The organism is Pseudoalteromonas simplex (assembly GCF_015278155.1).
GTDB lineage: Bacteria > Pseudomonadota > Gammaproteobacteria > Enterobacterales > Alteromonadaceae > Pseudoalteromonas > Pseudoalteromonas simplex.
On the sequence record NZ_JADILN010000006.1, the window covers coordinates 172,504 to 219,302 of the forward strand.

Annotated in this window: 37 protein-coding genes (1 of these 37 running past the window's edge); 17 read left to right on the forward strand and 20 right to left on the reverse strand. The window is 42.6% G+C overall.

Annotation, left to right across the window (positions count from 1 at the left end; all coding sequences use genetic code 11):
• From IRQ78_RS13690 to IRQ78_RS13710, 5 genes are all read right to left on the reverse strand, one after another.
• Positions 1 to 413: the 5' portion of an aldose epimerase family protein gene (locus IRQ78_RS13690; protein WP_194442491.1), read on the reverse strand. It extends 799 nt beyond the left edge of the window; only the first 413 of its 1,212 coding nucleotides appear in the window; its start codon is at positions 411 to 413; its stop codon lies beyond the left edge, outside the window.
• Positions 414 to 484: 71 nt separating this feature from the next.
• Positions 485 to 1,069, reverse strand: coding sequence for an HAD family hydrolase (locus IRQ78_RS13695; protein WP_138599120.1), 585 nt, complete (start codon positions 1,067 to 1,069; stop codon positions 485 to 487).
• Positions 1,070 to 1,205: 136 nt separating this feature from the next.
• Positions 1,206 to 2,705, reverse strand: a complete 1,500-nt coding sequence (gene araA, locus IRQ78_RS13700; RefSeq protein WP_055198523.1) for an L-arabinose isomerase — start codon at positions 2,703 to 2,705, stop codon at positions 1,206 to 1,208.
• A 23-nt stretch (positions 2,706 to 2,728) separates the two neighbouring features.
• On the reverse strand, positions 2,729 to 3,424 hold the full coding sequence (locus IRQ78_RS13705) for an L-ribulose-5-phosphate 4-epimerase (RefSeq protein WP_166341265.1): 696 nt from the start codon (positions 3,422 to 3,424) through the stop codon (positions 2,729 to 2,731).
• Positions 3,421 to 5,073 carry a ribulokinase gene (locus IRQ78_RS13710; RefSeq protein WP_054552269.1) on the reverse strand — a complete coding sequence of 551 codons (1,653 nt, stop codon included), beginning with the start codon at positions 5,071 to 5,073 and terminating at the stop codon, positions 3,421 to 3,423. The genes IRQ78_RS13705 and IRQ78_RS13710 overlap by 4 nt, the downstream gene beginning before the upstream one ends.
• 231 nt (positions 5,074 to 5,304) lie before the next feature.
• Between IRQ78_RS13710 and tal the strand changes: the two genes are divergently transcribed.
• Positions 5,305 to 6,258, forward strand: coding sequence for a transaldolase (gene tal / locus IRQ78_RS13715; protein WP_194442492.1), 954 nt, complete (start codon positions 5,305 to 5,307; stop codon positions 6,256 to 6,258).
• Between the two features lie 119 nt (positions 6,259 to 6,377).
• On the opposite strand, the gene tkt is transcribed toward tal, so the two are convergent.
• The gene (gene tkt / locus IRQ78_RS13720; protein ID WP_138599123.1) at positions 6,378 to 8,378 is read right to left on the reverse strand and encodes a transketolase; all 2,001 of its coding nucleotides are present in this window, start codon (positions 8,376 to 8,378) and stop codon (positions 6,378 to 6,380) included.
• Positions 8,379 to 8,654: 276 nt separating this feature from the next.
• A complete protein-coding gene (locus IRQ78_RS13725) occupies positions 8,655 to 9,017 on the reverse strand; it encodes a hypothetical protein (protein ID WP_194442493.1) in 363 nt (120 codons plus the stop codon).
• A gap of 217 nt (positions 9,018 to 9,234) precedes the next feature.
• On the opposite strand from IRQ78_RS13725, the gene IRQ78_RS13730 reads away from it, so the two are divergent.
• From IRQ78_RS13730 to IRQ78_RS20810, 5 genes are all read left to right on the forward strand, one after another.
• Positions 9,235 to 10,122 carry a MipA/OmpV family protein gene (locus IRQ78_RS13730; protein WP_194442494.1) on the forward strand — a complete coding sequence of 296 codons (888 nt, stop codon included), beginning with the start codon at positions 9,235 to 9,237 and terminating at the stop codon, positions 10,120 to 10,122.
• Complete coding sequence (locus IRQ78_RS13735) at positions 10,122 to 10,505, forward strand: DUF3019 domain-containing protein (RefSeq protein WP_054552264.1); 384 nt, start codon at positions 10,122 to 10,124, stop codon at positions 10,503 to 10,505. The genes IRQ78_RS13730 and IRQ78_RS13735 overlap by 1 nt, the downstream gene beginning before the upstream one ends.
• Positions 10,505 to 11,215 carry a response regulator transcription factor gene (locus IRQ78_RS13740; protein ID WP_166341275.1) on the forward strand — a complete coding sequence of 237 codons (711 nt, stop codon included), beginning with the start codon at positions 10,505 to 10,507 and terminating at the stop codon, positions 11,213 to 11,215. The genes IRQ78_RS13735 and IRQ78_RS13740 overlap by 1 nt, the downstream gene beginning before the upstream one ends.
• A 6-nt stretch (positions 11,216 to 11,221) precedes the next feature.
• Positions 11,222 to 12,421 carry an ATP-binding protein gene (locus IRQ78_RS13745; RefSeq protein ID WP_166341277.1) on the forward strand — a complete coding sequence of 400 codons (1,200 nt, stop codon included), beginning with the start codon at positions 11,222 to 11,224 and terminating at the stop codon, positions 12,419 to 12,421.
• A gap of 262 nt (positions 12,422 to 12,683) precedes the next feature.
• Positions 12,684 to 17,624: a S8 family serine peptidase gene (locus tag IRQ78_RS20810; protein ID WP_194442495.1), complete on the forward strand. Its 4,941-nt coding sequence runs from the start codon at positions 12,684 to 12,686 to the stop codon at positions 17,622 to 17,624.
• A 60-nt stretch (positions 17,625 to 17,684) separates the two neighbouring features.
• On the opposite strand, the gene IRQ78_RS13755 is transcribed toward IRQ78_RS20810, so the two are convergent.
• A complete protein-coding gene (locus IRQ78_RS13755; protein WP_194442496.1) occupies positions 17,685 to 18,830 on the reverse strand; it encodes a DUF1624 domain-containing protein in 1,146 nt (381 codons plus the stop codon).
• On the reverse strand, positions 18,820 to 20,904 hold the full coding sequence (locus tag IRQ78_RS13760; protein ID WP_194442497.1) for a TonB-dependent siderophore receptor: 2,085 nt from the start codon (positions 20,902 to 20,904) through the stop codon (positions 18,820 to 18,822). Before IRQ78_RS13760 ends, IRQ78_RS13755 begins: the two co-directional genes overlap by 11 nt.
• A 279-nt stretch (positions 20,905 to 21,183) precedes the next feature.
• On the opposite strand from IRQ78_RS13760, the gene IRQ78_RS13765 reads away from it, so the two are divergent.
• A complete protein-coding gene (locus IRQ78_RS13765) occupies positions 21,184 to 21,429 on the forward strand; it encodes a DUF3297 family protein (RefSeq protein ID WP_171040424.1) in 246 nt (81 codons plus the stop codon).
• Between the two features lie 31 nt (positions 21,430 to 21,460).
• On the opposite strand, the gene IRQ78_RS13770 is transcribed toward IRQ78_RS13765, so the two are convergent.
• Genes IRQ78_RS13770 through IRQ78_RS13785 form a run of 4 tightly spaced genes read right to left on the reverse strand, consistent with a single transcriptional unit; the run spans position 21,461 to position 23,067 of the window.
• Positions 21,461 to 21,604 carry a hypothetical protein gene (locus IRQ78_RS13770; protein WP_187490506.1) on the reverse strand — a complete coding sequence of 48 codons (144 nt, stop codon included), beginning with the start codon at positions 21,602 to 21,604 and terminating at the stop codon, positions 21,461 to 21,463.
• A gap of 39 nt (positions 21,605 to 21,643) precedes the next feature.
• Positions 21,644 to 22,054: a MerC domain-containing protein gene (locus IRQ78_RS13775; protein WP_323741604.1), complete on the reverse strand. Its 411-nt coding sequence runs from the start codon at positions 22,052 to 22,054 to the stop codon at positions 21,644 to 21,646.
• A 45-nt stretch (positions 22,055 to 22,099) separates the two neighbouring features.
• Entirely contained in the window at positions 22,100 to 22,567 is a 468-nt protein-coding gene (locus IRQ78_RS13780) for a Fur family transcriptional regulator (RefSeq protein ID WP_194442498.1), read from the reverse strand.
• Complete coding sequence (locus IRQ78_RS13785) at positions 22,564 to 23,067, reverse strand: ZrgA family zinc uptake protein (RefSeq protein ID WP_194442499.1); 504 nt, start codon at positions 23,065 to 23,067, stop codon at positions 22,564 to 22,566. Before IRQ78_RS13785 ends, IRQ78_RS13780 begins: the two co-directional genes overlap by 4 nt.
• A gap of 140 nt (positions 23,068 to 23,207) precedes the next feature.
• Here IRQ78_RS13785 and IRQ78_RS13790 point away from each other — a divergent pair, with 140 nt between their 5' ends.
• From IRQ78_RS13790 to IRQ78_RS20765, 4 genes are all read left to right on the forward strand, one after another.
• The gene (locus tag IRQ78_RS13790; protein ID WP_194442500.1) at positions 23,208 to 25,604 is read left to right on the forward strand and encodes a TonB-dependent receptor; all 2,397 of its coding nucleotides are present in this window, start codon (positions 23,208 to 23,210) and stop codon (positions 25,602 to 25,604) included.
• 28 nt (positions 25,605 to 25,632) lie between these two features.
• On the forward strand, positions 25,633 to 27,006 hold the full coding sequence (locus tag IRQ78_RS13795; protein WP_194442501.1) for a 5-methyltetrahydrofolate--homocysteine methyltransferase: 1,374 nt from the start codon (positions 25,633 to 25,635) through the stop codon (positions 27,004 to 27,006).
• 157 nt (positions 27,007 to 27,163) lie between these two features.
• A complete protein-coding gene (locus tag IRQ78_RS13800; RefSeq protein WP_194442502.1) occupies positions 27,164 to 30,379 on the forward strand; it encodes a S41 family peptidase in 3,216 nt (1,071 codons plus the stop codon).
• Between the two features lie 140 nt (positions 30,380 to 30,519).
• Positions 30,520 to 30,642 carry a hypothetical protein gene (locus IRQ78_RS20765; RefSeq protein ID WP_267237908.1) on the forward strand — a complete coding sequence of 41 codons (123 nt, stop codon included), beginning with the start codon at positions 30,520 to 30,522 and terminating at the stop codon, positions 30,640 to 30,642.
• 19 nt (positions 30,643 to 30,661) lie between these two features.
• Here IRQ78_RS20765 and IRQ78_RS13805 read toward each other — a convergent pair whose 3' ends face one another.
• From IRQ78_RS13805 to IRQ78_RS13815, 3 genes are all read right to left on the reverse strand, one after another.
• Positions 30,662 to 31,837, reverse strand: coding sequence for an alpha/beta hydrolase-fold protein (locus IRQ78_RS13805; RefSeq protein ID WP_407681622.1), 1,176 nt, complete (start codon positions 31,835 to 31,837; stop codon positions 30,662 to 30,664).
• Between the two features lie 99 nt (positions 31,838 to 31,936).
• Positions 31,937 to 33,757: a glutamine--fructose-6-phosphate transaminase (isomerizing) gene (gene glmS / locus IRQ78_RS13810; RefSeq protein ID WP_194442503.1), complete on the reverse strand. Its 1,821-nt coding sequence runs from the start codon at positions 33,755 to 33,757 to the stop codon at positions 31,937 to 31,939.
• Positions 33,758 to 33,852: 95 nt separating this feature from the next.
• Positions 33,853 to 34,623, reverse strand: a complete 771-nt coding sequence (locus tag IRQ78_RS13815; RefSeq protein WP_194442504.1) for a DeoR/GlpR family DNA-binding transcription regulator — start codon at positions 34,621 to 34,623, stop codon at positions 33,853 to 33,855.
• Between the two features lie 155 nt (positions 34,624 to 34,778).
• Here IRQ78_RS13815 and IRQ78_RS13820 point away from each other — a divergent pair, with 155 nt between their 5' ends.
• Complete coding sequence (locus tag IRQ78_RS13820) at positions 34,779 to 35,306, forward strand: sugar O-acetyltransferase (RefSeq protein ID WP_194442505.1); 528 nt, start codon at positions 34,779 to 34,781, stop codon at positions 35,304 to 35,306.
• 349 nt (positions 35,307 to 35,655) lie between these two features.
• Here IRQ78_RS13820 and IRQ78_RS13825 read toward each other — a convergent pair whose 3' ends face one another.
• From IRQ78_RS13825 to IRQ78_RS13840, 4 genes are all read right to left on the reverse strand, one after another.
• Positions 35,656 to 36,102 carry an REP-associated tyrosine transposase gene (locus IRQ78_RS13825; RefSeq protein WP_194442506.1) on the reverse strand — a complete coding sequence of 149 codons (447 nt, stop codon included), beginning with the start codon at positions 36,100 to 36,102 and terminating at the stop codon, positions 35,656 to 35,658.
• A 252-nt stretch (positions 36,103 to 36,354) separates the two neighbouring features.
• Positions 36,355 to 38,751 (reverse strand): ABC transporter permease, encoded by a 2,397-nt coding sequence (locus IRQ78_RS13830; protein WP_194442507.1) that lies wholly within the window; start codon positions 38,749 to 38,751, stop codon positions 36,355 to 36,357.
• A 1-nt stretch (position 38,752) separates the two neighbouring features.
• Positions 38,753 to 39,454, reverse strand: a complete 702-nt coding sequence (locus IRQ78_RS13835; RefSeq protein ID WP_054552246.1) for an ABC transporter ATP-binding protein — start codon at positions 39,452 to 39,454, stop codon at positions 38,753 to 38,755.
• Between the two features lie 11 nt (positions 39,455 to 39,465).
• The gene (locus IRQ78_RS13840) at positions 39,466 to 40,719 is read right to left on the reverse strand and encodes an efflux RND transporter periplasmic adaptor subunit (RefSeq protein ID WP_054552245.1); all 1,254 of its coding nucleotides are present in this window, start codon (positions 40,717 to 40,719) and stop codon (positions 39,466 to 39,468) included.
• 230 nt (positions 40,720 to 40,949) lie between these two features.
• Between IRQ78_RS13840 and IRQ78_RS13845 the strand changes: the two genes are divergently transcribed.
• The 5 genes from IRQ78_RS13845 to IRQ78_RS13865 all read left to right on the forward strand — a co-directional run bounded on the left by IRQ78_RS13845 (position 40,950) and on the right by IRQ78_RS13865 (position 46,490).
• Positions 40,950 to 42,353, forward strand: a complete 1,404-nt coding sequence (locus tag IRQ78_RS13845; RefSeq protein WP_194442508.1) for a sigma-54-dependent transcriptional regulator — start codon at positions 40,950 to 40,952, stop codon at positions 42,351 to 42,353.
• Positions 42,354 to 42,356: 3 nt separating this feature from the next.
• Positions 42,357 to 43,661, forward strand: a complete 1,305-nt coding sequence (locus IRQ78_RS13850; RefSeq protein WP_194442509.1) for a sensor histidine kinase — start codon at positions 42,357 to 42,359, stop codon at positions 43,659 to 43,661.
• A gap of 85 nt (positions 43,662 to 43,746) precedes the next feature.
• Positions 43,747 to 44,286, forward strand: coding sequence for a hypothetical protein (locus tag IRQ78_RS13855; protein ID WP_194442510.1), 540 nt, complete (start codon positions 43,747 to 43,749; stop codon positions 44,284 to 44,286).
• A gap of 118 nt (positions 44,287 to 44,404) precedes the next feature.
• Positions 44,405 to 45,682: a LysM peptidoglycan-binding domain-containing protein gene (locus IRQ78_RS13860; RefSeq protein ID WP_194442511.1), complete on the forward strand. Its 1,278-nt coding sequence runs from the start codon at positions 44,405 to 44,407 to the stop codon at positions 45,680 to 45,682.
• A gap of 91 nt (positions 45,683 to 45,773) precedes the next feature.
• Positions 45,774 to 46,490 carry a hypothetical protein gene (locus IRQ78_RS13865; RefSeq protein ID WP_194442512.1) on the forward strand — a complete coding sequence of 239 codons (717 nt, stop codon included), beginning with the start codon at positions 45,774 to 45,776 and terminating at the stop codon, positions 46,488 to 46,490.
• Positions 46,491 to 46,799: the final 309 nt, after the last annotated feature.

The following is a 46,799-nucleotide window of genomic DNA, read 5'->3' on the forward strand; positions in this document are numbered from 1 at the left end:
TTACCGTTTGCGATACGGTTACCAAAACGCCCGATGATTGCACCGTAGTAAGTTGTCGCTTTTGTGTACGCTTCTAGGTTATCTAAACCCAGTACAATATTACCCATTTCGCCTTTTGCATCTGGCGTTTCAATACGCGTGATAATGCCGCCGTAGTTAATCACATCAACGCTAATACCATTGCTGTTAGTCAACGTTACTTGATTAACTGGGGTCTGATCAGCAAGTACGCCATAGGCCGTCATTGATGCTGAAGGGGAAGTCGTCATATTGTCTCCTTGATGAGCACACGCAGGTGTAAGGGCAATCCCACATGTCACCAACAATGCATAAAGCCCGCGCGACTTTTTCGTGTTCGAACTGGCTGTTTGATGAGTTGTTTTTAAACCTTGGAAAACACATTGCAATGACATATGAATAACCTTTTTGTAATTGTATTTATAGTTTTATAATACAAATACAGGTGTCATTGCAAATTTAATCGCTAAAGTTGGATTTTGCCGTCTTTCACCATGATGCAATCCATCCCCGCACTTTTGGCGGCTTGGTAGCCAATTTGCGTGTCTTCAAACACCACACATTTACTTGGTTCAACACCTAAAAGCGCTGCCACTTTTAAGAATGTTTCTGGGTTCGGCTTACCTTTACTAACATCACTGGCAGTCACTAAGGCACCAATTTTATTAATTAAATTCGTATCTGTTAGATGATCAATTGCATGTTCGCGATCAGCCCCCGTGCCCACGCCCATTGGCAATACACCATGGTACTTTTCAAGTACTGCGACGGTTTCGTCAATCACCAGTGGTTGGTGCTGTAAATCAACCCAAAACTGGTGTTTATCTTTTGCCACAACTAGAGGGTCGTGTTCTAAACCAAATTTTTCGTTAAGCATTTCAATTGTTTTAACGGTCGGAATGCCACCTAAGCTGTACATATAGTCGTAATCGAATGGGTAGCCATAGGCTTCGCAAGCTTTTTGCCATGCCTGTAAGTGACTGCCCATTGAGTCAATTAAGGTGCCATCCATATCAAAAATAATGCCTTGGTAGGCGCTTAAATCGATCATATCTACTCCTAAAAAGTTTCGCTTCACAATAGCATAAGCCAGCGAAGAGCGTGGCTCATCACTGGCTTAATCGACAACAAAATTTGGGGTGAACGTGCTCACACACAGCACGTTCTAGTACATAAAGTACTAATTCTTACAAGCCACGTTTTAGCATGTAGTAAGCTGCGTTATGACGAAGCTCTGTTTTGAAACCACGGATCGTCGTATCGTTATCGATGATCATCGTTTCAACGCCAGCCATTTCAGCAAAATCGATAATCATATCGGTTGTTACTGCTTGGCTGTATGCAGTGTGGTGTGCACCACCGGCGTGGATCCATGCAGCTGATGCTACAGATAGATTTGGCTTTGGTTCCCAAAGCGCTGAAGCAACAGGTAAGTGAGGTAAATCAGCTGGCGGAGCCACTGTATCTACTTCGTTAATTAGAATACGGAAACGGTTACCCATATCAATTGGTGATACGTTGATTGCAGCACCCGGTTTTGCAGTAAACAATAAACGACCTACATCACATTTCACACCAATAGTGTGCTGGTGAACTTCAAGACGTGGTTTTTGCGCTGCAATTGAAGGACACACTTCTAACATGTGCGCGCCAAGTACTTGGTCAGTCTCACCCATGTTGTAAGTGTAATCTTCCATGAATGAACAACCGCCGTCACGGCCTTCACCCATTACTTTCATGATACGAACCATAGCAGCTGTTTTCCAGTCACCCTCACCACCGTAACCATAGCCTTTCGACATTAGGCGCTGTGTAGCAAGACCCGGAAGACCAGAAAGACCTGATAAGTCTTCAAAACAGTTTGTGAATGCTTTAAAGCCGCCTTTCTCTAAGAAACGCTCCATACCAAGCTCTAAACGTGCTTCGTTACGTAGCATTTTCACTGCGTAATCGTCTTGTAGAGTTTCGTCAGCAATTACGTAGTCTTGCTTATAAAGCTCTAACTGTGCATCAACTTCTTCTTCAGTGATAGTATCAACCACTTTTACAAGCTCAGCGACACCAAACGCGTGTACTTCATAACCAAACGTAATTTGCGCTGAAACTTTGTTACCTTCAGTAACTGCAACTTGACGCATGTTGTCGCCAAAACGCGCAACTTTAAGTGTTTGGCTTTCTGCCCAACCTTTTGCCGCACGACACCAGTCATCTAACTGCTGTTGTACGTCAGCACGTTGCCAGTGACCTGCAACAACTTTACGCTCTTTACGCATTACAGTACCGATGAAACCGAACTCACGGTCACCGTGTGCACTTTGGTGCGTATTCATGTAGTTCATGTTGATGTCAGACCAAGGAAGGGCTGCATTGAACTGAGTATGAAGGTGTAACCAAGGCTTACGTAATTCGCTTAGGCCAGCAATCCACATTTTCGCAGGTGAGAAAGTGTGCATCCATAATACTAAGCCAACACAGTTAGGATCCGTATTTGCCGCTTGGCAAACAGCGTGAATTTCTTCAGGTGACTTAACGGTAGGCTTACATACCAAGTTTACTGGTAGATTAGCTTCGCTGTTTAAGCCCGCTACAATTGCTTCGCTGTCTTTGGCAACCGTTTCTAACACCTTAGGACCATAAAGATGTTGTGAGCCGGTAACAAACCAGACTTCTTTCGTCATCGTCGTCATGTTAATAATCCTCTAAATTCTTGCTATTTGCTCTGACCGTAATACGCGTTTTTACCGTGCTTACGTAGATAATGTTTATCCATCACTGCTTTTTTAAGTTCAGCTGCGTGTGGATCTAAAGTGCGTGTTAAATACGCCATGCGTGCAATCTCTTCGAGTAGCGCGGCATGGTATACAGACTGAGCGGCATCTTTACCCCACGTGAAAGGCGCATGACCCGCAACAATCACCATAGGTGCAGCTTTCGGATCGCGGTCTTGATACGCATCAGTAATTTGAATACCGGTTTCTAATTCATAATCGCCATTCACTTGCTCATCGGTTAGCTCACGAGTACAGGTGATGTCACCGTGTACATAGTCAGCGTGAGTTGTGCCAAGGCAAGGAATGCTTTGTTTTGCTTGTGCCCATGCAGTTGCATAGGTCGAATGCGTGTGTGTTACACCGCCAATTGCATCGAAGTGGCGATATAAATGAACATGCGTTTTAGTGTCAGAAGACGGACGCATAGACCCTTCAACAATGTTGTTTTCAAGGTCGACGATCACCATGTCGTCGGCTTTCATTTGGTCGTACGATACACCACTTGGTTTAATCGCAATTACGCCTTTGTCGCGGTCGATTTGCGATACGTTACCAAAGGTATAAATTACTAAGCCACGACGCTTAAGCTCCATGTTCGCTTCATAGACTTCACGTTTTAGTTCAGTAAAACTCATGCTTTGTCTCCGTTTACATAGCTTGCAAGTGCTTGGTAGTTAGCATAAAGCTCGTCATACACAGCAACGCGCTCAGGGTTTGGTAAGTACTGATGACATACTGACGACGCCATTACTTTTTGAGCATCAGCCACTGTTGCGTGCTCACCTGCAGCAACCGCAGCCATAATTGCCGCACCCAATGCACAGCTTTGCTCACTTTCTAAAACGTCGATTGGGCAATTCCAAACATCAGCACAGGTTTGCATTACGTAGTCTGATTTTTTAGAAATACCGCCAATAACGACCACAGACTCGATTGGCACGCCTTCGCTACGGAAACGCTCAGTGATAGCACGTGCGCCAAAGGCTGTTGCTTCAACAAGCGCTTTGAAGAACTTAGGTGCATCAGTGCCCATTTTTAAGCCTGTTAATGCCATGGCAACGCTTTGGTCAGCATCTGGCGTACGACGACCATTTACCCAATCAAGCGCAGTTACATCGTTGCTTGTTACAGGCAATGCAGCTGCCGCTTTTGATAGATCAACTAAGATTGAATCTTCTAGCTTGTTAACTAACGCTTGTTCAGCGTCAGATAGATTTGTCAGTTGGCGAGTTGGCCAAAGTACTAGGTTTTTGAACCATGCGTATAAATCACCAAACGCAGATTGACCAGCTTCTAAGCCAACCATTCCAGGGATCACTGAGCCATCAACTTGACCACAAATACCTTTAACGCAAGTATCACCTAGTTGCTCTTTAGACGTTACTGTGATGTCACAGGTTGAGGTACCCATTACTTTAGTTAGAACGCCAGGACGAACATTGGCTGCTACTGCGCCCATGTGACAGTCAAATGCACCGTAACCAATTACGATACCTTGTGGTAAACCTAGCTTCTCGGCCCACTCAGCAGTTAAGTTGCCAGCAACTTGGTCGCTTGGCTCTGTCGTTGCATTTAACGTATCAACAACACCATCTAATAGTGGATCGATATTGCTGAAGAAACTGTTTGGTGGGAAACCGCCCCACTGCTCGTTCCACATTTGTTTGTGGCCCGTTGCACAACGCCCTAGCTTTAATACTTCAGGGTGAGTTGTGCCACACATTAGCGCGGTCATCCAATCGCAGTGTTCAACCCATGAATAAGTGGCTGCTTTTACACTGCTATCAACGCGGAAAATATGTAATGCTTTGGCCCAGTACCACTCAGAAGAGTAGATACCGCCCATATGTGAAAGGTAGTTCACATCGTTGTTAGTGGCAGCTGCAGTGATTTCATTTGCTTCTTTAATAGACGTATGGTCTTTCCACAAAATGAACATTGCATTTGGGTTTTCTGCAAATTCTTCAGTTAATGCCAGTGGTGTACCTTGGCTATTAATTGCCACAGGCGTTGAGCCAGTTGTATCAAAGCTCATACCCACTACTTTGTCTGCAGTACCCGCTGGAACTTGTGACCATAGACCATTAACTACTTCTACAAGGCTATCAATATAGTCTTGTGGATGCTGACGAAACTGATCCTTACTTGGGTCACAATATAAGCCTTGTGCCCAGCGCGGGTAGTTTACTAAATGGCTGGCAAGTTCTTCACCAGTCGCAACATCAACGAGTAATGCTCTTACCGAGTCTGACCCGTAGTCTAATCCCAACGTATAACGAGACATAATTACCTTTCACTAATTGCTTACTAACATTGTTAGTCATTATCTTTATTTGTATGATAATATCAACAATACCAGATTGTAAAGGTATTATAAAAATATTATTAACAGGATTATTTGCTGCTGGCGGGCGATTTATTGCGCAGTTTCTCTGGAAGATTAGATTGTTTTTTCAGCACAAATAATAGGTTAAAGCCACTACATTAACTTTTGTATGATAAGAATGGGAAAACTATGTCTAGTCAATTAGAACAACTTAAAGCAGTGACAACCGTTGTTGCTGATACGGGTGATTTTGAAGCAATCAACGAATATAAACCGCAAGATGCAACAACGAACCCATCACTAATCTTAAACGCGATTCAAATTGAGAAATATCGCCCACTTGCTGCCGAAGCCGTATCATGGGCAAAAGCACAAAGCAGTGACGCAGCTGAAGTTGTAACAAAAGCAGCTGACAAGCTAGCGGTATTAGTTGGCTCTAAATTAATGGAGCAAGTGCCGGGTTTAGTTTCAACAGAAGTGGATGCGCGTTTATCATTTGATACTCAAGCAACCATTGATAAAGCACTTGAGCTTGTTGCTCTATATAAAGAGCAAGGTATCGACACATCGCGCGTGTTAATCAAAATTGCTTCAACATGGGAAGGTATTCAAGCGGCTAAAGTACTTGAAGCGCAAGGTATCCGTTGTAACCTAACGCTGGTATTTGCATTTGCTCAAGCACGTGCTTGTGCCGAAGTAGGCGCTTACCTAATTTCACCATTCGTTGGTCGTATTCTTGACTGGTACAAAGCACAAGATGCAAGCGCTGATTTCGACGGTGCTAACGATCCGGGCGTTAAGTCAGTAACGCATATCTATAACTACTTCAAAAAGCACGGCTACGAAACGATTGTAATGGGCGCAAGCTTCCGTAACATCGGTGAAATCCAAGAATTAGCAGGTTGTGACCGTTTAACTATCAGCCCTAAATTACTTGCTGAACTAGCTGCAACTGACGCACCGTTAACTCAAAAACTATTACCAGCAACAGAAAAAACAGACGCGCCAGCAGCCATGACTGAGCAGGCTTTCCGCTGGGAAATGAATGAAGATGCCATGGCAACTGAAAAGCTAAGCCAAGGTATTCGTCAGTTCGCAATTGACCAAGAGAAACTAGAGTCAATCTTAAGCGAATTAGTTTAAACCGATTGTTTAAGCAGCAAAAAGCCCGCAAACCAAAGTTTGCGGGCTTTTTTATTACCTGCCTTTTAGTAAAAGCAGGCTTATCGTGTTGCGATTACGATAATTTTTAGCCAGTCACATTATTCAGCAAGTAATGCGTTTGCTTTTGCAACTAGGTTTGCCACTGTGAAACCAAAGTGCTCAAGCAGTACTGCGCCAGGCGCTGATTCACCAAATGTCTCCATGCCTAGTACATCACCATCTTGGCCAACATACTTGAACCAGAAGTCGCGGTGTGCAGCTTCAACAGCAATCTTAGGTGTACCCGCTGGTAACACGCTTTGACGGTATGCTTTATCTTGGCTATCAAACTGATTCGTTGATGGCATAGATACCACGCGAACTTGCTTGCCTTGTGCTGTTAACTCAGCAGCAGCATTCACAGCTAGTTCTACCTCAGAACCCGTTGCAATAAGGATAAGCTCTGCAGCTTGTTCGCTATCAACAAGTACATAACCCCCTTTTGCAATGTCAGCAACTTGCTGTGCATCACGTGCCATTGCTTTGGTACCCTGGCGGCTGAAGATAAGTGAACTTGGGCCTGTTTCTTTTAATAACGCTTGGCGCCAAGCTACTGCTGTTTCAGTTTCATCACATGGACGCCATGCAGTCATGTTTGGTGTCATGCGAAGGTTAGCGATTTGCTCGATTGGTTGGTGAGTTGGACCATCTTCACCTTGACCGATTGAGTCATGGGTATACACAAAAATGCTCTGTGCTTTCATTAATGCTGCCATACGTACAGCATTACGTGCGTATTCCATAAACATTAAGAAGGTTGCGCCAAATGGAATGAAACCACCATGTAATGCAATACCATTCATGATTGCGCTCATACCAAACTCACGTACGCCATAGAATACGTAGTTACCATCAGCTGCATCTTGTAAACCTTTTGCTTCTGGCCATAAGGTTAAGTTAGAACCGGCAAGGTCAGCAGAGCCACCCATTAATTCTGGAAGCTGGTTTGCAAAGAAAGTGATCGCATTTTGTGATGCTTTACGTGTCGCAATGTTTTGCATGTCGGCTTGGCATTTAGCAATGTACTCATCAGCTAATTCAGCGAAGTTAGCTGGTAATGCTTTTTCAAGAACACGACGTGTGTATTCTTTTGCTAGTTCAGGGTGTGCTTTGCTATAAGCTGCAAACTTTTGCTGCCATGCACCTTCAAGCTCTTGGCCTTTCGCTTGATTATTCCACTCGTTATAAACCTCTTGTGGAACTTCAAATGCTGGGTGTGGCCAATTTAGCTGCTCACGTACTGCAGCGATTTCGTCGTGACCCAGTGGTGCACCGTGACAGTCGTGGCTACCTGATTTATTTGGCGAGCCAAAACCAATCACTGTTTTACAACAGATTAGTGTTGGTTGCGTGGTGTTGCTTTGTGCCGCTTCGATTGCACCCGCAATTGCATTCATATCGTGACCATCAACATCACGAATAACTTGCCAGCCGTAAGCTTCAAAACGTGCAGGCGTATCGTCGGTGAACCAACCTTCTACTTCACCATCGATAGAGATGCCATTGTCATCCCAAAATGCGATTAGCTTGCCTAGACCTAACGTACCCGCCAGCGAACATGCTTCGTGCGAGATACCTTCCATTAGACAGCCATCACCCATAAAGCAGTAAGTGAAGTGATCAACAATATCAAATTGTGGCTTATTGAATTGTGCCGCTAAGGTTTTTTCAGCGATTGCCATACCAACTGCGTTAGCAATACCAGAACCTAATGGGCCTGTCGTTGTTTCAACACCCGGTGTGTAACCATATTCTGGGTGACCCGGTGTTTTAGAGTGAAGCTGACGGAATTGCTTAATATCTTCAATACTTACGTCGTAACCGCTAAGGTGTAACAATGCATATTGCAGCATTGAACCATGGCCATTCGATAACACAAAGCGGTCACGGTTAGACCAGTCTGGGTTTAATGGGTTATGGCGGTGAAAGTTTTGCCACAATACCGCTGCAATATCAGCCATACCCATAGGCGCACCTGGGTGGCCAGAGTTAGCTTGTTGAACGGCATCGACAGCAAGTATGCGAATAGCATTTGCAGATTGAGAACTAGGCAGAGTCATCTTATTAGCTTCCTGTTAATATTATAATATAAATAATATCGCAAAAAGAAGCTAAAATGGCAACTCAATAAATGTCATGCAGACTGTAAAAACGAAAAGGTTGGCCAATAACCAACCTTTTTATATCAATTCGCTTAATTAAGTGATCTATTTCTAGGCAATTACTCTGCATCCATGCAGTTGTAAATAACACATTTTTAACGCAGATAGCGACTACTTAAACCTATCGAAATGATTAATTATTATTGCGGGATTGATATTGCCGAATATTAAAAGCTATCGACCATCTTCGAATGAAGCAGTTGCAGCGACCTTACTCCAGCGACCATCCGTATATAAAATAGTCGCTTCAGCTTTATAAGATCTAAACGCTCGAATTTGGAATGAGCATGATGTTCCTGATGTACCACATGATGATGCCGCATTAGACCAAATAACACTATCAATTGCTGAACCATCGCCAACTACACGAAATACAGCTGTTGCATTTGTTTGCCCATAAACCAATGAAAAACAACGGTTTGGTGTATATTTGTCATACGCTTGCGTATCGACATAACACTCCATTGAATCCGCACTTGCATGAACAGAGAATGCGCCTGAAAGCAATAAACCTAATGCTGTTAATACCTTTTTCATATATTTATCCTTATTTATTAACCAAAAGTGGTACAAACAACTTACAGGAATAAAGTCGCATTAAAAATACGAAATTAATATCAATTTAACTATTTTAGAACATTTAATTTACACCTGTTCGAGTTTCACCTTGCTACAATTTGGTACACTATTTCATTGTTCAAGCCTGCATTAACGCCTTAATGTTAAATACTCTTTTCATTAAGGTTGTTTATTTGTGACTGTTCTAGGTAGTTGCTCACTTGGGCTACGAGTTTTATTTCTAATTAGTGCATTTTGCCTTTCACCAATGGCAAGTAGCACTGATTCTGCGTATTTAGCAGATGAAGGAGTAAGCCTTGGAGTAAGCTTAGGCTATGGTCAGCTCGCCAACCCAGTTTATAAAAAAGACGATATTCCTCTTTATGCCCTACCGCGTATTGAGCTATTTGCCGGTGACTTTTCATTTGCAAATACTCAGTTTGCTTGGACCCCCGTGTGGGGCGATAACTATCAAGTGTCGTTATTCACCCAACTTAATGAGGATGGCCTATATTTTACTAAGCATTCAGCTATATTAGCCGCGGTTAGAACAGCTAGCGGTCGCCCCTCAATGACGCCACCACCACCCGGTTCAGGTGTCGAAACACCAGTGGTGATAAAACGCCGCGGTGATATTACTAAAATATCAAAACGTAAACTGTCGGCCATGAGCGGTATTGAAGCAATCGTTGACTGGCAAAACTGGCGTTTTAGCGCGTATTGGTCAATGGAACTTACCAACTATCACAAAGGGTTACAAGGCGCATTGTCTGCACAGCGCTTGTTTTTATTTGATCAACATCTGGTTTTGCTCGGCGTAGAGTTACAGCATTTAAGTGCTGGTTTAGTGGATTACTACTATGGTAGTGCTTTGCAAGAAATGGGCGCTGGATTTAGCCCTTTTTTAGGTCACTCTAGTCAAAAATACAATCTAAAAGCCAGTTACCAATATCAGTTTAATCAACAATGGCAATTTATAAGCGATATAAAATACCAACGCTTATCATCAGGTATCGCCGATAGCCCCCTTATCAATGACAGCAACTTACTGTCTTTTTATGCTGGCTTTGCATGGAATTTCTAATGATGTTACTTAGCAAGCTTCTCTCATTTTTACTTATCTGTAGCCTCGTATATATCGACAGCACATTCGCAAAAGCAGGCTACATTGAAGTATCACCAGAAAACTGTGTGACGGTAGAGCAAGACTGTGTGATGGATGTCTCGATTAATTGGTACACCGAAGTCAGCAAAACAGTGTGCATTCGCGTTACTGATCAACAAATTAGACTATTCTGCCATAAACCAAGCCAAGGACAGAACTTTGCAATCACAGTGCAAAACAATCGCAACATTGTGTTAGAGCTACTCAGCGAACAGCTCGAACCCTTAGAAAGCACTGAAATTAGTTTATTCCACCAGCACGTAAAAAAACGTCGTCGTGATATCGCATGGAGTATTTTTTGATGAGCCAGCATACTATTTTATACATTGAAGATGATTTAAAACTTGCCCAGCTAGTTTCTAATTATTTAAGTAATCATGGTTATATCATTGAACATTTTGACAGTGGTTGCCATGCTTGTTACCAAGCAAGTAGTAAGAAATACGATTTAATTTTGCTAGATATCGGATTAGGTTCAGAAGATGGTTTTGAGGTATTTAAAGAGCTAAAACAAGTCCAAGATACACCCATTATTTTTATGACTGCAAGGCAGAGCCAAGTCGATCATATCACGGGCCTTGAACTAGGCGCCGATGATTACCTAACCAAACCCGTTTCCCCGTCAATTTTATTAGCGCGAATTAACAATACCATTCGCCGCAGCCTAGCTGTAAAGCCAACAAGTACCACTCACAACGCCCATAACATTCGCTTTGGTTCTTTAAGCATTAATACCATTCAGCGCGAGGCTTACTTGTATAGCCAACCACTTGAACTAACCAGTGCAGAGTTCGAAATACTGATCCAACTAGCTCAATCAGCGGGTCAGTTGGTCAGTCGAGACCAATTATTTGATGGCACCATTGGCCGTAAATACGATGGTCAAAGCCGCACTATCGATGGCCGCATTAGCCGCTTACGCAAAAAGCTCGGTGACGAAGCGGTGCCAGCACAAAAAATTGTAACCGTTTGGGGCAAAGGATATATTTTTTCTCCACAAGCATGGGGCTAATGCAGTTTGCTACGCCTATTTTGCTATTTGTATTTAACGCTAGCAGTTTGTCTAGGGAGTGCCGCTTGGTTACTAGAAACCTATTTTCCAAACCCACCGAGCTACAGTACAGAACAGCAATTAGCAGAAAGCATCTTAAGCCTTACGCCCAATAATCCTGCTATTAAACACACACCTCTTGCAAACTTTTACCTTGGTGAACAACTACAGGCATCACTTTTAGCAGGTCAGGTAATTAGTGTTAACGATGCCAATAGCAACCTTTACTTTCATAAGTTAGCTGATGACAGGCACACCTTATTAAGCATTGGCCCCTACAGCCAGCCTGCTGATCAGGGTTATCAGTCTTTAGTGAGCCTACTGTTTTACTCTAGCCTTGCCTTAGCTGTGGTGATTTTTACAGGTCCACTGCTGTTTGACTTAAATAAGCTACGCAAAGCCAGTAGTAAAATATCTAACGCCGACTTTACAGCACAAGTGCACTTCACACGTTTTAGCCTGCTAAAGAGCATTGGCGATACCTTTGATAACATGGCATTAGCACTTCATAACCGGAATCAAAGCCAACGCGAATTGATCAATGCTGTTTCCCATGACTTTTTAACGCCTATATCACGGGCTAAATTCGCCCTCGAAGCAGTCGTTGATAACAATGCTTACCGACACAGTGTGTTGCAAGACATTATTGAACTTGAGCTTTTAGTCGAAGAGTTTTTAACCTATGCCGAGCTTGAACAATGTGAACCCGCCTTGCTAGTGAAAGACTACTGCCCAGACGAACTATTACAGCCCTGCATTACTAAGTTCCAAAGCTATTGTCCTTTGGCTATTCGTCTTGACTGCGAATTAACAGCAATTTGCGTTGATAAACAAAGCTTTCAACGCTTATTGCAAAACTTACTCGGGAATGCGGTTCGCTTTGCTAAAACGCAAATTCTTATCAAGCTTTCACAATGCAAAAACGGCACTTTGTTAGTGATTGAAGATGATGGTCCGGGGATCCCAGAACACAAGCGCGTCAGCCTTATGCAGCCATTTTCAAAAACCGCTTCGGTGCACCAAACAGGCTACCAAGGTGTTGGCCTAGGCTTATCAATCGTTAAGCAACTGTGCCTATGGAATAACGCAAAATTTAGCTTAGATAACGCACAAACCTTAAGCGGAGCAAGAGCAAGTATCCTATTTAGGCCCGCCTCTCCTTTATAGAAATGTATCAATCTGTATCAAAGTGAACCATTTATTCACGTTTTATTGATGAAAACACATACATATTTAACCATTCAGCAAGGTTTTTAAGCGAAAAACCCAATGTTTATAGCTTTTCGCCAAAACCGCTCGTTTGTTGGCTAAAAAAGATTTGTTATACCATAACATTTAGTTTGTGTTTCAATTCATATAACTACAAGCCAACTTGCTATTCCGCTAGGAATTGCCCCAAAAAAATAAAATCCATGGGAAGTTAGATCACATGTTCAATATGAAAAAAGTATCAGTGATGGTCGCATCTGCACTTTACTTAGGTGTAGGTACGTCTGCTGCTGCGCTAAATGACCAAGTATGGCCAGAACAGCCGGCAGGCTATGCGCCAAAGCAAACCGTTAGCAATGAATTTGTGTGGGAAGACAAGGTTAACAACACAGTTAAAAAACAAAGCCGCGTTTTCACACCAGAGAAAGATGTTAGTGGTATTCAAACTTATATCGTGCAACTAGACGACGCACCAATTTCGACTTACCAAGGTGGTGTTAAAGGGCTTGCGAGCACTAAAGATGTGGTAATGCAAACGCAACAAGCAACAACGCGCTCAACGCTTAATATGGCGCAGCCTGCTATTGCAACTTACGCTAACCACCTAGCAAGTAAGCGCCAATCAGTTGTTAATACAGCAATGAGCCAACAAGGCTTACAACTAAATGTTGAGCGCACATTTAATGTGACATTAAACGGTTTCACCACCAAAATGACACAAGATGAAGCGAAGCGCCTAGCTAAAGTGGCTGGCGTGAAGAAAATCACTCGCTCAAAAATCTACAGCCTAAATACCTTTAATACCATTGAGCAAACAGGTGCTTCTGCACTTTGGAGCGCAAGTGCTAGCAATCCTAGCAGCAACAAAGGTGAAGGCACGGTTGTAGGTATCATAGATACAGGTATCAATACCGATCACCCATCATTCGCAGCAGTAGGCGGCGATGGCTACACTCACACCAACCCACTAGGCGACAAGTACCTGGGTGACTGTGCAACCGCTGAATTTGCTGATCTGTGTAACGACAAGCTAATTGGTGTTTATTCTTATCCCGAGATCACCGCAGCTTATGTGGATTCGGTATTTGAAGAGACTCGCCCAGAAAATGGTGAAGACTATCATAGCCATGGCTCACACGTTGCTGGTACAGCAGCGGGTAATATCCTATACGATATTCCTTACAAACTGACTGAGTATGAAAGCCAATCATCAGGTTTAGAAACCAATGTAACTTTCCCGCAAGTATCAGGTATGGCACCCCATGCCAATATCATTTCATATCAAGTATGTTGGCCGGGTAATTCTGGCGACCCTTATGCAGGTTGTCCAACAAGCGCTATTTTAGCCGCCGTTGAACAAGCTGCCATTGATAATGTTGATGTACTTAATGCTTCATTAGGCGGTCTTGAAGAAGATCCATGGAGCGATCCAATTGAGCAAGCGTTCATGAATGCAGCCGAAAGTGGTGTATTTGTCGCTGTAGCGGCAGGTAACAGCGGCCCTGAGTATTCAACAGCCGATCACTCTTCTCCTTGGGTTACCACTGTTGCAGCATATAGTCCTGCAAGCAAAGTTAACTTTGGCAATAAACAACTTAAAAACTTAAATGGTGGTGATAATTCAGCGCCTGGTCCTTTTGAAGGTGCTGGTGTCAACTTTAACGAGTTAACAGGTTTAATTGTTGCTGCGACTGATTTTGAAAATCCGAATGAAAGTTCTAGCTATGCACTTGCTAACTGTGACAAACCATTCCCTGAAGGTACATTTGATTTAGTTGATAATCCTGCAACCGCTATTGACGAAAGCGCACAAGATGTCATTGTGGTATGTAAGCGCAGCTCTTATCCGTTATATTCTAAATCATTAAATGTACAAGCGGGCGGTGCTGAAGGCCTCATCGTGTATAACCAAAGTGCCTTTTATGATCGCTATACTATTCCTTCTATTTCCTACCCAATCCCTACAATACATATTAAAAATGTTGATGGTACAAGCTTACTAGAATGGTTGAGCGTAGGCGACAGCCACGTAGGCACCATTGAAGCAACCGAGGGCACCGTAGACGCTGTGGATAAAGACCGCATTGCTTATTTCTCTGGTCGTGGTCCATCATACTTTGGCTTTGATACTTTACTCGTTGATGTAGCAGCCCCTGGGGTCGATATTTACGCACCATCATCAGACGATCAACCGTTTACAAATAATCCTGCAACTTCAGATTGGCAATCTATGTCTGGTACATCAATGGCGAGCCCACACGTTGCAGGCGCGGCAGCATTGTTAAAACAATCTCATCCTGACTGGTCGCCAATGCAAATTCAATCTGCATTGATGTTAACTGCAAATAATCAGCTAGGAGTTGCTCAATACTTAAACAACTATGCAGACGATGGCTTTGATGCGGCACTTGCTGAAATGGGTGCGGGTAAAATGCAAGTTGAGCGAGCAGATAAAACAGGCTTATTGCTTGATGAAAGCATTGCTAACATGGCTGCTGCAAACCCAAGTCTTGGTGGCCGCGAAAAAGCATTAAACACGGCTTACATGGTTGATAATGACTGCGGCTTTAAATGTACATTTATCAGAACCTTTACAGCAACTGAAGACGCAAGCTGGACTCTACATACCGAAAATTGGATTGGTAACAGCAAAATAACGGTGGAGCCAAGCAGCTTTGATATCAGGGCTGGCGAAACACAAAGTATCATTGTTACTGTGGAAGCAAGCCAACAAGCAACGCCGCAAGAGTTAATTGATTACACGGGCAATCAAGGTCAAGTCATCATGACTTCTAATAACCCTGAGTCACCGATTCTAGAGATGCCAGTGTGGACATTTGCCGGTGACACCGGTTTACCTGAATTTATTCAAATTGACGCACACCGCCGTTCTGCAACAATGAAAGTGGGACCTTTCAATACGGATGAAATAAGCAACCTAACCACACAATCGTACGGCTTAGTAAAAGGCCAAGTTGAAACCGTACACCTATTCAACGACACCACACCAGGCGACCCATTCGATAGCGTTGATGTCGACGGTGAAGCTGTAAACAACAACTACATTCAGTGGACCACTGTACCAGAAGACGCAAAAATGCTGAGCGCCAGTGTTATGAATGAACAATCTCGCGTATTGGTATTTATGGGTAAAGATAGTAATGGTGATGGCATTGCGTCTTTTGAAGAAACGCTTTGCATGTCAACGAGCTACACCCTAACTAACTTCTGTAACATTGTAGACCCTGAAGCAGGTGAATATTTTACTCTGTATATGAACTTGCAAAACTACGATTACGATGAAGTAGATGAAGGAATAGAAGTTTCATTTGCAACCGCAATTACAACCTCTGACAATGGCTCACTTACTGTTACAGGACCAAGTAGCGTAGCAGGTTACGATAACTTTGAGCTTGACCTTGCATACAATTTACCTGATATGGAAGTAGGAGATATCTACTTCGGTGGCTTTGATATCGGTAGTAATCCAGAAGATATTGGCAATCTTGGTTTTGTACCTGTGATTATCGAACAAGTTGATAAGGACGTTACTTTTACGGCGAGCAAAGAAAAAACATTTGTCGGTGATTTAGTTGACTTCGAAATCAGCGTTATTGCTAATAATGAGGATGAAGCACGTCAATTTGCGCTCAATACAGAATTCCCTAATGGGATCAATATTATACCTGATAGCCTTGTTGCAACACACTCAACGCCTGTTGAACCAGTGTTAGATAACAATATGCTTTCGTTAGTAGGCATACAAGAAACCACAAAAGATGTAGGCCGAAATTATAATATTACTACCAATATCACCGATGAAATGTGCTCATTAACCGCGGCTCATTCGCCTGATCCTCACTATTTAGAGCTAAGAGAACTTGGCTGGCGAACACTTGAGGGAGTTGAAGGTCAATATTACAATGAGTTTGAGTACTCGTTTAAAGAACTAATGAACACAGATCTAGATGTGTCATTTCCATTTTTTAATAAGTATCACTTTGATGCTATAAAGCTCAACCCCGCAGGCTTAGTCACATTTGGTTCGCAAGGTCGCACATCACCATTTCATGTTGACCTACCAGAAGGTTACACTCAGCCGCCTCCGCCGCCATACCTTATCGCTCCTTTCTGGGTTGGTGACAACATGATCCCAGAGCGTGTGGACGGTGGTTATGGTAACTATGATGCCAATGCAGGTATTACCCCTACTTACACAGTTTCACGTGAGTGGTTAGTACTTGAATGGGATAACATTCAACGCAGCAACACCGAAGGTCAACTTATTGATGTAGAGATGTTTATGCGAATGGGGATTGATTATGAACCAGGTGAGTATGAGCTACTATTTGCGTATGACAATATTAATCTAGCCGATGCTCAGGGCTCTATTGGCCTAAAAGCCGCTGATGGCAGAGCCTTCATAAGTGGTGACATACCCATCGATTTAAATATCGGTAACAAGCTAGGCTTTAATAATATGGATGAAGTCTTACACGACGACCTAGTTGTCTGTCTTGACTACACAGGCCCTGAAATCTCTAAGTTTGACGTAAAATTCCAGGCTTATATTGGTGAACAAGCAGCAAACCAAACTCACCAACTAACCTTAGTGAACGGCTTAGAAGGTGCAGATGATGAAACCATCACCCTTGAGCTTGAAGTTATCGGTAACCTAGAAATGGCAGGCTTAACTAATATGTCGGTCGCAGAGAACGAAACGATTAGTTTTGACGTGCTTTATGCTGACGAAAACCAAGTGAGCAACCAAATCGAGGTGTTAGGTGAAAACTTCACTTATGAAGTATCTGGTCACACTTCAGGTAGCACTGTGACTATTACACCTGCGGCGCACTTCCATGGTGATATTGATGTAACAGTAAAGGTTAGCGACAACGTTAACCCAACTGATGCAGCAATGAGCTCATTTGTATTATCAGTGATGTCTGATGGTGAAGAGCTTGGCTGTACTGACAGCTCAGCAACTAACTATGATGAAAACGCTAATACTGACAATGGTAGCTGTACTTTCCCTGAGGCAGTAATCCCAGAGACAGAAATTGAAAAAGACAAGAAATCATCAAGCGGTTCATTCGGCTGGTTACTACTAGCAGTTGCACCACTGATGGCACTTCGTCGTAAAAGATCTCAGATTAACTAAGGACGAGTTAATTAGGATAGTTAAGTAATGCCGATATGTTTAACATATCGGCATTTTTCGTTATAAATACTTTAACCAAGGCTTGTTAGCCTTACGCTTGTATTCACTAAACTTCTTGGTTGGCCAATAAAGCCCTATTGCCAACAATAAAGTAATAAACCAAATACCTGATATATCACTGACTCCTAAATATTGCCCTTGATTTGCCCCCCAGATCAGCATGCCTATTTGATACATAAATAGCAGTACATAGAGGTGGAAAATATAAAAGAACATAGGCACAGAGCCATATACACGTAGCGCATTAGTAAAGCGGTTGAGTGGTCTTTCAAATAACCACAAGCCTACAAACATGCCTGTTAACGTGATCAACAAAAAGCTCAGTGACGGTGGGTACTTAGTCACATTAAACACCGACATCACGGTTTCGGTTGTGGTGCTAAACGTTTGCCATGGCAAGGTTTCACCATAAATATTAAATCCACGCAGCAGCGCAAATAACCCCACACATAACAGGGCTAACAGCAGCAATGCTCGTTTACGCGAATCCGCCGATTGAGTGTGCGCATATAAAGGACCTGCACAGTAACCCAACAAAATTACGCCAATCCAAGGCAGCACTGGGTAGCTAATTTTTACATCGATTAAACCACCTTGTGATAGATAGCCTCGATCATGCAAAATCGTCCACAGCGAGTAACCAAACTCATCGGGCGTAAAGCTGATTGGCGTCAGTAAGTTATGGCCAAATACAATAACTAAACCAAGCACCAGCAATAGGTTGCGTGGCAGCTTAATCAATGCTGCTAACACCAGCATACAAAGACCTATCGCCCACATCACTTGTAGCCAAATGGTGTGGTAGTAACCCATCCACGAAAAACAAATTAGGGTCACTTCAAGGGCGATTAAAAAAAGCCCTCGCTTGATTAAAAAGCTGCGTGCTGAGCGTGCTACGCCACTTGCGGGATGACTATAAAGCCACGCCGACAAACCAGTTAAGAAGATAAAGGTTGGCGCACAAAAGTGTGCAGCAAAGCGGCTCCAAAAAAGCCCCGGCGAAGTGGTATCAACCACCATGGGATCGGCCACCTGCATGTGCAAGAAAAACCGCTCTCGCACATGATCAAGTAACATCAGCAGAATAACGACACCACGCATGATGTCGATACTATGAATACGGCTTTTAACTTGCTCAGAAGTCATAACTTACGCCAAGTTTAAATTGCGTCGGCGCACCCGGGTAGGCCCACAATGCATTGTAAGAACTGGCAATATACTGCTCATCAAACACGTTATCGACATTCAGTGATACCGTAGTACGTTCAGTCGCTCGCCATTTAGCAAATAAACCAACAGTTTGGTAACTCGGTAAACGGAAGGTGAGATCAGCTGGGTCGCCTAAACGGTCAGACACATATTGATAATGACCACCAATCTTTATTTCTTGTGCGAATAGACTTAGGTCATGGTTTAAGCCAATCGAAAGGTTATTCTTTGGTACGTTCACAAGTGGGCTACCTTTAGGAATTGGCACTAACCAGTCAACATTTAGACTGTCTGTTGCAGTCTCGGCATCCACATAGGCATAAGATAGGGTGTACTCGGTATTGTCACCCAATAAACCTGTTAAATCTAACTCAAAGCCTGTGCTATTTGCTTTACCTACAGGTGTTGAATAACCCACATTTACTGGATCTGCCACCAGCATGTTGCTCTTGCTTGCATCAAAATAAGCAAGCGTACCGCTGATATTGGCGTAGCTAAATTTAACACCCACTTCAAACGAGTCACTTTCTTCAAAACCGAATGGATTACCTTCGGCATCGGTGCCGCTCAGTGGTAAAAAGCCTTCTGAATAGCTTGAGTAAAGGTTAACGTCGTCATTAAATGCGTAAACCACACCAAAACGTGGACTAATGCGGTTTTCTTTGCTGTTTGATGCAACACCAGACTTAGTTTCAAAAATATCTTGTTCAATTTCATCAAAACGCAGGCCTAACATCACTTTTAAGTTATCGGTTAGATCGAGCTGATCTTGCAGATAAATACCGTACGCATTTTGCTGTTCGTTATTTTCGTACTGCATGCCCACTTCAGGGCCTTCAGTAGTGCTGTACTCTGGCTCATAAATATCAATGGTGTAAGTGCCATTACCACCACGGTAGCGATAAAGTCCAGTGCGCAGCTCATAGTCGTAACCATCAACACCAATTAGTACATGGTTAGTAATACCGGCAACATCAAAGTGACCGCTTAATTCAAAGCGCAACGATAAATCATCAGATTCATAGTCACGGTATCTGTGTTGGCGAGTTAAGGTTCTGCCATCATCAAATAATGACTGGCGCGATGGTGACAGCTCAGCATCTGACGAATAACCCGTTAACGTTGCAGTACGGTAACTCGCACCTAATAACACGCTCCAATCTTGGTTTAGATCGTTGCTGTAATTTAATTGATGGCCGCGCGAGTGCACCTTAGTTGGTGCATCATTTGGGTTACCTAAAAAACGTGACTCAGGCACGGTATCAAAATCACCATTTAACACCACAATACCGCGGTCATACATTTGCTGTTGGTCAACATACTCAAACTCATAAGTCAGCGATGAGTTATCGTTGATTTGATAATAAAGCGAAGGCGTAATAACAAATTTGTCGTGGTGTACATAGTCTCTGAAGCTGTCGCTATCTTGCCATGCACCATTAATACGAAACGCTAAATCATCGCTTAGACCGTTAGTGAAATCACCTTGAATACGCTTGTGATCATCGCTACCGAACTCAGCTTGAAGTTGCCCTTGCTGATAAAACTGTGGCTTTTTAGTAATAATGTTTACGGTACCGCCCGGCTCTGAGCGGCCATAGAGTGCTGAGCCAGGTCCTTTTAATACTTCAATGTATTCAATATTTGATACATCACGCGGACCTGCAAAACCGCGACCACCACTAAAGCCGTTAACTAAATACCCAGACGGCATATTTTCGTTACCTGATAAACCACGGATTGAATAGCTATCCCACAGCGCGCCACCATTATTCTTGCGAGTAATGCTGGCAGAAAAATCCAGTGCATCACGAAACTTAGTAATACCGTTATCAGTCATCATGTCTTTACTTAATGTGGTGATCGACTGCGGTAAATCTTTTGTTGGAATATCACCACGAAACGCCTGTTTGTGTTCAATGGTGATTGTTTCGATATCGCTGTTATCAGCTGCATGGGTATTCGCTGCAAACGTCGCAGCTAAAGCTAAACTTAGTGTTGAGTACTTCATAAGGTCTGATTGTAGAAATTAAGCAAAATGATTTGTTATAAAATAACATAAATAAAAAATAGGTTATAGTATAACAATGCATTTTATTGCTAATTTTTAACCCGTCATTTTGACTACTGCTTAACACACGACTTCGACAAAAGAGTGAAGCCATAGCCATGCGTGAAGAGCATTCAGAACAAGCCTGCGAGTAAACAATAAAATTGCCATGTAGATACTTGAGCCAATGCCAGCTATTGCCTACAATGGCGCACAATTTATTCAATGCAGATCGCGACTATGACTGATACACAAAAACCAGAATTACCAAACCAACTTTCTATCAACCCACGTAGTAAATTTTATGTGGAAGAAGTTTTCGAGCATGAAATTGGTGTAAAACTTAACGGCAAAGAGCGTTTTGACGTTGAAGAATACAATATCAGCGAAGGCTGGATCAAAATCGCTTCACCAAAAGCGCTTGATCGCCGCGGCCAACCTTTACTATTAAAAGTAAAAGGGACTGTAGAAGTATTCTACAAATAAATCAGTTTTACTGAACAAGCGTGTTGGTCAATCACTTATTGGCCGACAAGCTTGTATGTAGGGCCTGCTTATAAGCTTCTATTGCGGGAATAAAGGCGGTGATCACCGCTGCAATCGTTATCATCAGCACTAATTCAAGTATCTGCCGATTAAAAAGCTCTCCAATTAAAGTCATCAGTTAAACACTCATTACTCAATTTTATTCTGCAACCTATCACTGTTCGCTAGGACAAGGGCAGTGTTCATCTACTTTTTTATTACATAAGCGAAAGTTAAGCCAATGCCCTGCAATTACAAATAACGACCCTAATAAGGTCAGCACTTTCTCACCAGCTTCACCAATGATATTTTCGCCTAATACTACAGCTGACAATAATAGAGCAAGACCCACAATCCCCAGTATAAATAATTGATATCGTTTATGTTTTTTACACCCTACAAATAGCGCTAATAAGCTACTTGGCAACACAGCTGCCAACATCCAAAAATGAAATTGCTCGTTACCTAAACCCAGTGCTGCAGCACTTGGTAATAAAACCAATAACACAGGCACAGCTAAGCAGTGAATCGCACACATAGCTGATAACCCTATGGCAAACTTATCCATCATTAATTGTAATTTCACTGAAAAATTCCTAAAAAATAGAACACATGAATTATAAAAAGTGCATCAAGCAAGTTTAGCTTGGCACTCACTGCATACTCCCATCATTTCAAATTGCTTTGTTTGTGAGGTAAAGCCCACATCAGCAAAGTGAGGGAAAAGCTTTGCAACATCACTTTGTGAAACCGCTAAAGTCTCAACTTTTTGGCAATGACGGCAAATCAAAAACAAAGAAATCTCACGCTTAAAAACCTCACTGTCGGTACCGTAAGCAATATATTTGTTAGCACTATTAAGCCTGCGAACAAGGTTTATCGACTCCAAAAAGCTCAAGATTCGATAAACAGACATAACAGATACACTAGAGCTTGTGCGCAGCTTGTAGCAACTGGCCAACTCGTATGCTGATAGCGGCACGTCTGTGGTTAGTAAAATTTGCAGTATTTGCTTGCGCTGAATGGTGAATTTTCTGCCATGCTCAAGGCAAACCTGCTTTGCTTTATTAAGTGTGCTGGTTAATCGCTGTTTATTCATAGCGGCCACTCAATATAAGGTTTTGTAGCTGTCAGCTCTGCTATCCCTTGCGCTTGCTCTGTGATCCACTGTGCTTCGATAACAGATATGGCTTCAGCCCATGTAAATAAAGTCACAGTGACTTTAGAAACGGGCTTATCGCAGCTAAACGAGTATTCAACTTCAAGGTCTTGATGTGAATGATGAGTGTGATGCTCAAATGGGTTTTCAAATTTAGCATGAATAAGCTTACATTCGCCGTTAAATGTCACTAGCTGCTGTGAATTTTCTAATTTGGCTAATGTTTTTTTAATAGTTTGCTTTTGCTCAGCTGTCTCGGGCTGATGCTCAAAGCCAAAAATATCTCCAGCCGGTAAAATGAACTTAACCTGCCATTTGTCTTGATCATGAACCACAAAAAGCACTCCCTCACCATGTGAATGATGATGGTGTTGATGCCCTTGAGCTGAAAAAATACATCCAACCATAAAGCATATCACTGCCAACTTTGCTGCTTTCATAACCCGAACCACTCCATTTACCTCACTATAAATATGCTGTTACAAAAAAGAATAAAACTCATTCATCGATTCACACTTGATACATTATAACAATTAAAGCACAATTGATACATTATAACGTACTAAAAGAGTGGTAACTAATGAATAACATATCAAAAATAGCTGTCGTCATAGCGACGTTATTACCAGCCAGTGTCTTGGCGCAATCAATCAAAGGCGTTGTGTTAAATAACCAAGGTAAAGCGGTTGCAAATGCCACCGTTGACCTTGAAGGCTCTGATCAAAAAGTAACAACTAACGACAAAGGTGAGTTTGAAATCAGCGGCTTAAATAACGGCTTAAAAGAGCTGCATATTTCAGCGCCAGGTTATGCTCACTTACATCGAGATATCACACTTGCCAATGACCAAGACCACAGCGCAACCTTTAATCTAAAGCGCTCACCGATTGAAGTGATTGATGTTGAAGCAACGCCGATTCATATGTCGGCAATGGAATCTGCCTCACCTGTTAGTGTGTTATCTGGCGAACAATTAAGACGCCAACAAGCATCAACGCTTGGCGATAGCCTCGAAAAGCTGCCTGGCGTTAACACAAACTTTCATGCCAAGGTTGCCAGTACCCCTGTGATCCGTGGTTTAAGCGGCCCACGTGTTTTAATTACGCAAAATGGCTTAGATGTCAGTGATGTGTCACGTGTTGGTCCTGACCACTCAGTGGCATCTGAAGCATCAACGGCACAGCAAATTGAAGTATTACGTGGCCCAGCAACTCTTTTTTATGGCAGCGGTGCAATTGGTGGTGTCGTCAACGTAGTTGATAGTCGAGTACCAACAGACAGCACAACACGTGGTGAATGGAACCTAGAACATAACTCTGTAGATGAGCAAAAAGTTGCTTCGTTTAATGCCACCACAGGAACAGAGTCATTTGCCTTTTATGCTGATGCATTCTGGCGTGAATCAGACGATTACGAAGTACCTGTTGCCGCCGATATTGAAGACACAGAGCACAGCTCAAAGTACGTAGTAGAAAACAGTAATGAAGACTCAGATGGCTTTACTTTAGGCACTAGCTATTTATTTGAGCAAGGTTACCTTGGTGTTGCGGTTGAGCAGTTTAACCGCCAATACGGTATTCCTGGCCATACTCATGGTGAAGAAGAAGAGTACAGCGAAGAAGAAGCCGTTTTTGCTGACCTTGAACAAACCAAAGTCCAGCTACTTGGTGAATACAATATCGACAGTGAATGGCTAAGCAAAATTAACTTACGTGCGGGCCACACTGACTACGAACACGCTGAAATCGAACACGGTGCAGTAGGCACAACCTTCAAAAACGAAACCAATGAGCTGCGCGTTGACATTCTGCATAGCCAATTTGATGAGTGGAATGGTGGCGTTAGCTTTCATTACAAAAAAAGTGATGTAGAAGCACAAGGCTCTGAAGCCTTCACTCCTCCGTCGGTTACTGAAAGTATTGCTTTTGCAATTATGGAAGAAAAGCATTTTGGCGATTTTTTAGTGCAATTAGGTGGTCGTGTTGAGCGAGTTACTATTGATGCTAATAATGTGCTGTTACCTGAGATCGACGCCCATGCACATGATGAAGACGGTGATGAGCACGACCATGATCATGGACACGAAGAATCAAACTACACACGTGTATTTGATGTCGCCCAAGAGTTTACACCAGTAAGTTTATCAACAGGGGTGGTATGGGATTTTACACCGGGTTATAACCTAGGTTTATCGGTATCGCGTTCTGAACGTGCTCCATCTGCTTCTGAGCTGTTATCTTTCGGCCCACACATTGGTACTGCAACTTATGAAGTTGGTGCGCTATTCGATACTCATGATGATCATTTTGAGCTATCAGAAGAGGCTATCGACTTAGAAACAGCAAATAATATCGACCTGACATTCCGTAAAACCGAAGGTGATATTGGCTTTATCTTCAATGCCTTTTACAACCAAGTAGATAACTATTATTACCAGGTCAACACAGGCCTATACGCAGAAAGTGGCCATGATCACGACCATGGCGATGAACATGCTCACGAAGATGAGCACGATCATTCATCTGAACTACCGGTTTATTTATTTAAAACAGACGACGTGGTTTTACATGGTTTTGAAGCGCAAGTTGCTTGGCAGTTAACCGACGAATTTAAAGTCGACTTATTCTCTGATTATGTACGCGCGCGTCTAAAAGACGGCGGAGATTTACCGCGTACTCCACCACTGCGTTTTGGTACTGAGTTTAGCTATCAAACAGAGAATCTAACGGCAAATATTCACGTTACGCGCTACCAAGAGCAAGACCGCATAGCACAACAAGAAACCACAACAGACGGCTACACCCTTGTTGATGCCAGTATTTCTTATGACTTATCGGTATTGAACCAAGACGTCTCACTTTACCTAAAAGGCACTAACTTAACGGACACAGAAGCCCGCGTTCATAGCTCATTCTTAAAAGATATTGCACCACGTCCTGGGCGCAGTTTTGCGCTTGGTGTTCGCGGCTACTTCTAAAACAAAATTACAAATAAAGGAAACCTACATGACACACTTATTTAGATTAAAACTATTGGCACTGGCAATTAGTAGCACCCTGATCACCGCATGTGGTGATGCAGAAACAAATATTGTTGAGAAAGATCCTATTGAGGTTCCAGACGACGGTGGTGATGACCATGATCACGATCATGACGATGGCTATACCATTGACTCAATGGGTCGTTTAGCGGTTTTAGCAGCAGATAGCAACGAAGCGAATATTTTTGATTTAGATGACGACTCGTTACTAGAAACGTTTTCGCTTACTCATGAATCAAGCTCACTAAATGTTTCACCAAGCTACCGTTATGCGGTTATTGCTAACCGTAACCAAGATTACTTAGGTTTTATCGATGGCGGTTTATGGCGTGAAGATCATGGCGAGCATTTACATGACTATAAACAAGGTCCAGCATTTAGTGACTACGAGCTAACAACTGGCAGCCGCCCTACTCACATCGTTAAACATGATGGCCAAATGGCCGTGTTTTACGATGGTAATGCCGACGCAGGTACAGTTGCCTCAGTAGAAGTGTTAACTGATAACGATATTACAAACGAAACAGAGACGCTTGCAGGTATTCAGTACGACATCAATATGCATGGTGTTGCAGAGCCACGTGGCGAGCACCTAGTTGCAACCTTGCGTCGTGCTGATAGCGAAAGCACTTCAAACGCTAAAATCCTGCCAGATCAAGTGGGTGTTTTCCACCTTCATGACGGTGAATATGAGCTTGAACAAACATTTGAAGTTACTTGCCCAGATTTACACGGTGCAGCGCAAAACCATGATTATGTAGCATTTGGTTGTGGTGACGGTGTACTAATAGCCCACCAGCATGACGATGAATACCATGCAGAAAAAATCGCCAATATAGATGCGCTAGGTGATACACGTATTGGCACATTATATGGCCATGAAGGTAGTGAAAGCTTTATTGCAATTGCATCGGGTGTATTTGTAAGTATCAATCCAAGCGAAGCTGAAATGGAAGTACTTGAGTGGCAACTTGATGAAGGCGCAAGTGCTGTATCTTACTCATTCTCTGGAAACGGAGAGCAATTTTTAGTGCTTGATAGCTTAGGCTTTTTAAACGTGCTTGAAGCTCATGAGCACGACGGCCACATGCACTGGGAGCTTGCCGGTAAAGTAGATATCACTGAAGAAGACGTAACAACGATGCCAGAGGGCATGAACTTCAGCATGACTGTGTCACAAAATAGTGAGTTTGCTTACGTTGCTGACCCTATCGCTCAGCACGTACTAAAAGTACATATCGAAGATCTTGAAATTGAAGGTGATCTTGAACTGACTTTTGCACCTAGCGCCATCACTTGGTTAGGCATTGCAGAAGAAAGTGACGATCACGACCACTAAGAAGTTATGTTTTATGGTATGACATAGCTCGCAAAGGTTGGCATTTACTGCCAACCTTTTTTTATTCATATTTTGTAACAGACTTTCATCGCATCAGCATCGCTATTTAAAACTGAATAGTTATGATGTAACAGTTCCCAAAATAGGATGTAATCCCATGAAAAAACTAACAACGTTGGCACTGGCCATGGCTGCGACACTAGCACCTTGGGCATCAGCTTACGAAACTAAAGACACGCGCTTACTGCGCTTTCCAGATATTCATAACCAAAACGTTACCTTTGTGTACGGTGGCGATATTTACATTGCTAATACGCAAACTGGCGAGAGCAAACGCTTAACTGACCATATTGGCTTTGAAACCTTCCCTAAGTTTTCACCTGACGGTAAACGCATTGCCTTTGCAGCCGAGTACAATGGCAGCCGCCAAATTTATGTCATTAACAGCGATGGTTCTGGCTTAAAACAACTGACTTACTACAACGATGTTGGCCCAATGCCACCACGCGGCGGTTTTGATTATCGTGTTCTCGATTGGACACCTGATGGCAAAAATGTGGTATTTCGTGCTAACCGCACACCGTGGGGTAAACGTATGGGTCGTCCATACATGGTGCCTGCTGACGGAGGCCTTGAGCAACCTCTGGCTATTCCAGAAACCGGCGGCGGCATGCTTTCGCCAGATGGTAGTAAATATGTTTACACGCCAATTGACCGTGAATTTCGTACTTGGAAGCGCACCCGTGGCGGTCGTGCACAAGATGTCTGGGTTTACGATCTAAAAAACAATACCTCAGAGCAGCTAACCAGTAACCGCGCTACCGATCAGCAACCGACTTGGGTTGGCGACAACATTTACTTTGTATCTGACCGTGATTACACCCTTAACCTGTATCAATACCAAAAAGGCGCTGAGCCGAAAAAACTAACCAACCATAAAGACTTTGACGTACTGTGGCCATCAGCTGGCCCAAATGCTGTTGTTTATGAAAATGGTGGTTTCCTTTATCGCTTTGATCCAAAAACTCAAAAAAGCAGCAAGCTGAGCATTAACATTGCTGGTGTGCGTCAATACGCAATGCCGTACACAAAAAATGTGAGTGACTTTATCGACTCAATGTCGATTTCTCATGATGGTAAGCGTGCACTCTTTACTGCCCGCGGTGAGCTATTTAGCGTACCGGTTAAACAAGGCCCAACACGTAACTTATCTTACACAGCAAAAGGCCGCGAAATTGACGCAAGTTGGTCGCCAAATGGCCGTTATATTGCTTATATGAGCGATGAAAGTGGCGAATACGAAATTTACTTAAAAGATCGCAGTAAAAATAATGCCACTAAGCAGCTAACCAGCAACGGCACTATTTGGCGTTTCACGCCGATTTGGTCACCAGATAGCTCAAAACTGTTATTTGCTGATAAAAACCATACTCTGTGGTGGATAGATGCAAAGTCAGGAAAACAACACAAAATTGATACCAGCATCTACGATGAAGAAGGCATTCGCCAGTATACTTGGTCGCCAAATAGCGAAGAAATTGTGTATGTGAAAAACAATGAAAACCGCTATGCCTCACTGTGGCACTACAATGTTGATAAAAAGAAAGTGACTCGCTTAACGGATGAAATGACCAATGAGCAAAACCCAACTTTCTCTCCTGATGGTCAATACCTGTATTTTAGTTCTGAGCGCGACTTTAACTTAGCCTTTAGCAGCTACGAGTTTGACTACATGTTTAATCGTGCAACGCGTATTTATGCCGCAGCCGTAAATGACAGCATCAAACCACTTATCGCACTACAGAGTGATGAAACAGCGATCGTCAGCGATAAACAAAAAGATGACGACAAGAAAGCTAAAAATAGCCTGCAAAGCAGTGACTTTATGCAGCGTGTAACCGCTTTAAATGCACCAGCTGGAGATTATCGTGGTTTAACGGCAGTAAAAGGTGGCGTGCTAACACTGGCTAATGGTGGCCTACAATTGATAGGCACAGCTCATGACAGCGAGCTTGAAACCGTGGCTAAAGGGGTTCGTAGTTATACTATTTCGAGCAACGGTGAGCACCTGTTAGTACATGCGGGTAACGATTACAGCTTAATTGAGCCTAAAGCAAAACAAGACCTAGCAGCGAATAAGCTAGATCTTAGTAACATGACCTTAAAAATTGAGCCACAAATTGAATGGCAGCAAATGTATGTTGAAGGCTGGCGTACATTACGTGATTGGTTCTACGATGAAAACCATCACGGCCAAGATTGGGACGCTATTTTAGCCAAGTATCAACCTATGGCTGACGCTATCTCACACCGTAGTGACCTAGATTACATTCTCAGTGAAATCGCAGGTGAAATTAACGCAGGCCACATTTATGTGCAGTCGGGTGATATGCCAAAAGCAGAGCGTAAAAAGCACGGCTTATTGGGTGCAAAACTTGCCAGCGATCCATCTGGATACGTAAAAATTGAGCAAATCTTCCAAGGTGAAAACTGGCATGAAGACTTCCGCTCACCACTTGGCACAACAGGGGTAAAAGCACATAACAGCGACTACATCATTGCCGTAAATGGCCGCTCAGTAAAAGACGTCGCTAACTTCTACGAATTACTAGAGAACACTCAAGGTGAGCAAGTTGAGCTAGTCCTAAACAGTAAGCCGCGCAGCAAAGGTGCATGGCAAGTTACCGTTAAACCTGTAGCCAGCGAGCAAGGTTTGCGTTATTTAGACTGGGTTAACTCTCGTGCAGCCTACGTTGATAAGCTATCAAATGGCCGAATTGGTTATGTTCACTTACCAAATACAGCCTACGAAGGTAACCGCGCCATGTTCAAAAACTACATGCCGCAAACTACCAAAGACGCCATGATTATTGATGACCGATACAATGGCGGCGGCTTTATTCCTGAGCACATGATCACTTGGCTTGCTCGTAAACCACTTAACTATTGGAAGCGCCGCGGTGTTGAGCCAACGAAAACACCACAATTTGCTCATGATGGTCCAAAAGCCATGCTGATCAATGGTTACTCAAGTTCTGGCGGTGATGCTATTCCTTACTACTTCCGCCAAGCGGGGTTAGGTAAGCTTATTGGTACCCGTACTTGGGGTGGATTAATTGGTATTTCAGGTAACCCAAGCCTTGTCGATGGCGGCCAAGTTATCGCGGCAACATTCCGCGTTTTAGATAACGATGGCAACTGGATCATCGAAAACGAAGGTGTCACTCCAGATATCAAGGTTGTTGACCGCCCAGAGTTAATCTACCAAGGTAAAGATCCATCGATTGAACGTGCCGTAGAAGAGCTATTAAAAGAGCTAAAAGACAACCCGAAAAAGCCACTCACCGTGCCACCAGCACCGACTGACTTTTAATTCTTAACTGGTTGTTAAAAAGCAAAAAACCCCGCAGCAATGCGGGGTTTATTTTTACTAAATATCTAATATACAAACTAACACACATTACTTGTTCTAAATTTTTGGTGCAGTTTAATATTTATCCAAACTAACACAACGTGAAAAATGTGCCGGGCATTACTGTCGCGGTGACTGTGGTTAAAAACGTTAATGGTGATAACAGCGCAGATGTATTTGCGCTTGCCCTACAAACCCTAAGCTATTATCACCAAGACCATTGATTTGTTTAAGGCAGCTTAATTATAGCTGCCCTTGTAACCTCGTTTTTGTCTCTTTTAAGTAATCTGGGTAGGGATACGAGTCATCGGCAACAGCGATTGCAGCCTCGATTTGAACTAATGCTTGGCGAGTATTACCTTGCATTTCATAGCCATGTGACAAAGCTGATAGTGCATACGCTGATTTAGGGTAGTTATTAATATTGTACTTAAACACCTCAATAGCCCGCTCAAATTGCTGGTTATCCGTTAAACTGTAACCCAGCAGCCTAACAGCGCGGTCTGGTGGCGCTATTTGCTCGCCCCATTGGTGAGATAAACGTTGATAATAAGCATCAATTGATGAAACATCATCGCCTAGTGCACTCAAAGGCATATGTTTAGATAAAAATAAGCCATGGTACGCATTAAATGCCCCAGCAGCTGAGGTTAGGTTATGCGAAACACCTGCAAAGGCATCGCTCTTAAAACGCAGATTTTGCACCTTACTATTTTGCATCGTTTGCTGCATATCATCGTATCTTTCGCGCATAATGCCGGCTTCTTCGCCGATATTCATATATACATAGCTGTTAATACTTTTGGCTTTAGTAACAAAGGTATTTAGACTCTTAGCCGGAGCGCCATAGTTCCACCATACCGCAGGGCTATAAGCAATGTGCGCTTGAAATAACTCAGGATCAGCCTGCATTGCGTAAAGAGCAAATACACCCGCAGCTGAGGCTCCGGCAATAACTCTATAATCATGAGTACGATACTGTTTATTAACCAAAGGCATCAGTTCTTGCTCTACGAAAGCTAAAAACTTTGCTGCACCACCGCCTTCACCAACAGGCCCTTGTGGTTCTTTGTTCACTGTAGGATAAAAATCTCTAAGTCGATTAGTGCTTTCAATAGCAACTACAATCACCTCTGGCGCTTGATCATTTTCTTGTAAGCGCTCTAGCACAGCATTAATTAAGGGCAAATTACCGGCCCCATCTAAACGGTAAATAACGGGATATTTTTTGTTTGGATGTGTTTGATAGCTTTTAGGTAATTGCACAACGACAGTGCGTTGCTCACTAAGATTACTTGATTCGATAGTATGCGTATGTTGGCTGTAATGTGTAACCGCCTCATCTGCAGCTGGTTGAGCCATTACATGACTAGTACAGAGTAAAAAACCACTAATACAGAATAACTTAAATAGTCGCACGACTTATCCTTAAGAAATATTGGTAATTTTTTAAGCTAACAGAATTACTGGTACAAAAAAAGGCGCATATTGCGCCTTAATAAAAATAAAACTCTTAACTTACTCAACCGTTACCGATTTTGCTAGGTTTCGAGGTTGGTCTACGTCGGTGCCTTTAATAACCGCAACATAGTATGAAAGCAGCTGTAACGGAATTGTATATACAACTGGAGCAATCACGTCATCTACATGGTTTACGTTGATTACACGCATTGTTTCGTCAGATTCAAACGCTGAGTCTTTGTCTGCGAATACATAGATAATACCGCCACGGGCACGTACTTCTTCTACGTTTGATTTAAGCTTTTCAAGTAGCTCGTTGTTTGGTGCCACAACAATGATTGGCATGTCGGCATCAATCAACGCAAGAGGGCCATGCTTAAGCTCACCCGCTGCATATGCTTCGGCATGAATGTATGAAATTTCTTTCAGCTTAAGCGCACCTTCCATCGCGATTGGGTATTGTGAGCCACGACCTAAGAATAGTGAGTGGTGCTTATCAGCAAACTCTTCAGCTAAATCTTCAATCCCTTCAGCAAGCAGTAGTGCTTCTTCTAACTTGTTAGGAAGTGTTTTGATTGCATTCACAATCGCACTTTGATCTAGGCCTTTTTCTTGGGCAATAGATGCCGTAAGCATTAATAAGCCAACAAGCTGTGTGGTGAAGGCTTTAGTTGATGCAACACCAATTTCAGCACCGGCTTTAGTCATAAAGGCTAAATCAGATTCACGTACTAATGATGAACCCGGTACGTTACAAATAGTCATTGACGCCATGTAACCTTGCTGTTTTGCAAGACGAAGTGCAGCAAGCGTATCGGCTGTTTCACCAGACTGTGAAATGGTCACAAGTAAGCTGTTTTCATGTACAAATGATTCGCGGTAACGGAACTCAGAGGCAATCTCAACGTTACAGCTCACGCCTGCAAACTGTTCAAGCCAGTAACGCGCAACCATACCTGAGTGGTATGAAGTACCACAGGCAATAATTTGCACGTGTTTTACGTCTTTAAAGATTTGTTGAGCGCTGTCGCCAAAGGCATCAATCGCGACAGTGTCATTAACTAAACGGCCATCAAGGGTGTTACGTACAGCAAGCGGCTGCTCGTAAATTTCTTTCAGCATGTAGTGGCGATATTCGCCTTTACCTGATGCATCTTGCGTAATGTTTGATTCAATCACTTCGCGCTCAACTGCATCACCGTTCGCATCAAAGATTTCAACACTGTCACGGGTAATACGAGCAACATCACCTTCTTCAAGGTAAATAAAACTGCGAGTAACAGGTAATAGAGCAAGTTGGTCAGAGGCAATAAAGTTCTCACCAAGACCTAAACCAATCACCAGTGGGCTACCTGAACGCGCTACGATGATTTCGTTATCGTTCGCTTTATCAAATACAACTGTACCAAATGCACCTTCAAACTGCTTAACAGCAGCTTGTACAGCAGCTAAAAGTGTATCGTGCTGTTGGCGAAGTTGGTGAATAAGGTGCACCATGACTTCAGTATCTGTTTCTGATAAAAACTCATAACCGTCGCCTCTAAGCGCATCACGTAGGCTGGCATGATTTTCGATAATACCGTTATGAACAAGGGCAATTTCGCTATTCGAAACATGTGGGTGAGCATTCGCTTCAGTTACGCCACCATGAGTTGCCCAGCGCGTATGCGCGATACCAGTAGTACCATTAACTGCTGCATCGTTAAGTGCCGCTTCAAGGTTAGCAACCTTACCCACTGCTTTTACAGTGTTAAGCTCAGTACCTTTAAGTAAAGCCACACCAGCTGAGTCATAGCCACGGTATTCAAGGCGTTTAAGGCCTTCAACAAGAATTTTATTTACTGGGCGTTCTGCAATAGCCCCAACGATTCCACACATAGGTTCTCCTTTTGCACATGCCAAAGCGTTCTACTTTGGGCGGTATGTGTTGTCATAAATGATGCGTAATAAGGTGTTGTCGGTCTTATTACGGGTTATTCAATTTCTGCACAGATCAGCTGTACACCACATGCTGTTATCGCCTCGCGCTTATCTGCGCTTAGGTTGTTGTCTGTGATAACTGTGGTAACACGCTGCCAAGGCAGTTCTAAATTCGGTATTCTTCGGCCAATTTTTTCTGACTCAACCAGCACCACTACCTCTCGGGCAGCTTCAGCCATCACTTGGCTAAGCCCCACTAATTCATTGAAGGTTGTAGTGCCTCTATCAATATCAATGCCATCGGCACCAATAAACAGTTGGTCAAAGTCGTAAGAGCGTAGAACATTCTCCGCAACTTGGCCCTGAAACGATTCTGAATGTGGATCCCAAGTTCCGCCGGTCATCAAAAGTGCTGGCTCATTTTCTAATGAAAGCAGCCGGTTAGCGACATTAATAGCATTTGTCATCACCACTAAACCGCGCTTACTAGCAAGCTCAGGGATCATCGCCGCTGTAGTGCGACCGCTATCAATGATGATGCGGTTATGGTCTTTAATAAGCTTTGCAGCCGCCTGTGCGATTGCCATTTTGCGAAGCGAGTCGCTTTTCTCGTTGCTATTTGCAACGATTTCTTGCGGCAATGCAATGGCACCACCATAACGGCGTAGCAACAAGCCACTTTTTTCAAGGGCTGTCAGATCTTTACGTATCGTCACTTCAGAAGTTTGAAACTGCTCTGCTAACGCTTCAACAGCAACTTCACCAAGTTCATTCACTTGGCTTAAGATTGTATGGCGACGTTGTTGAGTGTTTCGTTTTGTCATAAAGTGAATCACATAAGTTTCGTTTCGAAAGTTGTGGAATTTTAAACGAAACAATATAAATGGCAAGTGAATACTCGTTAACCTACACAGCTTTAATTTTGATCTTCATCACCAACACGCTAAGCTATTGGCAAATATAACCATGAATATGCCCCATGAAAGAGTTTAATAGCCTCGATAAGTCCTTACTCGAACAACGAAAAAATGCCCATGAAATTTGCCGTTTATTTGCAAAAAGCCCGAGTAAAGGCAATTTAAAACGACTAAAAGGCATGTTTGCTCACTGTGGAGAGCAGGTTGTTATAGAAGCGGGTTTTCATTGTGATTATGGCAGTGGTATTAAAATAGGTGATCGAACCTTCATAAATATTAACTGTACTATGCTCGATGCACCGCTATCTGATGCGCAAATTACGATAGGCGATGACTGCTTAATAGGCCCTAATGTGCAAATACTCGCGGTATCGCATGCTGTAAACCCAACCGAGCGTTTAGCAAAAGCTAATTTTGCAGCGCCGATTAGCATTGGCAACAATGTATGGATTGGTGCAGGCGCTATTATACTTGCGGGTATTAAAGTTGCTGATAATGCCGTGATTGGCGCAGGGGCAATAGTTACCAAAGATGTCGCGGCAAATACTTTAGTAGCAGGTAACCCCGCGGTGAAGGTCAAAGACCTTTAACTCTCATATCGACGCGCTAAAGCACACCCTACGTAGGTTGTCATTTATGGCGACACAAAATACATATTTACGCGCTAAAGCACATCCTACGTAGGTCGCCATTTATGGCGACAAAGAATACATATTAACGCGCTAAAGCACGTCCTACGTAGGTCGTCATTTATGGCGACAAAGAATACATGCTTACGCGCTAAAGCACGTCCTACGTAGGTCGCCATTTATGGCGACAAAAATACATATTTACGCGCTAAAGCACGTCCTACGTAGGTCACCATTTATGGCGACAAAGAATACATATTAACGCGCTAAAGTACGTCCTACGTAGGTCGTCATTTATGGCGACAACCAATCACAAGAAAACAGAATTCCAATATGGATAACTACCTAAATTATCTACAAGCTTTTTTCGCAAAGGGTTTGCTGCGATATATCTAGCTACAGCTATTCTACTTTCTTCTTCACGTAGTGCATGGTCATAGTAAGCAGGTTGCCACACCGTTTGAGAAAAACTACGTATCTTGTTTATCTCTCTAGCAGAAATACCTTTTAGATGACCAACTGTTTTACCCAAGCTACTATCGCTAAGCCTTAATAAACCATGAAAATGATCGGGCATAAGCACCCAAGTTAACCAGCAGCATTGATGCAATAGTTCATTTATTTCAATACACCTACAAAATACTTTTGCTAAGTTATGATCAGTGAACAATGCTTTTCGGTTATGGCAGTTGAATGTTATGAAATATTCACCTGATTGAATTGAAACTCGTCCTTTCTTTAAATGACTCCAGCTCATGAAAAATCCTTTCTCATAAAATTGTAGAACATTAAATATAGTAGATTAACGCGCTAAAGCACGTCCTACCGTTGGTCGTCATTTATGGCGACAGAGAATACATACTAACGCGCTAAAGCACGTCCTACCGTAGGTCGTCATTTATGGCGACAAAAAATAGCCCTACGTAGGTGACAACCCACCTCAATAAGCATTTAAAACTAAAAAAGCCCAGCGGTATTGCTGGGCTTATAGTTGGGAGTTAGTTAACTGTTATTCATATCGCAAGATAAGTGATGGTCTGGTGCTTGCGGCCTTAAAGGCTAAACTTGCAACGGTAACCCAGGTAATAGTGGCTACAGCAACGGCGGCAACTAAATATACCCATACAGCTTGTTCAATGCGGTCATTAAAGTTTGCTAACCAATCACCAACTAACAAGTAAGTCACTGGATACGCAATAGCAATACTTACCGCCACCAGCACTAAGAACTCTTTAGCAATGATATTTACGATACTGATGCGAGATGCACCTAGCACTTTTCGAACAGCCACTTCCTTTTGACGACGCACTGTTGCAAACGAAGCCAAACCAAAGGTACCTAAACAAGTTAAGAACACAGCAAGACCGGTAAAGATTAAAACGACATTCGAAATTCGCTCATCACCTTTTAACAGAGTTTTGTAGTTGTCTGCGAGTAAGTTGATTTTTGGCTCATAGATATTGGCTGAGCTTGCTAATACTTCAGCGATCTGAGCTTTAATATAAGGCAAGTTTTGCTGATCAATCGTTAAAATTAGTTCTGATACTGGTGATAAAAAGTTAAAGCCACATAAGAACATAATATTTGAGTTGGCATCTTTAGCATTACCTACTTTTACATCTTCAACCACACCCACAACACGCATATCTATGCCGCGACCTGAGTCTTTAATAACCTTACCGATAATGTCACTCATATTAGTGTAACCCGCTTGCCTTGCGACAGATTCAGTCACAATGGTACCCGTACTTGTTACTCCATTTTCACGGCTTGCCCAATCACCGGCAAATTCACGGCTAAAGTCACGACCAGCAACCAGTTTTAACCCTAGCGTTTTTACAACATCGTAGCTTGCACCTACAACAGGCGTTAAGCTGCCAGATGCTTCACCATTTGGCCACGTTGGCATAAGTGTATTATTGATTGAAACAGTTAAACGGGTATCAATAACTGTTGTTTGCTGTACGCCTTGAATTGCACTAATACGGTTAACTAAGGCATTTTTTTCTTTTGTGAATACTTCGCCTACAGGTAGCTCTGAAATAACCAATCTTTGTGTCGTTTCATAGCCTAAAGGTAAGCTTTGTAAGTAAGTTAATTGCTTTAACAAAGTAATAGAGGCAATGATTAAACCTATTGCTAGTGAAGCCTGTAAGGTTAGTAAGCTCTTACGAACCCATATTGCAGTATTACCTCGTTGTAAGTCTCCACTTAAAACGCGTTTTGCACTGAATGACGAAATAAAGAATGCAGGATAAAGCCCAGCTAATATGCCCACAGCAATTGCGACCACAATAATTGCAATGCCAAATTCAGAGGCATAATTCACGACCAATTCGCGGTCTACTAGTTGGTTAAAGCTTGGTAAAAATAGTTCCACTAAAGCACATGCAATCACCATTGAAAGCATTGATACCAACACAGATTCAGATAAAAACTGCGTTACTAATTGGCCTTTACTTGCGCCAAGCGCTTTACGCACACCCACTTCTTTTGCACGTTTAGTCGATTGAGCGACGGTCATATTAATAAAGTTAAAACCTGCAATAAGAATCAGTAACACACTTAAACCAACACAGATCATCACCACTTGTTTAGCACCACCTGCTTTCATCTCAAACGGTGATTTAGCCGTTAGGTGCAAATCAAGTAATGGATGCAGCTCTAAACTAACTTGCTCCAGCATCGAACCGCTAAAAAAGCGCTCTGTTAAGGTTTTAGCTAATGCATCTGTATCGGTGCCCTCTGCTAAACGCATATAAACATAACTACTGTTGATATCTATTTCGCTTGGATCATGCTTAACATAAACAAGATTTTTAAAGGCAAAGTGAGTGTTGTCTGTTAAGTCTGCAAACACGGCACGAACTGTGTACTGTCCTTGTTCATGCGTAAGTGTTTCACCAATCACATCGGTGCGACCAAAAATGCGCAGTGCTTCTGATTCACTTAAAGCGAGGCTGTCTGGTGTACTCATTGCTGTTGTTAAGTCACCCGCCAGCGTTTTCAGAGCAATAAAGTTTTCAATATTTGCTGTAGCGCCATATAAGGCATTTAACTTATAGCCTTGGTTGCGGTAACTCACATCAACCATGGCTTCACGAGTTAACTCGACCATAGTTAATCCGAACACTTCTTCAACTTGGCTGTAATCTTCAGCCTGCTTTGACTGCACATAATTAAAAATAGGCACCACAGCTAAACCAAGTTTTGAGAAGTCTTGGCCAACGCGATAAACACGCTCAGCATGTGGCTGTTGGCTATCGTACGAAAGCTCATTTTTTGCAAACAAAGCAACTAGAATTGCCGCAGCTAAGCCCACACTTAAACCCAGAACATTTAAAATAAAATGCTGCTTTTGGTTTTTAAACGCACGCAGCGCGGTGATCAAATAACTTAAAATCATGTTATGCCACCTCTGCTGTTTGTTGAACACGGTTAGCTTTATCAACCATCACTTGGCCATCAAGTAAGCGCACTAAACGGTCAGCATAATTGCCTTCTTTTTCTGAGTGAGTAACCACAATTACCGTGGTACCTTCGCGATTTAGCTCACGCAGCATCGCCATGACTTCATCACCATTTTTTGAATCAAGGTTACCCGTAGGCTCATCCGCTAAGATAAGTTTTGGATTAATCACAAGAGCTCGGGCTACCGCTACACGTTGCTGCTGACCGCCCGATAGCTGTTGCGGTAAGTGATCTGCTCTATGGTCGATTGCAACACGTTTTAAAATTTCTTCTACTCGCTGTTTACGTTCACTTTTTGAGATATTTTGATACTGTAATGGCAGCTCAACATTTTCAAATACTGTTAATTCATCAATTAAATTAAAGCTTTGGAAAACAAAACCAATCGACGCTTTTCTAAGTGCCGCTAATTGTTTTTCACCAAACCCTGCGATGTCTTCGCCTAAAAACTCAAAACTGCCTGCTGATGGCGAATCCAACATACCTAAAATAGAGAGTAATGTTGATTTACCACAGCCAGATGGCCCCATAATGGCAAGAAACTCGCCTTCGTTTACATGTAAGTTAATGTTGTTAAGCGCTGTTGTTTCAACATCTTGAGTACGGAACACGCGTGATAAGTTAGTTAATTTAATCATTGTTTTTATCCTTAAAATTGTAGTTGTTGTGCTTTATCAAAGTTGCTGTAGCTAGAGGTGATCACGCGATCTCCGGCGCTTAGGCCACTTAACACTTCATAATAGTTTTGATTCTTTTTGCCAAGACGAATGTCTTTTCGTACTGCACGATTGCCATCTTTTTCCATGACATAAACCCAGTTACCTCCTGAGCTGGTAAAAAATGCGCCGCGTTCAAGTAATAAGGCAGTGCCTTTGCTATCACCTAGCATCAGCTGCACATCAAGGCTTTGTCCGCGTTTTATGTTGCTCGTACCATTGGGTAAATCGACTTCAACCTGAAACTGTGATTGCTGAACACGACTATCAATTTTGCTAACCGTCGCCGCAATTTCGCCTTGTTCATGCTCAATAAGCACTTGCATACCTGTTTGAACTTGGCTCAGGTAAAACTCATCTAGTCTCACAACTAGCTTGTATTCATTAGGAATATCAATCTGCCCTAGGCGAGCACCACGGCCTTTTGATTCACCAATTTCCACATCAAGTTCACTTAAATAACCATCAGCAGGTGCTGTTACGAGTAGGTTTTCAAGGTTTTTACGCGCAAACTGTAGGTTTTTCTCTAGCATGTCGGCACTGTCTTTTAACTGAGCTACCTGAACTTCACGAATGCTGTTTTCTTGCTTTTGACGTTCAAGGGTTAGTTCTTTACGCGCTTTGTAATACGCTAAGTCTTCTTGAATTTCAGATAATTGCTCTTGTGCTAACACACCCGTTTTCACTAGCGGCTGAGTCTGTTTTAAGCGACGCGATAAATGCGTAATTTTAAGATCGATTTCAAGTAAATCACGGCGTAAGTTTAAACGGCTGGTTTCCATATTCATTTGCGTGTTACGTAAAAAGTTAAGCTGCTCAGTCACCTGTGCTTCTCGGCTCATTACATCAAGCTGCAAGTTGGTATTGCTTAAACGCACAAGTGGTTGGCCTTTTTTAACAAACTCACCCTGCTCAACAAGTCGTTCTTCGACTTGGCCTCCGGCAATGGTGTCGAGGTAAATAGTAGTGCGAGGCATAACCTGACCACGAAGACTTAAAGCATCAACAAATTCACCTTGTTGTACTGTGCTAATCGTTAAGCTTGTCGCGGTTACTTGCTGACTACGACCTGTTTGCTCAGTTTGCGTGAAACCATAAGCTGCTGCCGCAACAGCTAAACATGCAGCTGCTATTACTGATTTCTTAAAAAATGCTTTGTTATTTGAGCGTGTAATTTTCTTATCCATGTTGACGCCTTTAAGTTATCTAGGTGCTAATTACCTATAGATAAAACAACTCTTGTGCCAACTTTTATTTTTATTAAATTACAATAACTTATATAAAAACCAATAAACATGCATATAATCAAGTGTCCGCTTATAGAACACTTCAAAACCCATATATCGTCCATAAATGGACACTGTTACTATTTTCAATTAGTCTTAGTGTTCCCATAAAGGAATAATAATAAATAGCTATGAAACAAGCAGGATCAATTCTTATTGTCGATGATAACCCCGACGTACTTATCGCCGCACGATTACTTTTAAAGCAGCATTATCAGGTTGTAAAAACCACAGATAACCCCTTTGATATCGAAGGTATCATTAACGCACAGCATGAGGCGGATCAGTCCATAGATGTTGTGTTACTCGATATGAACTTCACGCAAGACTCAATTAGTGGCAAAGAAGGATTCTACTGGCTAAAAAAAATCATGAGCCAAGACGCTAACATTGCGGTACTACTTATGACGGCCTACAGCGATATTCAGCTAGCTGTCGAAGCAATTAAAGCCGGTGCCTCTGACTTTATTGCCAAGCCTTGGCAAAATGAGCAATTACTCGGTGCTGTAGCGGCGGCATTTTCACACGCTAAAGACAAACAGCAAGTTGGTAAACTCACAAAACAAAAGCAGGCCTTGCAGCAGTCAATCGGCAATCAACCATTTGAGTTTTTAGGCCAAAGTGATGCCATGCAGCAGGTTTTTTCGGTGATCGACAAAGCAGCCAACACAGATGCCAATATATTGATTAGTGGCGAAAGTGGCACCGGTAAAGAGCTCACCGCCCATGCAATCCACAATGCAAGCCAGCGCCAAAACCAGCCTTTCATTAGTCTAGATATGGGCTCACTGGCCGAAAGCCTGTTTGAAAGCGAACTATTTGGCCATAAAAAAGGGGCGTTTACTGGCGCGAAGGAAGATCGCATTGGCCGATTTGAGCTTGCCCATGGTGGTAGTTTATTTTTAGACGAGCTAGGTAATTTACCGCTTAACCAACAAGTTAAACTACTTGCGGCACTACAAAACAGGCAAATAACACCGGTTGGTGGTTCAAAAGTCATCGATATTGATATTCGTTTGATCTGTGCAACCAATGAAAACCTCGAACAAGCAGTTACTGAAGGCAAGTTTAGGCAAGACCTACTGTACCGTGTTAATACTGTAGAGATCCGTTTGCCAGCTCTGCGTGAGCGTAGTGAAGACATTCCATTACTATGTAACTACTACTTGCAGCACTTTGCACATAAATACAAACGTGAGCTCTCGATTGCAGCATCTGATATGACACGTTTAAGCCAGTATCATTGGCCAGGCAATGTCCGTGAACTTGCCCATGCAATTGAGCGAGCAGTCATCCTCTCAGAAGGCTCAGAGCTCGATATAAGCTCAGTGATAAGCTCACCAAGTGCTGCTGTTAGTACAAATGAGCTCTCTTCAAACGCCGTTGACTACGACACTTTTGATCTCGAAATCATCGAGCAAAGAACCGTTCGTGCAGCTTTAAAGCATTTTCAAGGGAACGTGAGTCATGCAGCAAAAGCGCTCGGCCTAACACGCGGAGCCATGTATCGTCGTTTAGAAAAATACGGACTGTAATCGATGCGAAATTTTATTAGCTTAGCCGGCCTATTAACTGCACTAATAGGTTTATCAATTACTTTGTTTTGGCAAGTAGAGCAAAGCGGTTTTTCTGCAATTTCGGCACTTTTAGTAATTTTAAATTTGGTATGTGCCGCACAAATTTTTAATTTATTTAAACGCCAAACAAGGCGTGCAGATATGGTGTTTCGCGCTTTAGCGAATGGAGACAGCACATTAGGCTTTGGCGACCAACACCCTATGCAGCAGCAATTTGAGCAGGTTAAACAGCAAATTCAGGCCGCGCGTTTTAATGCAGAGCAACAAGCCCAGTTCTTACAAGCGCTATTAATTCATATCGATTTAGCGGTATTAGTATGTGATGAACAAGGCACTATTATTGAAAGCAATCCGGCGGTCAGTCGTTTGCTTGGGCAGGCTGTAAAGCACATCGATGATCTAGGTGTAATAGCAAACCTAGTCCAAGACGCAAAGCAAAATAGCCGTAATACCGTGCCATGGCAAAATGGTGAGCAGCACGATACGTTATCTGTGCAGATCAGTATTGCCGAAATCCAAGGTAAAGTTCGTAAAGTGATCAGTTTGCAATCGATTCATGATCAGCTGCAATTAAAAGAGCAACAAGCTTATAAGCGACTTACAAAAGTACTAACCCATGAAATTGCTAATTCGATTACACCACTTTCTTCTTTAGCGCAAACTTGTACGGCACTGCTGCCAAATGAGCTTAGTTTTGATGATCAGGAAGATAAACAAGACTTGCAACTCGCCCTAACAACACTCGCATCACGAACCGAGCATTTAGGGGAATTTATAGCGCAATTTAAAAAGGTTAGTAGCTTACCCGCCCCACACTTACAGCCACATATTCTGGCCGATCTTGCCAAGCAAGTTGTTGCTCTGCACTCTCAACAAGCTAAGCAGCTTAATATTACGTTGAATTTGTCGGTGCAAAGCCAACAGTTAGTAATGATAGATAGAGGCCAAGTTGAACAAGTAATAATAAACCTGCTTACCAATGCCATTGATGTCCTCAAGCAGCTAAACAATCCAGAGTCAGCAAAGTATATTGAGGTAAGCATTGCACAAAATGCTAATCAGCAACTGTATTTAGAGGTCAGCGACAATGGTACAGGTATCAGCGATCATGTGATTGAGATGATTTTTGTGCCATTTTTTACTACCAAGCAACAAGGTTCAGGAATAGGCTTAAGTTTATCGCGCCAGATCATGCTCAATCATGGCGGCGATCTGGTTTATATCAAACGCCAGCAAGGAGCCTGCTTTCGCTGCGTGTTCGGCTAACTTACATAGTTAGAACACTTACTTACAATTTGCTAAGGCGCTGTTTGGTATCATGTACCCATTAACGTTTAATGGACTAACCAATATGAAGTATCTCGCCTTAGCACTGTTTTCTTCACTTGCCTCCATTCCTGCTACAAGCTTTGCTGGTATTTATGAAAGCCCTAATATGAACCTGTTTGTTAAATCAGAACATAATAGTACTGATTCAATCACCTCAGCCGGCATCGAAGTTATGGCTAAAAATAACTACAGCAATTTCGGCGCAGCATTTACAACGGCACTAGGCTCAGCAGAAGTATTTACTAAAAAAGGTGATCGGGAGACATTTCTCACCTTAGATAGCGGCATCAAATTTGGTTATTTCAGCGACTTTTTTGTCTATGGCGAAGTGGGCTTAGATTTAATTGAGCTTGCTGTATACGACGACCGCGATGACCACGACTACAGAGACCGCTATGATGACGACCACAATAATATTGATGGCTATGTTGGTGTGGGCATGGGCGTGGACTCAAAGCCATTCAGAATAGAGATCTATGCCAGAGCCCGAGAAATAGACAGCCGCTATTGGGAAGCACAAAACCATGGTTATGCTGGGTTACAAGTTAGTATTTCGTTTTAATTTCAATTGGGTGAGTAAGTTAGCGAGCTGTTAATCTAATGGTCATTTTTAGCTCACCCTATGTTAAGCTTAGGCGCTTTAGTTTACCCGCACCTAAGTTAACGGAGTATTTTAATACGTGTTTTTAAATCGATTTTTAGGCCTTGTTGTTGTTTCTCTTATTGTAACAGGCTGTCAGACTGCCCCTGAGTCACTTCCCGAAAAGAAGCCTACCATCAAAGCCAATCCAGGTACTGTGGTTGCAGAAGCTAAAACAGCACAAGTAGACGCGGTGACACCGCTCAAACCAAGTGAACTAGATGACGTATGGCAGCGTATTCGCATTCAACTGCAGTTTAGCGATTCAAGTCACCCAGATGTGCAAAAGCGCATTGCTTGGTACCTTACTCATCCAAATTACATGGAAGAAATAAGCCGCCGTGCAGCGCCGTATTTGTATCATATCGTCACAGAAGTAGAAAACCGTGACTTACCAATAGAACTCGCTCTAATGCCGCTTATAGAGAGCGATTTTGATGCCAGTGCCTATTCGCACAAACATGCATCGGGTTTATGGCAACTCACCCCCTCAATCGCCAAATACTTCAAAGTAAAAATTACCCCTTGGTATGATGGTCGCCAAGATGTGATCGACAGCACCCGCGCAGCTTTGGATTTTATGGAATACCTTTATAAACGCTTTGATGGCGATTGGTATCATGCTATTGCTGCCTACAATATCGGTGAAGGGCGTGTATTACAGGCAATTGCTCGTAATAAAAAACAAGGTAAGTCGACGGACTTCTTTAACTTAAAACTACCATCGCAAACCAAACAATACGTGCCTAAGTTACTGGCCGCAGCACAATTATTAAAGCACCAAAAAATGATATTCCCTGCCATTAAGAATGAGCAGGCTATTGCGACCTTACCAGTAACTGGTGCAGTGATCTTGGCAGACAAAGCGAAATGGCAAGAGCTTGAAGAGCTAAACCATGGTGTTATCCGATACCCAGCAGTGATTGATGCGCCACATATTGTGGTTCCCAAAGATCAGCAAGCAAGTTATCAAACTCTATTAGCTAATCAAAAGAGCAATGATTATAGCCAGTGGCAACATTACACTGTTAAACGCGGTGATAGCTTAAGTGTGATTGCAAAAAACTATAAAGTAACAGTTAGCCAACTGAAAACCTTCAATAACCTAAAAACAAACACTATCCGTATTGGTCAAAAACTGATATTGCCACAATTGGCTGATCAGCAAATCGAATATAAGGTGAAATCTGGCGATAGCCTTTGGAAGATAGCAAAGCAATACAAAGTCAGTATCACTAAACTCAAACAATGGAATAACCTTTCAAGAGATAGCTTAAGAGTGGGTGAAAAGCTCACCGTGTTTATCTCAAATAGTTAATACCAAATCAGGGAGTTTTACTCCCTGTCTCTTTTATCTATCCAATTAAAGTTGTATCTTTATTAGTCTATAAAAACAACAATTAAAAATTATGGATAATCAGCAACAGGACGCAAGCTGTTCAACCGTTAAATCAGAGCAAGACTCCAACGTTGAAGAGCAAACAAAGACCACCCAGCAAAACACTCAGCCTGCTAGCAACCAGCGCAAGGCATGGTTTACCAACGAGCGGCTAAACCTATTTCTCGCACTCTGCGCCATTATTATCTCCGCAGCCTCCTTTTATGCCACTTACTTGCAAGCCAACGCCGCAGAACGACAAGTAAAAGCCGCAACCTGGCCATGGCTCGAAGTAATGACGGGGAATTTTAATGAAGAAAAAAATTCTGAAGAAATTACTTTTTACATTAAAAACTCAGGATCAGGCCCAGCCATTATTAAATACGTTAAATTCTTCCACGATGAAAAGTCTTATACAGAGATATTTGAAGTAATAAAGGACTGCTGCTTTGATATCTATGCTTACCAAGAGCAATTAAATAAGTTGCAAAATGAGTCACCAGAGATCAATTTCTTTGAAAAATTTGGTTGGTTGTATACCGGCGTTAGTAATAACCGATTATTAGCCTCAGGCGCTGAACTTAATCTTTTTGGTTTTAAGAAAACAGGCTTCAATGCAACTCAGTGGGACAAGGTAAATGACCAACGCTTTAATATTAAAACTGAGATCTGCTACTGCTCGTTGCTAGAACAATGCTACCTAAGCGATGGCCGCGGCGATGTGAAAGAGATAGAGCAGTGTAAGTGAGTTGCGAGAATAAAGTTAGCGAGAGGAAAGTTGCAAGAGTAAAGTTTGGAAATCTGCCGTAGGTTGGGTAGAGCGAAGCGAAACCCAACAGCGTGGTAATTCGTCATGCACAATGAAGAGGTAAAGCTCATTAATAACAGACGAATTAGCGCAAGGTGAAGTAATACCATTCCGCATAAAGATTAAATCAATTTAATCCATTCCCGATTGCACATTTTCTTCACTCGATCCGGGATTGAAATAAAGTGATTCCATGCCTTTGAAACTTCATCGACAATTTCGTCATAGCCCGAAAACACTCTATTGGAT

Bases quoted from the DNA above. Each gene is read 5' to 3' on its own strand.
- glmS (WP_194442503.1), bottom strand. From the start codon at position 33,757: ATGTGTGGAATCGTTGGGGCTATTGCAGAACGCCCAGTAAATAAAATT.
- IRQ78_RS13755 (WP_194442496.1), bottom strand. From the start codon at position 18,830: ATGACTTCTGAGCAAGTTAAAAGCCGTATTCATAGTATCGACATCATG.
- IRQ78_RS13710 (WP_054552269.1), bottom strand. From the start codon at position 5,073: ATGTCTCGTTATACGTTGGGATTAGACTACGGGTCAGACTCGGTAAGA.
- IRQ78_RS13735 (WP_054552264.1), top strand. From the start codon at position 10,122: ATGATGTTACTTAGCAAGCTTCTCTCATTTTTACTTATCTGTAGCCTC.
- IRQ78_RS13865 (WP_194442512.1), top strand. From the start codon at position 45,774: ATGGATAATCAGCAACAGGACGCAAGCTGTTCAACCGTTAAATCAGAG.
- IRQ78_RS13770 (WP_187490506.1), bottom strand. From the start codon at position 21,604: ATGACTTTAATTGGAGAGCTTTTTAATCGGCAGATACTTGAATTAGTG.
- IRQ78_RS13780 (WP_194442498.1), bottom strand. From the start codon at position 22,567: ATGAATAAACAGCGATTAACCAGCACACTTAATAAAGCAAAGCAGGTT.
- tkt (WP_138599123.1), bottom strand. From the start codon at position 8,378: ATGACTCTGCCTAGTTCTCAATCTGCAAATGCTATTCGCATACTTGCT.
- IRQ78_RS13790 (WP_194442500.1), top strand. From the start codon at position 23,208: ATGAATAACATATCAAAAATAGCTGTCGTCATAGCGACGTTATTACCA.
- IRQ78_RS13725 (WP_194442493.1), bottom strand. From the start codon at position 9,017: ATGAAAAAGGTATTAACAGCATTAGGTTTATTGCTTTCAGGCGCATTC.
- IRQ78_RS13765 (WP_171040424.1), top strand. From the start codon at position 21,184: ATGACTGATACACAAAAACCAGAATTACCAAACCAACTTTCTATCAAC.
- IRQ78_RS13845 (WP_194442508.1), top strand. From the start codon at position 40,950: ATGAAACAAGCAGGATCAATTCTTATTGTCGATGATAACCCCGACGTA.
- IRQ78_RS13855 (WP_194442510.1), top strand. From the start codon at position 43,747: ATGAAGTATCTCGCCTTAGCACTGTTTTCTTCACTTGCCTCCATTCCT.
- IRQ78_RS13815 (WP_194442504.1), bottom strand. From the start codon at position 34,623: ATGACAAAACGAAACACTCAACAACGTCGCCATACAATCTTAAGCCAA.
- IRQ78_RS13835 (WP_054552246.1), bottom strand. From the start codon at position 39,454: ATGATTAAATTAACTAACTTATCACGCGTGTTCCGTACTCAAGATGTT.
- IRQ78_RS13740 (WP_166341275.1), top strand. From the start codon at position 10,505: ATGAGCCAGCATACTATTTTATACATTGAAGATGATTTAAAACTTGCC.
- IRQ78_RS20810 (WP_194442495.1), top strand. From the start codon at position 12,684: ATGTTCAATATGAAAAAAGTATCAGTGATGGTCGCATCTGCACTTTAC.
- tal (WP_194442492.1), top strand. From the start codon at position 5,305: ATGTCTAGTCAATTAGAACAACTTAAAGCAGTGACAACCGTTGTTGCT.
- IRQ78_RS13695 (WP_138599120.1), bottom strand. From the start codon at position 1,069: ATGATCGATTTAAGCGCCTACCAAGGCATTATTTTTGATATGGATGGC.
- IRQ78_RS13830 (WP_194442507.1), bottom strand. From the start codon at position 38,751: ATGATTTTAAGTTATTTGATCACCGCGCTGCGTGCGTTTAAAAACCAA.
- IRQ78_RS13785 (WP_194442499.1), bottom strand. From the start codon at position 23,067: ATGAAAGCAGCAAAGTTGGCAGTGATATGCTTTATGGTTGGATGTATT.
- IRQ78_RS13800 (WP_194442502.1), top strand. From the start codon at position 27,164: ATGAAAAAACTAACAACGTTGGCACTGGCCATGGCTGCGACACTAGCA.
- IRQ78_RS13705 (WP_166341265.1), bottom strand. From the start codon at position 3,424: ATGAGTTTTACTGAACTAAAACGTGAAGTCTATGAAGCGAACATGGAG.
- IRQ78_RS13825 (WP_194442506.1), bottom strand. From the start codon at position 36,102: ATGAGCTGGAGTCATTTAAAGAAAGGACGAGTTTCAATTCAATCAGGT.
- IRQ78_RS13840 (WP_054552245.1), bottom strand. From the start codon at position 40,719: ATGGATAAGAAAATTACACGCTCAAATAACAAAGCATTTTTTAAGAAA.
- IRQ78_RS13850 (WP_194442509.1), top strand. From the start codon at position 42,357: ATGCGAAATTTTATTAGCTTAGCCGGCCTATTAACTGCACTAATAGGT.
- IRQ78_RS13820 (WP_194442505.1), top strand. From the start codon at position 34,779: ATGAAAGAGTTTAATAGCCTCGATAAGTCCTTACTCGAACAACGAAAA.
- IRQ78_RS13795 (WP_194442501.1), top strand. From the start codon at position 25,633: ATGACACACTTATTTAGATTAAAACTATTGGCACTGGCAATTAGTAGC.
- araA (WP_055198523.1), bottom strand. From the start codon at position 2,705: ATGACGACGATGACGAAAGAAGTCTGGTTTGTTACCGGCTCACAACAT.
- IRQ78_RS13760 (WP_194442497.1), bottom strand. From the start codon at position 20,904: ATGAAGTACTCAACACTAAGTTTAGCTTTAGCTGCGACGTTTGCAGCG.